Below are 56,152 nucleotides of genomic sequence, written 5' to 3'. Positions count from 1 at the left end.
CCCGCCAGCGGACGGCCTTGCTCGTCATGTCCACGGCCCACGCCTCGCGCCCGCCCTTGTCGCGATCGGACGCGATCAGATAGAGCACCCCGTCCCGCACACCGAAGACTCCGCCGAGCACGACCCCCTCGGGTGCGTCGAAGGACCAATTCCGTTTCCCCGACGCCAGATCCACGGCCACGGCCCGGTCCCCGGCGGCATCGGGTTCGGCCCCGCAAACCACGAGGGAGTTGCTCCAGACGCAGGAATGACGGCCGATCCCCGGCGTCGTGATCGGGAACCGCCACAACTCGCGTCCGCTCCGGGCCTCGAGCCCCGTGAGCACGGCCGCGGTTTCCACCACTACCGTGCCGGCGCCGTACCGCAATCCCCGCACCCCACCGTCGACCTGGTATTCCCAGGCGATGCTCCCGGACGCCGCGGTCCCCGCCACCCGCCGCGGCGCGGCGCACGCGGCCGCCACCCCGGCGAAGGCGAGAATCGCCCCGTCCCGCAACACTTTTCGACGACTGATCACAACCGGACCCCACTCGCTCGACACACTGTCAGCGACTATAGGGGGAACCACCCTCGCCCGAATACAAAACCGCCCGGCCTTTTCCAATGGATCGGGTCCACGGGATCGGGCCGGGCGGTCAGCGCATCCGGGCTAGCTCGCGGCGCCGGTCTTCGGGTCGAGCTGCAGGGCCGGCTGCGCGGCGGCCTTGAAGTCGAACATGGCGTCCAGGGTGCCGGCCTTCTCGTCGAACGAGTCGTCGCCGATGCGGCCGGTCTTCCAGTTGTCCTCGATGAACTTCAGGACCGAGGCCTGGTCGGTCACGCCGTGGTCGACGAAGTTGGCCTTCGAGTAGGGCGAGACGACCAGCAGCGGCACGCGCTGGCCATAGCCGCAACGGCCCTGGTACTTGGCCGGATTCGCCTTGGCGTCACCGCAGACGCCGGGGCCGCTGTAGCCGTCCTGCTCGGAGGCGGAGTTCATGACCAGCTTGGGCGCCGTGTGGTCGTACCAGCCGTCGGAGTCGTCGTAGGCGATGACGACCGCGGTGTCCTTCCAATCCGGCAGCTTCTGCAGGTGGTTGATGGTCTCCACCAGGAACTGCTGTTCGTCCAGCGGATCGGAGTAGGCGGCGTGGCCGTCCTGGTAGCCGGCGGCCTTCAGGTAGCTGACGGCGGGCAGGTTGCCCTTGTCGGCGGCGGCCCAGAAGTCGGTCAGGTCGTACTGGTGGTTGGCCTGATCGTCGTGGCCGATCTTGTCGACCGAGGTCGGCGGCAGGTGGTGCGGGTTGGCCGTCGACGCGAAGTACTGGAACGGCTCGTGGTGCGGGATGTAGTCGCCCTTGGTGTCCCAGGCCTTGTCACCGGTCTTGCCGGTACCGCCCAGTGCCACACCGACATTGTGGGTGGCGCCGCAGACGGCCTTGCCGTCCTTGGTGTCGGTGGGCTTGAAGCCGCCCTGGAAGAAGCCCCAGCTGACGCCCTTCTTGTTGAGCAGGTCGCCGATGGTGGTGCCGCTCATCTGGACGGTGTCGCGGTTGGAGCAGTCGTCGCCGTAGGGCTGCGGGTCGCCGACCACGGTGCCCTGGCCGTTGCCGGCGTTCTCCAGCACGGTGTCGGCGGGGAAGGGCTGGCCCGGCTTGGGCGGCTCCATCTTGGTGACGCCGTGGGTCTGGCCCGCGACCAGGTTCAGCGCGCCCACGGTGGACGGGCCGAAGGTGGAGGTCCAGGAGTTGTCGCTCATGGCGTAGTGCTGCGCGTAATTCCACAGCGCGGTCACCGAATTGCCGTCGTAGTAACCCATGACCAGGCCCTGCGGGCCGTAGGTCGGCGGCTTGCAGGCGCTGCCCTCGGACACATTGGTGTGCTCGACGAACTGGTCCATCTTGCCGCCGTTGAGGGCGAGCTGCTCGTCCTTGTACTCGTGGTCCTGGTCGCAGGTGATCTGCTGGTTCGGACCGCCGAGGCGCACCGGCTGCGCCTTGTTGGGGTTCTTGGTGAGCAGATCCGGCGTGAGGCCGTCCACCTTCGGCGTGTTCGGCTGCGCGGTGAACGTGGTGCCGTCGGTGTTGGCCGCGTTCGGGTAGGTGCCGAAGTAGTGATCGAAGGAGACGTTCTCCTGGAAGATCACCACCACGTGCTTGATGGGCGTCGCGGTGTCGGTGTCCGGAGCCGCCTGGTCGGACGACGACGAACACGAGGTGGCGCTCAGCGCGACCAGCGCGGCGAACGCGGCGGCGGCGCGGCTTCGTTTGCCGAAGCGACGGCCATGGGCGACCGCCAGGCTTGGGCGACGGCCATGGGCGACCGCCAGGCTTGGGCGACGGCCATGGGCGACCGCCAGGCTTGGGCGACGGCGTGCCGAGGCAGGCATGGAACCCTCCAGGTCTATCCGGATCGCGTCAGGCCGCGATCGCATAGCGGAACCATTCCAGCGTCCAGGACAGTTTTGTTCGACCGCAGGTTAACTGGAGTGGAAGGTCCGGTGAATCAAGAATTTTCGGTTTCGAGGTCGAGAGCCAGGGGTATCACCGGTAACCCGGGTGGCGTGGCGTCCTGCAGGACCACCCGGAAGGGGATGCCGCGGGCCGCCCAGATGGTCGCGCAGTCGGCCATGGCCTCGGCGAACCAGTCGCGCTCGTCCGGCTGCCGATCGAGCATGAGCGCGGCATTGCGGATCACCACCACGTATCCCTGTGCGGCTCCGACGAATTCGTCGAGGTCGCGGAGGCATTCGTCGAAGGCGTCCTTGTTCTCCCCGAAGTAGTAGGGGAATTGGAAGGCGGCGGCGAACTCGTCGAAAACCTCGGTGACCGTGCGCATCTTGCGGCCGCGCAGTTCCCGGGCGACGTAGTCGTCCGGAATCCGGTAACGGACGCCGGAGAATTCGGCCGCGCCGATGGGCAGCACCCCGAGCACCGGAGCGGGGGCCCGTCGCTCGGCGACATCTTCGGCGGTAGCTGAGAGGAACTGCGACAGCGGCATCGGTTCGGTCATTCAGCGCATCCTCGTGAAGGTTTTGTAGTGGTCCCCCGTGTAATAAGCCGAACCGTCGCTGCCGGTGATGATGCGCTCGGCGTCGCGGGTCTGGCCGGGCTGCTTGGGATTCACATCCCATTCCTGATAGCTGATCGCCTTGCCGGAGGCGTCCTTGCGGGGCAGGCTGCCGTCCCGGTTGTTCCAGGTGTCGCCGCCGTGGGTGCCGGGCGCGTTGGCGGAGCCCGGCCAGCGCCCGGCGTCGATCTCGACCAGGGTCTTGTACGCCTGATCGGGCACGCCGGCCACCTTGGAAGGCGGGGCCGCTTGATCGGCCACGCCGGGAGCCGGTGTGACGCCACCCGGCTTTGCGGTCGTCTTGACCACCGATGTGACAAGGGGTTTGGCGCTGCCGGTGCTGTTCGGATGGTCGGTATTGATCCGGTTGGTGACGATAGCGGCGATCAGCGCGAGCACGGCCACGCCCAGCGTCAGCCAGGCGCTCTGCTGCTTGGACAGCTTCTTCACCGGATCGACTCGGTTCCGCAAACCAGAGAATCCCTGTTGACCAGGCAAGAAGCCGTACTGCCGACCTGTTTGCGTGCCTTACTGGTTGCTCGGCTATCCGTCATGACTGACGAATCTACGTCACCACCCGGCAGTCGGAGCACCGCCGGAACCGTGTGTGCTGGAGAGGAACGGACAGCGGCCGTGGCGATCACCGACCTGGATGTTTCCGCCTTGAATAGGTGGCCGCGCACCCAGAGGTTCGTGGCAACCTCAGTGGGACCGCGTTTCGAGCGCTCGGCGGATCAGCCGCCGGGCTGGCTCACCGGTCACCGACTGGTTGACCAGAACATCGAACGTCCGGTGATACACCTTGATTTCTCGCGGTTGAGTGATCGATAGCTCAGCCGTAATCCCTTCCACCAACACCTTTTTGGAATCGAACATCACGAAACCTGTTGTGGCGGTTTCGAACGGTGCAGTGCGGGGGACGATCCCCAACGTCACCCGGGGCATACCCTGGACGGCCAGCAAGCGGTCCATCTGGCCAGCCATGACCTGATCATCACCAACCGTGGTGTACAACGCTTGCTCAGCGATGACGAAATGAAACAAGTGGTCTCGCTGATACAACACTTGCTGGCGCTCCATACGCTTGGACACGCCTTGGTCCAGATCATTCGGTATCTGCTGGAACTCGATCACTTTCCGCAGGATGCCTGCGGCGTAGTCGGCGGTTTGCAGCAACCCGGGAACAAGCACCGGTTCATACCAGCGGAGTATCCGAGCCTCCGACTCCCACTTGATAGACGCTTGCTGGCGTCGCCGGGTCCCGGTGCTCAGCACCTTCCGCCACTCCAGGTATGCCGTATCGATGTTCTGCCTGGTCGCGACCAAGTCCGAGAGCTGATCCTCAGCACCGCACGCCCGGCAATACGCTTCCAGGTCCTCACGCGAAGGCTTGACTTTGCCGTACTCGATCTTGGAAACCTTGCTCGGGTCCCATCGGCTACGCCGAGCAAGCTCAGCACCGCTGATACCCGCATGAAAACGAATCTCCCGAAGCCGTGCCCCGAGAGATTCGCGCTGTTGGTGAATCGATTCAGTCACTGGCGGTGGTACTCCGTGTACGGGGTACCCAGCAACCAGAACCGTTGTTTGAGTTGGTTGCAGTACTCGGCAATATGCGGATCAGTGGTAACTGCTCCCGACCAGCCTCCGCTCTGCCCGAACGCAGAGAAGATCACCAGCTCGTCATCGAACAGCCAGAAGTCGTCCGGGGGTACTTCCTCCCCCGCCAGATGCCGGGGCAGATACCGGATGTCTTCCCCGGCCCTGACGTTCAGCTCAGCAACCGCGAGGGCGAACCTCGTGTAGTCGGTGTGAGGTTCGGTGACGATACGGACGCGGGTAACCGCTACGCCACGGCCGGTCGTTTCCTGCACAAGGTCGGTCCACGACTGAAACCACGCGTAATCGTCGGGCTCCCCTGCAAGGAAACGCCTCAACGGTTCGTGCTCGTTCGGTTCAGCGTAGGAGTCGAGTACCTCGAGGTGGAACGCTTCCCGTTTGCAGGACCGAAGCAGGTCCGGGAAACCCTCATCGGGCACTAGCCGCACCGTAGAACGTCCTTTCATGCCTAGGAACCAGGATCACAGTCTCGTCATCGGCAATGTCCAACTGCCCCAACGTTTCTGCGTCCGTGACCGGGGCCCCTTGGAGGGTGAACGTTCCCCGGCCGGTGTCGGTCAAGGTCGCACCGATGAACGTACCCGGCTCCAAGAACCCGAGCAGCAGGTGAGGCAACTCGACGGTACCGACACGGTCGGTCTTCCACGCTTGGACCACGTAACCGCGCTGGTCATCCACCAGCAGGGAAGGGCATCCGTTGTTGGTGCTTCCGCCCTTGCCCAGAAAACGTAATGACATGATCAGTCCTCCCTGTTGACCCATGCTTGTTGTTGCACGTGGCTATTTGATTGTTGCGCGGCAACACTGCCCGTGTAGTGGGGAAACCCAAAATGTGCACGAATGAGCACGAGCATGGACCTGAACGATTGTCGGTTCGTAGCGTCGGTATAGGCGTCCAGGGCCGGTGAGAGAGGCCCTGTCCTGGGTGCCCCACCAACCGGGCGACGACAGGGGCGGAGATGCCGGAAGACGGATTGCCTGAATTCCTGACGGAAGCTATCCAGATTGCACGTGCCATGACCGGGCCGGACAAGGCAGTGATCTACATTTTCCGGCCGTTGCTGACGACCAAGGCTGATCTGGACTGGGCGGAGTTCTACTGCCGTCAACGTGCACACAAGCTAGGGCTCCGGGTGTCCTGGGTACTGGTGGCCGACAACTCGGACGCTGACCGAATGGGGATGCTGTACCGGCTCCTGCGCCGGATCGACTGTGCGGTAGTGATCACTCCGAACCTGGTGCATGTCGGTGGAAACCCCAGGCGTGTAACAGCTTTCGCCGACCTTCAGACAGTGGAACCTGCTGCGTGTCATCACTGGCGGACCAAGGTGCCACGCTGCGAGTTGGACGAAGCGCTGGCGCTGGACAGCGCCGGGGAGAGTGCTGGCTCTCTGGAGCCCGGAGGCCATTCCGATGCTCGGAAGCCGCGAGAGGAGGTGAGGCGGTAGCCGGTCGAACGCACTTCGCGGGAAGAACCGGGGCATCCGTTCGGCCGGTCAGGGGAATTTGCTCGGAGGGGGATTCAGCCTGAGGGGTACCCATCTTGCGGGTACCCCCGGCTTCTTCATCGGTACTGCACCGTCACCGGCGCGTGGTCGGACCAGCGTTCGGCGTAGGTTGCGGCCTTCTCGACCACGGCCTGCTTGGCACGGGCGGCGATCTCACCGCGCGCCAGCTGGTAGTCGATGCGCCAGCCGGCGTCGTTGTCGAAGGCGCGGCCGCGGTAGGAGTGCCAGCTGTAGGGGCCGGGGACGCCGGGATGCAGTTCGCGGACCACGTCGACGTAGCCGGCGGCCAGCGTGGACGACACCCAGGCGCGTTCCTGCGGCAGGAAGCCCGCGTTCTTGACGTTGCCCTTCCAGTTCTTGATGTCGAGCTCGGTGTGCGCGACATTCCAGTCGCCCATGATCACGAACTCGCCCGGGTGGGCCAGCATGCGTGCGCCGATGGCGTCCAGGAAGCGGTACTTCTCGTCCTGCAGCGGGGTGTCGGCCTCGCCGGTGTGGACGTACACGCTGGCGATGGTGAGATCCTCGAAGTCGGCCTCGACATAGCGGCCGAGCGTGGCGAATTCCTGGACGGGAGCCCAGCGTCCGTCCTGGAAAAGGCCGACGCCGACACGCACCGCGTCGGGCTGGTGCCGGGACAGGATCGCCACGCCCGCCCGGCCCTTCAGGCCCGGTTCGGCGTGGCTGAGGAACCATCCGGCGTCCAGCGCGGGCGCTAGCGCGCTACGCGTTTGCTCATCGGTCGCCCGCGTCTCCTGCAGGCAGACGATATCGGCCTCGGTCGCGGCCAGCCACTCGAGCAATCCCTTGCCCGCCGCGGCACGCACCCCGTTCACGTTGCACGTACTGATGATTTTCGCCACTTCACGACCGTACAATGCGGCTTACCGACTCTCTTCACGGACATCGAGGTCCAGGAAGGGGTGACGACGATGACGTCAGGCACCACCCGGCCCACCGCCCCGCCCGCGCCCATCCGCGCGCTCCACACCGGCTCCGGCGAACCGCTGCTCCTGCTGCACGGATTCATGCTGTCCCCGCATTGCTGGGAACAGGTGGCACAGCGCATGTCGAGCCATTGCGAAGTGTTCGCTCCGGCCTTCACCGGGCACTGGGGCGGCCCCGAACTCGAGGGCTGGTACCTCGATGTCAGCGCCCTCGCCGACCGGGTCGAGGACCAGCTCGACGAGATGGGCTGGCGCACCTGCCATATCGCGGGCAATTCGCTCGGCGGCTGGGTCGGCTTCGAACTGGCCCGCCGGGGCCGGGCCCGCACCCTCACCGCTATCGCGCCCGCCGGCGGCTGGCAAACGCCCTCCATACTGCAGCTTCGAGTCGGGCTGAAGTTCCTGTCGATGGTGCCGTTCGTGGAGATCGGCAAGCATCTGCCGGACGCCATCGCGTACAGCGGGCTCGTCCGGCAGGCGGTGGCGCTGCTGCTCACCAAGAACACCGAGGCGGCCTCCCGGGCGGGCATCGAGGCGGCCATCACCTCGGCCATGCACTGCAAGGCCATGCTGCCGATGCTGGTGAGTGGCCTGCGATTCCCGGCCCTCGAGCACCTGGCCACGCTGCGCACCCCGGTGCGGCTGCTCATGTGCGAGAACGACCGGATCATTCCGAATCGCCTGTACGCCCGCCGGTTCCTGGAGGAACTACCGGAGTCGGCGGACCGCATCCTGGTCCACGACGTCGGCCACGTCCCCATGCTCGAGGCGCCCGACCGCATCGCGACCCTGATCGCCGAGCACGTCTACGCCAGCCGCTCCCGCCTGCGGGCCGTCTGACGGGCCCCGAATCACCTACGCTCTCAGGCACGCCCAGTGTTGCCTCGAACCGTGCACCGGAACTCGTTCAGTTACATAGGATTACGGCGGATCCACGTCGCCAGGTTCGCGGCCCGTCTCGTTCTGGACCGAGCGGAGCGGAGGAGCGAAGCGGGGGAGCGCAGGGAGGGAAGAACGAGACCTCCAGGGCCGCGAACCCGCCCGGAGCGAAGCGGAGGGCAAATTCGATACTGACAGGGGTGTGTGGAGATGACGGAACAACCGCAGGTGGACCAGTCCAAACCCAGTATTGCCCGGGTGTACGACTATCTCCTGGGCGGCAAGGACAATTACGCGCCCGACCGGGAGATCGGGGACTTCTTCATCAAGGATCTGCCGGGTTCGGTGGATATCGCGTACGCGAATCGGAATTGCCTCGTGCGCGCCATCGGTGAGATCTCGCGCGCCGGTATCAAGCAGTTCGTCGACATCGGCAGCGGCCTGCCCACCGCCGACAATGTGCACCAGGTGGCGCAGCGGCACCAGTCCGAGCCGCATGTGGTCTATGTGGACAACGACCCCATCGTGCTGGCGCACGGCCGCGCGATTCTGGAGACGGACGAGTTCACCACCGTAATCCAGGCCGACCTGCGCGATTCCGAGGCCATCCGCCACCATCCGGAAGTGGAGCGGCTCATCGACTTCTCGCAGCCGGTGGCCGTGATCTTCAGCGCCATCCTGCACCACCTCAACAATGACGAGAAGCCCGAGCAGGTGGTCCGCTACTGGGCCGACCAGATCCCTTCCGGCAGCATGCTCTACATCTCCCACTTCCGGTCCGGCTTCAACGAGGAGACCCGGGTCGCCGAGCAGAAGCTGCAGACCACCTTCGGCCGCGGCCGCTGGCGGACCGACGAGGAGATCCTGGGCCTGTTCGGCGATCTCGAAATCCTGGAGCCGGGCCTGGTGCCCTGTTCCCTCTGGCGCCCCGAACCCACCGCCGAGGGCGTGGCCCGCATCGGCAGCGACCACCACGACCTCAGCGTCTGGGAGCAGCTGATCTCCGCCGCCCTCTCCCGCAAGCCCTGAGCGCCGAAACCCCGTGCGCCACCCGCTGATCGCAGCACACGATCAGCGGGTGTTCAGTCGAACCACTCCGGATCGCCCGCGGCGATGAGCTCGCGGAGGACGACCGGATCCGCGAGCGCGTCCCGCAGCAGCGCCCCGAGCGCCCGCAGCGCCGGCGCGTCCTGGCCGTACGCGACGAACGTGCCCGCCTCGGGGTCGAAGCTCACCCGCTCCCCCACCCCGGCCTCCTGGGTCACCGCCGACCGCGCCACCCCGGCCCAGCCGTAACCGTTTCCGTCGTAACCGAATTCGGCGAAGACGGGTTCGGTGGCGAGCATGTGGTTGTCGGACAGCATCAGGCAGTAGTGCCCGGGCTTGTGGTCGTATTCGAAGAACACCAGTGGGGCGAAACTCTCACGATCGGTCACGCCCCGAACCCTAGCCACGGCCCCCGACAAACCGATATTGAGTGAAACACCATTGTGTTGGACGTATGACCAGTAGAGTCTGGACGGCCACCCGGCCGCGCGGCAAGGGGCCGCGTCCGAAGCACTGTGGGAGATTTCGCTGAGATGAGAACTGCGCGGGTTCTGTGTTCGGTCCTGTCGGCACTGGCCATCGTGTCCAGCGGGTCTGCCGTGGCCGGGGCGGCGCCGGCCGACAGCGGCTCGGGGTCCGGAAGCGCCGGCTCGGGGTCCGGGAGTTCCAGCGGCTCGGGGTCGGGCAGTGCCAGCGGGTCCGGGACCGGGAGCGCCGGCGGTGCGCCGACCAGCGTGCCGTCGCTCGGCCCCGACTTCATGTGGGGCGTGGCCATGGCGGGATTCCAGTCCGAAGGCCATGCGCCGGACAGCAACTGGAGCCGGTACGCGAATTCCGGCAAGGCGCACGACCCGTACGGCAATTCGGTCGACTTCTACGACCGGTACGCCGAGGACATCGATCTGGCGGCCGGGATGGGCCTGAAGGTGTACCGGCTCAGCATCGAATGGGCGCGGGTGCAGCCGCAGCCGAATGCCTGGGACGAGAACGGCTTCCGCTTCTACGACCAGGTCATCCAGAAGATCCGCGCGGCGGGGATGCGGCCGATGCTGACCCTCGACCACTGGGTGATCCCCGGGTGGGAGGCGGATCGCGGGGGCTGGAAGAACCAGGGCATGGTGTCGGACTGGCTCACCAATATGCGCAAGGTGGTCGACCGATACGCGCCCGATGACCCGATGTGGGTGACCATCAACGAGCCCATGGGCTATGTCGCGCAATCGATCAAGATCGGCGACATCGGCGTGCTCGACGCGCTGCCGATGTTCGACCGGCTGGTGCAGGCGCACACCGCGATCTACGACTACATCCACTCCCGCCAGCCCGGCGCGCGGGTGACCAGCAATATCGCGCAGTACCCGATCGTGCAGAACCTGACCGACCTGCTGTTCGCCGACCGTATCCGCGGCAAGCTCGACTTCATCGGCGTCGACTTCTATTACGGCGCCTCCCTGACGCACCTGCCGAGCACCGCGCTGCTGGGTGACGAACTGTGGAAGAACGCCATCGAGCCCGAGGGCATCTACTACGACCTGCGCACCTACACCGAGAAGTTCCCGGGCCTGCCGATCTACGTAGTGGAGAACGGACTTCCCACCGACAACGCCGCCCCGCGCAGCGACGGCTACGACCGCGCCGACCACCTGCGCGACACCGTCTACTGGCTGCAGCGCGCCAAGGCCGACGGCATCGACGTGATCGGCTACAACTACTGGAGCCTCACCGACAACTACGAATGGGGCAGCTACTCACCGCGATTCGGCCTCTACACGGTCGACGCGAAAACCGACCCGACCCTCACCCGCCGCCCCACCGACGCAGTGGCCGCCTTCAAATCCATCACCGCCCAGGGCGGCGTCCCCGCCGACTACCGCCCCACCCGCAAGCCCGCCCTCTGCTCCATCATCCTGCCCCTGGAGAGCTGCCTGCGCCCCGTCTCCGTCCCGTAGGTCGCTACTTCGAACACACGGTGCCGAAGGCGGCGTCCGGGACCGCCACCGGCGACTGGTGGCGGCCCCGGACTTCATGCGCGCCTAATAGGCGAGCAGTCCCTTGGCGACGTGGGTCACCTGGATCTCGTTGCTGCCCGCGTAGATCATCAGCGACTTGGCGTCGCGGGCCAGCTGTTCGACGTGGTACTCGGACATGTAGCCGTTGCCGCCGAAGAGCTGGACGGCGTCCATGGCGACCTCGGTGGCGATCTCCGAGCAGTACAGCTTCATGGCCGAGGCCTCGGCCAGCGTCGGCGGCTTGCCGGCCCGGGAGCGTTCCAGGGCGTGGAAGACCATGTTCTGCACATTGATCCGGGCGATCTCCATCCTGGCCAGTTTGAGCTGGACCAGCTGGAAGCGGCCGATCTCCTGCCCCCACAGCTTGCGCGTCTTGGCGTAATCCACACAGAGCCGGTGGCATTCGTTGACGATGCCCAGCGCCATGAAGGCCACGCCGATGCGCTCGGCGGTGAAACTCGAACGGGCGCTTTCCCGTCCGTCGCCGCCCTCGTGCTGCTCGGTCTCGCCGAGCAGCCGGTCCCGGCTCAATCGCACATTGTCGAAGAACAATTCGCCGGTGGGTGAGGCGTGCAGGCCCATCTTCTTGAACGGCTTGCCCTGGGTGAAGCCCTCCATGCCCTTGTCGAGCACGAAGGTCAGCACCTTGCGGTCGCGCTTGGCCGCGATCGTCTTGGACTCGGGGGTGCCGTCGCCCTCGTCCAGCTTGGCGTAGACGACGACGGTGTCGGCGTAGGGACCGTTGGTGATGAAGGTCTTCTGCCCGTTGAGAATGTAGTCGTCACCGTCGCGGCGGACGTAGGTCTTCATCCCGCCGAATGCGTCCGACCCGGAGTCCGGCTCCGTGATCGCCCAGGCCGCAACCTTTTTCATGGTCACGATGTCGGCGAGCCAGCGCTCCTTCTGGGCGAGGGTGCCGCGCGAGAGGATGGTCGTCGCACCGAGCCCGATGCTCACGCCCATGGCGGTGACCAACCCCATGCACACCCCGGACAGCTCGCTGACGAGCACCGCCATCAGCGATTCCTGCCCGGAGAAGGGCCCGCCGTCGCCGCCGGTCTTCGGCTTCTTCTCCGGCAGCGGCTCCCCGGCTGCGAGTGCTTCCTCCCGCTTGCGTTGCTTGGCGAGCAGTTTGGCGACCGTCTCCGAGCCCAGCGCGTCGATGCCGAACTCGGCGAACAGCTTCCGGATGATCGGATACGGCAGCATCTCGCCGCTGTCGAGGGCGTCGAGGTGCGGGCGCACCTCCTTGTCGATGAAGCTTCGCACCGCGCCGCGGATCAGCTCATCGGTCTCGGACCATTCGAACATCGTTGTCCGCCTTCCTGATTACGGCAATCGCCCGGCGATATCGTCGATGGACCAGGGCCCCTCGGTCTCGATGGTCTTCACGTCGTGCCAGCCCGCCAGTTCGGAGATCGCGCCACCCTGCACCGCGAACACCTTGCCGGTGATCGGGCACTTCTCGGTGGCAAGATACGCCACCAGCGGCGAGATATTGGCCGGACTGAAGGCATCGAACTCGCCTTCTTCCAGACCGGCCTGCTGCGCGGCCATCATCTCGCCCATGCCCGGCGTGGCCAGGGTGAGCCGGGTGCGCGCGATCGGTGCGATGGCGTTCACGCGCACGCCGTAGCGGGCCAGCTCATCGGCCGCCACCAGGGTGAGCGCGGCGATACCGGCCTTGGCCGCACCGTAATTCGCCTGCCCCGCATTGGGGACCGTGGTACCCGACGCCGACGCGGTGTTGATCACCGCCGCGACGGGCTGATTGCCCGCCTTGGACTGCTCCTTCCAGTACCCGGCCGCGTGCCGCAGCACCGCAGCGTGCCCCTTGAGGTGCACGGCCAGCACGGCGTCCCACTGCGACTCGTCCATACCCGCCACGAAGGCGTCGCGCAGAATGCCCGCGTTGTTCACTACGACATCCAGCCGCCCGAACTCCGACACCGCCTGCTCCACCAGGTTTTTCGCGCCCTGCCAGTCGGCCACGCTGTCGGTGTTGGCGATCGCCCGCCCTCCTGCGGCGAGGATCTCGGCCGCGACCTCGTGCGCCGGGCCGGTGTCGGCACCCTCACCGGCATTGCTGCCGCCGAGGTCGTTCACCACGACCGCCGCGCCCTCCCGCGCGAACAGCAGCGCGTGTTCCCGGCCGATCCCCCGGCCGGCTCCGGTGATGATGGCGACCCGTCCGTCGAGTGCACCCATGAATGTCTCCCTAAGAGTTGTCGGAAATTTCGGCCAGGCCGTCGCTGAGGACGGTGTCGCCGCCGCGGACCGTGCGGAAGGCGTAGGTGGTGACCCCGTCGGCCGAGCCGACCTTCCAGATCTGGGTCTCCAGGTCGTCGTTCGGGAACACCATCTTGGCGAAGCGCACCGCATACCGTTGCAGCCGAGCCACATCCGAGCCCGCGACCTGGGTCAGCACCCCCCACGACGACATGGCCATGGTGCAGAGCCCGTGCGCGATGATGCCGGGCAGGCCGGCGTCCCGGGCGACCTGATCGTCCAGATGCAGCGGAACCGGATCACCGGAGGCCGGCGAATACCGGTACGTCTGATCGGCGTCGACGTGCGCGGCCACCGTGGCGAGCGGCTCCCGCTCCAGCAGTGCCGGATCGAAGCGGTGCGCCGGAGCCTGCTCGCCCGCCTGCTTACCCGCGTCGACATTGCGGAAGAACGCGGTCAGATACTGCTCGTTGACCAGTTCCCCGGCCTCGGAACGGCATTCGATGAGGATGGTGATGGTCGAGCCGTTGTCCTTGCCCTCGAACCCGATGGCCTTGGCCCGCGACACCAGCTTGTCGCCGGGCCGGATGGGCCGGTGGAAGTGGAAGTCCTGCTCCCCGTGCACCACCCGCCCGAAGATGTGCATCGGGGCCACCTCGATGACCGGCATCATCATGGCCTCGAAGACCGGCACGATGGCGAAGACCGGCGGGGCCGCATCGCCTTTCAGGTGCGCGGGAATGGGATCGTTCGTGGCCGCGGCGTATTCGGCGATCCGCTCGCGCGTGACCTCGAACGCCTCCTCGTCGGACCAGGAACCCAGTCCGGACTCGTCGAATTCGACAGCGGTGGAAGTCATCTCGGGCGCCCGCTCGCCGTCAGGCCGCCGTGGCGACCGCATCGAGCGCGGCGAGAGTCTTGTCCAGCTGCGTGAGGCCGTCCTTCTCCACCGCCTTGCCCAGCGCCCCCTTGATCAGCGCGCCCTCGAAATCACCGGACACCGAGAAGCGGCTGCCCGCGCCCTCGGGGGTGATGTCGAAGGCGAACTGCACCTTCACCCCGGCCATGCCGGTGCCGCTGAGCACCAGCCTGTTCGGGGTCTCGACGCTCTCGACCACCCACTCGATCTTGTTGGCCATGCCGAGCATCATGATCTTGGCGGTCAGCTTGGCGCCCGGCGCCAGCACGGCCGGCGGCTCCTCCATCCAGCGCTCGTGAATGGAGAACCATTTGTCCCAGGTCTGCGGGTCGGAGACCACGGCCCACAGGCCGTCGGGGGTGGCGGTCAGGTCCTTGGAAGCTTCGATGTGTCCCACGGGATTACCTCTTCGTAGTCGGGGTGGAGGGCGCGGATCAGCGGTCGGCGCGCTGGTAGGCGGTGACGACGGCCGCGCCGCCGAGCCCGATGTTGTGCTGCAGGGCGGCGGTGACGTTGCCGACCTGCCGCTTGTCGGCGGCGCCGCGCAACTGCCAGGTGAGCTCGCTGCACTGCGCCAAACCCGTTGCGCCCAAAGGGTGTCCCTTGGAGATGAGCCCGCCGGAGGGGTTCACCACCCACTTGCCGCCGTAGGTGGTCGCGCCGGAGTCGATCAGGTGCCCGGCCTCGCCCTCCCTGGCCAGGCCGAGCGCCTCGTACAGCAGCAGCTCGTTGGCGGAGAAGCAGTCGTGCAACTCGATGACCTGGAAGTCCTCGGGGCCGAGCCCGGCCTGCGCGTACACCTTCTCCGCCGCCCGGACATTCATGTCGTAGCCGATGAGGTTCTTGGCGCTGCCGTCGAAGGTGGACTGGAAGTCGGTGGTCATGGCCTGGCCGACGATCTCGACCGCCTGCCGCGACAGATCGTGGCGGTCCACGAATTCCTCCGAGGCCAGGACGACCGCGCCGGACCCGTCGGAGGTCGGCGAGCACTGCAGCTTGGTGAGCGGGTCGTAGATCATGCGCGAGCCCAGGATGTCGTCGAGCGTGTACTCGTCCTGGAACTGTGAATACGGGTTGTTCACAGAGTGCTTGTGGTTCTTGTACCCGATCCTGGCGAAGTGCTCGGCGGTGGTGCCGTACTTCTTCATGTGCTCGCGCCCGGCCGCGCCGAACATCCACGGGGCCACCGGGAACAGCACCTCGGAGATCTCCGCGAGCGCCATGATGTGGCGAGCCATGGGCTGTTCGCGATCGTCCCAGGTGGAGCCGAGCGAGCCCGGCTGCATCTTCTCGAAGCCCAGCGCCAGCGTGCAGTCGGCCAGCCCGCCCCGGATCGCCTGTGCCGCAAGGTAGAGCGCGGTCGAGCCGGTGGAGCAGTTGTTGTTGACATTGACCACCGGAATGCCGGTCAGGCCCAGTTCGTAGACGGCGCGCTGGCCGGAGGTGGATTCACCGTAGACGTAGCCGACATAGGCCTGCTCGATCTCGCGGTAGTCGATTCTGGCATCGGCGAGGGCCTTGGTCCCCGACTCCCGGGCCATGTCCGGGTAGTCCCAGTCACTGCCGTCCTCGTTCTTGCGCCGCCCCGGCTTCTCGAACTTCGTCATGCCGACACCGACGACGTAGACCTTGTTCGTCATCGAACTCCTCACATAGGGGAACGAAAACAAACATACAAAGCTGTATGTAAGTAGGCAAGAGGGGGCCGCGATTCTCAGCATCGAGCACAAGATCACCAGCTCCGGCCGGTACGCCCGGACATACCGCCGATGTGGTGACCCCACCCGCGCAAACGGCGAAGGCCCCCGCCGCACACCGCGGCGAGGGCCTTCGGGCCGAATCGATCAGCTATTCGTCGGCGATCCGGAAGTCGGGCATCCGCGCCTCGGCCGCCAGGCGCAACTGCGCCGAGGCCCGCAGCCAGCGCCGGTGCGCCCGCTCGGGATCGGGAGAAATGAAGTTGGTCACCAGGATTCCGCGCAGCGTGTCCATCGCGGTGTAGGCGAAATCGCGAACGTTCTTGCGGTCCAGCTCATTCGGCACCAACTGCGCGACGGCCAGCAGCACCGCGTTGTTCACGAACGGCTCGACCTTCTCCATCTCGACCGCGAGCACCCGATCCGTGCGGCTGGCCACCCACAATTCGATGGCCGCGATGAACAGCGGGCCCTGATGCAGCTCCCACATGGCCTCCAGGGTGGCGCCGATCGGATCGTCGCCGCTGCGAACCCGCCGGATCTCCTGCATGGCCGCCTCGGTGCGCCGCTGCGCCAGATGACTGATCGCCGCGACCACCAGCTCGCTCTTGGAACCGAAATGGTGCACCTGCGCGCCCCGGGTCACGCCCGCGCGCTCGGCCACCCGCGGCGTCGTCGTCCCGGCGTAGCCGTACTCGACGAGGCAGTCGATGGTGGCGTCCAGCAGTCGCGTCCGAGTCTCGCTGCTGCGCTGCTCCTGGGTGCGGCGCGGGGGTTTCGAGACGGCGGAGCTGGTCATGGGAGGATCTTACACTTACATACAATCGTGTATGTTCGCGCCGCGGTTGCGGGCCGGAGTCCGGCCCGCACCGTCTCCACGGCCCACGGGTGCTATGTCGATCTCACTGTTCGCCCCGGCGCAGAATTCTGCGGGCGTCGGTCGCTGCGAGCGCTCCGGCCACGAGAAGCGGCTGAAAGAGCAGCCGCACCGCGCGTTTGGCGTCGGTGTCGAGACCGAAGGCGTCAGCGCGATTGACCAGTTGTGCGACGTTGCCGGGAAAGATCGCGACAAAGAAGGCGGCGGTCGTAGCGCCGAGGAAGGCCCGTGCAGGCTGCTTCCAGGTACCGAGCAAGGCCCCGCCGAGTCCGATCTCGACGACACCGGACGTGACGACGACGAAGTCGGGATCCAGTCGCAGCCAGTGCGGGACCTGCGCCCGAAACTCCTTGCGCTGGAAGGTCAGGTGACCCGTTCCGGCCGCGAGGAGCGCGGCTCCCAGAGCCGCCTGACCGGCGGCCCGCAACGCCTTCTTCGATCCCGCGGATTTCGGTGACATACGACAACCTCCTGTCTGAGCCCCGGCCAGCGATACCGCCCGGGGTGATGGATATGAACGCGGACCAGATACATCGTGGGCGATGCATTGTGGGCGATGTTATTTCCGAGCGGAGTTCGACGGCATTGAACGTGGCACACGTCACTCCGGCTCGTGAGTGTCACGATATTGCGACCACCTGACTGGCCGGCGCACCGCGTCAATGCGGCAGTGCACCGCCGCGCCGCGCTGCAACCACGGTCACCGCGAACAGCAGCGTGCCGAGGACCGCGAGACCGGCGCCCACGGCGGTGGGCGCGGTGTACCCCAGCCCCGCCGCGATCACCAGGCCGCCCAGCCACGCACCTGCCGCGTTCGCGATATTCAGTGCCGCGTGGTTGAGGGCGGCGGCGAGGGTCTGGGCGTCGTGGGCCACGTCCATCAAACGGGTCTGCAGGGCGGGGGCCAGGGCCGCGCCGGACGCACCGACCAGGAAGGCGCCAACAGCGGCGGTATAGGGATTGTGCGCTGCCACAACGTATCCGGCGAGGATCACCGCCATGGCCGGCAGGGAGATGAGGATCGCGCGATCCACGCCGCGGTCGGCGAGGACGCCGCCGGCGATATTGCCCGCGACCATGCCCAGGCCGAAGAGCATGAGAACCAACGGAACCAGGCCGACGCGGAGGCCGGCCACATCGGTGAGAGTGGTGGTGATGTAGGTGTAGACCGCGAACATGCCGCCGAAGCCGACGGCGCCGACCAGCAGGGTGAGCAACACCTGGGGGCGGCGCAGGGCCGTCAGTTCGGTACGGGGGTCGGTCATGCGAATGCCGTGCAGGTCCGGCACGAAGCGGGAGATGGCGGCGACGGTCGCGATGCCGATCACGGCGACCACCACGAAAGCGTTCCGCCAGCCGAGGTTCTGGCCCAGCCAGGTGGCTGCAGGAACGCCGACGACATTGGCGGCGCTCAGACCCAGCATAACTGCGGCAACCGCCTTGGCACGCTGCCCCACCGGCGCCAGCGAGGCCGCCGCCAGCGACGCCACACCGAAGTACGCGCCGTGCGGCAGGCCGGAGACGAACCGCGCCACAGTCAGCGTCGCGAAGCCGGGCGCGATCACGCTGGCCGCATTGCCCAGCGTGAATGCCGCCATCAATGCCATCAGCAGCCGCTTGCGCGGGACCCGCGCGCACAGCGCCGCGATCACCGGCGCACCGACGACCACGCCCAGCGCGTAGGCCGAAACAATGTGTCCGGCAGTCGGTTCGGAGACCTTCATGGAGCCGGCGATATCGGGCAGCAAACCCATGGTGACGAATTCGGTGGTCCCGATCCCGAACCCGCCCAGGGCCAGCGCCAGCATGGCGGGCACATGCCACCGCTCACGTGGCCCCGCCTCGGGCGCGGACTCGACGGCCTCGGGCGTGGACCCGACGGGACGGTGCACCCCGTCGGGGCTCATCTCGTCGGCGGCGGATGCGGTGGTGGCTGTGGACACGGATTCGGGCACAACCAAGCGCAACACAGTGGCGAACGGTCCCGATACCGTCCGGTCCGGTGATTTCACTCACCGACCGGCCCGGATCTTGGGCCGGCCCACGCCACGAGCCCGCCGGGACGCTGGTCCCGGCGGGCTGCCCGCGCGTCCCCGGTCAGACCGTGACCGGTGCGGCGACCCGGCTGGGATCCGCCTCGCCGAGCGGCGGAATGACGGGAAAGTTGCTGCGGAACAAGCCATCCGGGTCGAACCGGTCCTTGATCTCCAGCAACCGCGCCAGCGTGACCGGATCGAAGACCGCGTCCGGGGTTTCACCGGAATCCAAGTAGGTGAACGGTTTCCGGCCACTCAGGTACGGACGCAGCGCATCCACCACGGCGTCACTGCGTTCGACGACGGCCGCCTCGAAGTCCGCGGTCGGCGCGGGGCCGAGCAGCGACAACAGGTACGGCTCGGCGATCCCGCCCGCGCAGCCCGCGTCGGGGCGCAGCCGGGTCAGCGCGCCACCCAGGTGCCGGACCTGGACCAGCGCGAGCGGCCCCACCCCGCCCTGCGGCGCGGCGGCGGCCAGCAGCGCGTCGCTCACCCGTGCGGAGAACTCGGTGAGCAGCTCACCGCGTACCCGGGCCGGGCTGGGGTCGGTCGGCTCCATGCAGACGCCGCCGACCTGCGCGGCATCCAGCGGCCGCCGGGTGTCCAGCACCGCGCCCGGAATCTCGTCGAACAACCGCAGCGGACCGGTGACCGCGCCCAGCGCGACCACGTCCACGGCCACCATGGCCCGGCCGCGCAGTATCTCGGGAAGCTCGGGGAACGGCGGGAATTGCAGGAGAGTCAGCCAAAGGCTCAGTCCCTCTTCGGCTTCCGCGGTGGCCTGCCGGAAGGCTGCGACGACGGCTTCGGTCCGCTCGGCCGGCCACAGTATGCGGCCGCCGAAAAGCTGGGTCGCGTCGAACAATTCGAATTCCATGCCGGTCACCAGCGCGAAATCGCCGCCGCCGCCACGCAGTGCCCAGAACAGGTCCGGCTCGGAGTCCGCGGTCACCCGGCGCTGATCGCCATCCGCGGTCACCACCTCCAGCGCTCGCACCGCGTGCGCGGCGTAGCCGCGGCTGCGCGCGAACCAGCCGACACCGCCGCCCAGCGTGTACCCCGTCACCCCGACCACCGCGGAACTGCCGCAGGCTCCGGCCAATCCGTGCGCGGCGGCCTGCTCCAGCACCGGCTGCCAGGCCACCCCCGCCTGCACCCGCGCCACCCGCGCCGCGGCGTCGATCTCGATCCCGTCCAGCGCCCGGGTCGTCACCAGCACGGTCCCGTCCGCCGCCGAGGAGGGGCTGTGCCCCGTCGCCCGCGTGCTCAGCGGCAGCTCGGCCGCCGCCGCGAACCGCACCAGCGCCGCGGCGTCGGCCGCGTCCGCGACCTCCACCACCGCCGAAACCCGCTGCCGCACGGCGAGATTCCACGGCGTGCTCGCCTGTTCGAAACCCTCGTCCCCGGGTACCAGCACCCGGCCCCGCACCACAGTGCGCAGCTCGCCACCGATCGCCGTCATCGCTCCTCCTTCGCCGCCGCGCGTACCGCGGCCGAACCCCGTCTGTCACAGGGGTATTGACCGTCCGGTCGGGTGCGTTAACCCGTTGACACGCGGCCATGCTGGCAAGGACCGTGTGAACGTTTCGTGATCACGGCCGGGAGAACCCCGAAAACAGTTCGGGCACCCGCCCACCCACCGGTTCCGGTGGGGGCAGGTGCCCGTGTGGCGCGGTGGATGGTTCTGGCCGGGACTGTGGTCCCGGCCGCCATCTTCACCGCTTCGCGCTGTTCACGTTCGTCGGCGCGTAGGAGCTTGCGCTCCTGGGGTTTCAGGGGTGGCCCCTGAACAACCTCTTGCCCTTGGGGTTTCAGGGGCTTACCCCTGAGAGTCCCGAGAGTTGGGAACTTCTTTTCTAGCGCAGCTCGCGAGCCAGGTTGGCGTCCAGCACGCCGAGGAACTCCTCGGTGGTCAGGTAGCCCTGGTCGCCGCCGACCAGCAGCGCGAGGTCCTTGGTCATCTGGCCGGACTCGACCGTCTTGATGACGACATCCTCGAGCGTCTGGGCGAAACCGATCACCTCGGGGGTGTTGTCCAGCTTGCCGCGGTGGGCCAGGCCACGCGTCCACGCGAAGATCGAGGCGATCGGGTTGGTGGAGGTGGGCTTGCCCTGCTGATGCTGACGGTAGTGCCGGGTCACGGTGCCGTGCGCCGCCTCGGCCTCACAGGTGCGGCCGTCCGGGGTGAGCAGCACGGAGGTCATCAGACCCAGCGAGCCGAAGCCCTGCGCCACGGTGTCGGACTGCACGTCGCCGTCGTAGTTCTTGCAGGCCCAGACGTAGCCGCCCTCCCACTTGAGCGCGGAGGCGACCATGTCGTCGATGAGGCGGTGCTCGTAGGTGAGACCGGCCGCGTCGAACTCGTCCTTGAACTCGGTCTCGTACACCTCCTGGAAGGTGTCCTTGAACATGCCGTCGTAGGCCTTGAGGATGGTGTTCTTGGTCGACATGTACACCGGGTAGTTCTGCTGCAGGCCGTAGTTCAGCGAGGCCCGCGCGAAGTCCCGGATCGAGTCCTTGAAGTTGTACATGCCCATGATCACGCCGCCGTCTTCCGGCATGCGGACGACCTCGTGCTGGATCGGCTCGGAGCCGTCCTCGGGCGTGAAGGTCAGGGTGACGGTGCCGGCCTGGTGCACCTTGAAATCGGTGGCGCGGTACTGGTCACCGAAGGCGTGGCGGCCGATGATGATCGGCTTGGTCCAGCCCGGAACCAGACGCGGCACATTGGAGATGATGATCGGCGCGCGGAAGATGGTGCCGCCGAGGATGTTGCGGATGGTGCCGTTCGGCGACCGCCACATCTTCTTCAGACCGAACTCCGTGACGCGGGCCTCATCGGGGGTGATCGTCGCGCACTTCACACCCACGCCGTGCTTCTTGATGGCGTTGGCGGCGTCGATGGTCACCTGATCATCGGTCTTGTCGCGATACTCGATGCCGAGGTCGTAATACTCGAGGTTCACATCGAGATACGGGTTGATCAGTTTGTCCTTGATGAACTGCCAGATGATCCGGGTCATCTCGTCGCCATCGAGTTCGACGACGGTCCCTTCAACCTTGATCTTGGACATGGATCTTCGTGTCCTCCTAGGAAGGTGGTGCTCCCATTGCACGGCCGGTGAGCACCGCTTGTAGCGGACCCCAGCTGTTCAACAGACAACGTATACGCATGGCGCTCGGCACGGGACCTGTGGTGCCAAGTCCACGTACGCTGTGGCGTCAAGCAAGACAAGCGTACTGCTGCTATCGATCTCACCGCTCGGGTGGCCCCCGCTGTGCGGGATTCAGTGCGGTTACCGATTAGTAGCTTTTCGCGTGACTTTACGCACTTTCCAGGATGCGAAAACCCGCGGCCCGCGGCAACCCCAAACCCGCGGACCGCGGGATATATGTTGCCGCGACCCGCGGGTGAATAGTCGGTAGTCAGACTCCCACGTGCACGTGCTCGGAACCTTCGAGCAGATTCTCCGGCTTGTCCCGCACCATGAACGCGATGATCGGAATGGTCACCAGGAAGAATCCCGCGCCGATCAGGAACGCGATGTCATAGGAATGAATCGCGGCCCGGGCCATCACGTGGTCGACGCCCGGATTGTTCTTCGCGAACCGCTCGGCCACCTGCACCGCGATCGTCGACAGCAGCGCGGTGCCGATCGCGCCGCCCACCTGCTGCGCGGCATTGAGCAGCGCGCTCGCGACACCGGAGTCACGCTCCTCGACCTGATGCAGCGCCGTGGTCTGCATGGCCACGAACAGCCCGCCCATGCCGAGCGCGATAAGAATCACTGCCGGCAACACACCCCCGGCGTAGCTGTCCCCGAAGCTCAGCCGCGACAGATACAGCAGCCCGGCCGTGCCCAGCACCGAACCGGTGATCATGAGCGGCCGCGGCCCGATCCGCGGCAGCAGCCCGCTCGCGACACCCGCGGAGATGACGATGCCGATGGGGAAGGGCAGGAACGCCACCCCCGCCTTCAGCGCCGACCAGCCCAGCGTGATCTGGAAGTAGTAGCTCATGTTGATGAACATGGCGAACATGGCGATCGGCAGCAGCAGCGCCACCAGGAACGAGCCGCCCCGGTTGATCTCCCCCGGAATACGCAGCGGCAGCAGCGGATTCGAGGACCGCCGTTCGATGGCGACGAAGGCGGCGAGCAGCGCGACGCCCGCGATCAGCAGGGCCAGGGTGGTGCTCGCGGTCCAGCCGTCGGAGGCCGCGCGGCTGAAGCCGTAGACCACCGAGACCAGGCCGAGCGTGGCGGTCACCGCGCCGGGCAGGTCGTAGCCGCCGGTGCGCGGCGCGGGCACGTCCCGGACCACGAAGGCGAGCGCGCCCAGGAAGGCGATCAGCGCGATCGGGGTGTTGACCAGCAGGCACCAGCGCCAGTTGGCGTATTCGGTGAGCGCGCCGCCCACGATCAGGCCGATGGCCGCGCCACCCGCGGACACACCCGCGAAGACGCCGAACGCGCGAGCGCGCTCCTTGGCCTCGGTGAAGGTGACCGACACCAGCGACAGCGCGGCCGGCGCGAGCAGGGCGGCGAACGCGCCCTGCAGCCCGCGCCCGGCGAAGAGTTCCGCGCCGTTCTGCGCGAGCCCGGCCAGCGCCGACGCCCCGGCGAAGCCGACCAGGCCGATCAGGAACATGCGGCGGCGGCCCAGGTAGTCGGCGAGGCGGCCGCCGAGCAGCAGCAGGCCGCCGAAGATCAGCGTGTAGGCGGTGAGCACCCACTGCCGGTCGCCGTCGCTGATGCCCAGGTCACGCTGGGCGAACGGCATGGAGATGGTGACGATGGTGGCGTCCAGCACCACCATCAGCTGGGCCATGGCGAGTACGCCCAGGGCCCACCAGCGCGCGGATCCGCGCCGGTCGGAGCTTTGTGATCGGTCTTCGAGTGTTGTTGTCGCGGCGGTCATGTTGTCTCCTCACGGATGGTTCGGGACACCCTCGACAATCTTGACCCCTGCAGCCAATTGGCGTCAAGGGAAATTTGTCGCACTGCGACAGTTGTCATAATGGGACAGCGGAAGCGTTCGAACCCTTACCATGGAGGCATGTCGGAGTTGTCAACTCACCTCGGTGTGATCGCACGTCACCGGCCGGGCCTGCGTGAGCGGAAGAAGGAACAGACCCGGGCGCGGATCATCGACGTCGCCCTACGGCTGTGCGACGACCAGGGCTTCGACGCCACCACCGTGGAACAGATCGCCGACGCGGCCGACGTCTCGCCGCGCACCGTGAACCGGTACTTCGACAGCAAGGAAGACATCGTCATCGCGCCCATCGCGGACTGGGCGCGGGCACACGCGGACGCGCTGCGCGAGCAGCCGACCACCGGCAACGAGCTGAAAGCGCTGCTGGACAGCTTCCTGTCCATCGTGGACCGCGTCGTCGACCACGACGAACCGCTGCCCTTCCGCTGGTTCCAGCAGATGCAGCGCATCATCCGGTCCACCGCCGCGGTGCGGGCGTGCAGCATGGCCGCGACCGAGAACAAGACCGAGCAGACCGCGCAGGTGCTGGCCGAACGCCTCGGCACCACCGTCGCGGATCTGCGAGTTCGATTGCTGCTCGGCACCTTCCACGCCATCATGCGGGCCGGCACCGAATCGGACTTCGATTCCGGCTTCGCCGACGAGCGTCTGATCGAGTCACCACGCCGCATGGCGGAGGCCGTGGTCGGCGCGTATCACGAATTCGTGCGCACCTGCGCGGGGCCCGCTGTGGCCAGCCCCACTTCCGAAACAGCGGCGTCCGCCCGCTAGAATCGCGCAACAGGTCAAGAGCATCAGCGTTAAGGCCCCGGCTTGCTGATCGGCAACCCTCCAGCTGCGGTGGGGTGCTCCGGGTGCAGACCGGGCGTTCGAAGGCCGAACGCAAGCGCAACTAGGAGGTCTACCGAAATGTGTTGTTGTCGAAGCCCATTCGCCTCTCGATAACGTCAAACTTCCGCCATTCGGCGACCTTGTTTTTGGAGCAGAACAGATGAGTGACTCGACCGCGCCCGCGGCCGTCTCGGCTGACGGCACCCTGGATCCGGCCGGCTGGTCCTTCGAGACCAAGCAGATTCACGCCGGACAGGCTCCCGATCCGGCCACCGGAGCCCGCGCCCTGCCCATCTACCAGACCACCTCCTACGCCTTCCGCGACACCGATCACGCCGCCGCGCTGTTCGGGCTCGCCGAGCCGGGCAATATCTACACCCGCATCATGAACCCCACCCAGGACGCGGTGGAGCAGCGCATCGCCGCGCTCGAGGGCGGTGTGGCCGCGCTGCTGCTGGCCTCCGGTCAGGCCGCGGAAACCTACGCGATCCTGAATCTGGCGCAGGCCGGCGACCACATCGTGGCCAGCCCGCACCTGTACGGCGGCACCTACAACCTGCTGCACTACTCGCTGCCCAAGCTGGGCATCGAGGTCAGCTTCGTCGAGGATCCGGACGATCTCGAGCAGTGGCGCGCGGCCGTGCGGCCCAACACCAAGGCGTTCTACGGGGAGACGGTCGCCAATCCGAGCAGCTCGGTGCTCGACATCCCGGGTATCGCCGAGGTCGCGCACGCGGCAGGCGTGCCGCTGATCGTGGACAACACCGTCGCCACGCCGTACCTGATCCAGCCGCTGCGGCTGGGCGCGGACATCGTCGTGCACTCGGCCACCAAGTACCTGGGCGGCCACGGCTCCGCGGTCGCGGGTGTGATCGTGGACGGTGGCAACTTCGACTGGACCGTGCGGGACGCGGCGGGCGAGTCCCGCTTCCCGGGTTTCACCACCCCGGACCCCAGCTACCACGGCGCCGTGTTCGCCGATCTCGGCGCGCCGGCCTACGCGCTCAAGGCGCGGGTGCAGCTGCTGCGCGATCTGGGCGCGGCGGTGTCGCCGTTCAACGCCTTCCTCATCGCGCAGGGCATCGAGACGCTGAGCCTGCGCGTCGAGCGGCACGTGGCCAACGCCCAGGCGGTGGCCGAGTTCCTGGCCGAGCAGCCCGGCGTCGAGAAGGTCTACTACGCAGGGCTGCCCAGCTCCCCGTGGTTCGAGCGGGGCAAACAGCTGGCACCCAAGGGCGTCGGTGCCATCGTCTCCTTCGAGCTGGCCGGCGGCGTGGATGCCGGCAAGAAGTTCGTGGAGGCGCTGGTGCTGCACAGCCATGTCGCTAACATCGGGGACGTGCGCTCGCTCGTCATCCACCCGGCCTCCACCACGCATTCCCAGCTGACGCCCGCCGAGCAACTGGCTTCCGGTGTCACACCTGGTCTGGTCCGGTTGGCAGTGGGTATCGAGGGGATCGGCGACATCCTGGCGGATCTGCGCGCCGGACTGACGGCGGCGGCAAGTTGACCGTGAACATCGAATCGAGCACGTCCCGGCACGCGGCGGAGCTGCTGCTGCCGCCGCCCGACGGGACGCTCGGCAGCATTGCCATCGGGGATATCGAGCTCGAGACCGGAGCCGTCATTCCCGATGTCACGCTGGCTGTGCAGCGGTGGGGCGAACTATCGGCGAACGCGGACAACGTGGTGCTCGTGGAGCACGCGCTGACCGGTGATTCGCACGTGGTGGGCCCCGCCGACGTGCATCACGGCCAGGCCGGCTGGTGGGACGGCATCGTGGGTCCCGGCGCGCCGGTGGACACCCGCGAGTGGTGCGTCATCGCCACCAATGTGCTCGGCGGCTGCAAGGGCAGCACCGGGCCGTCCTCGTTGGCCGCGGACGGAAAGCCCTGGGGCGCAAGGTTTCCCGAGATCTCCATCCGCGATCAGGTGACCGCCGAGATCACGCTGTTCGACCTGCTCGGCATCGACCGCCTGGCCGCCGTGGTCGGCGGCTCCATGGGCGGCATGCGGGTGCTGGAATGGATGGTCGCCCGGCCCGAGCGGGTCGGCGCGGCTCTGGTGCTGGCGGTCGGCCCGCGCGGCACCGCCGACCAGATCGGCACCCAGACCACCCAGATCGCGGCCATCACGGCCGATCCGGACTGGCAGGGCGGCAACTACCACGGCACCGGGCGCGCCCCGATGACCGGCATGGGCATCGCCCGGCGCATCGCGCACCTGACCTACCGCACCGAGTTCGAGCTCGACCATCGCTTCGAGAACCATGCCCAGGGCGATGAGGACCCGTGGGCGGGTGGGCGTTACGCGGTGCAGAGCTATCTGGAGTACCAGGCCGACAAGCTGATCTCGCGGTTCGACCCGGCCACCTACGTGCTGCTCACCGAGGCCATGAACCGCCACGACGTGGGCCGTGGCCGCGGCGGTATCGCGGCGGCGCTGGGGTCCACGCCGGTGCCGTGCGTGGTCGGCGGGGTGGACTCGGATCGGCTGTTCCCGCTGCGTACCCTGCAGGAGCTGGCCGATCTGCTGCCGGGTTCCAAGGGGCTGGAGATCATCCGGTCCCGGGACGGCCACGACGGATTCCTGACCGAGACCGAGGCGGTCGGCAAACTCATGCTCGAGACGATGGATCTGGCCCGCACCCAGCGCGAGTCGGACCGCTGAAGCAACGCTGCCCGTCCGCTGTATCTCCGCTGCCTCACCGGAGGCGCGTTACCTCGCGTATCGTGTCCGTTTCGCTCGAATTGCCGTGACGCGCTTCCGGTTTCGCGCATATGACACCTCCGTAACCGACGGCCCGGAATACGTGTGCGCAAGGCTCGGCACACGTAATGTATTCAGACATGACCGCCGCATTCGATGACATGGATCTGCGCGATCTCGTCGATCTGCTCTCCGAGGACGAGCAGCGTGAACTTCGCCCGGCCATACTCCGTGTCCTGCACAGACTCCCGGACCAGGAAGTGTTGCGCCGTGAGCTCGGCCGCCGCATAACCTCGGTCTAGCAATCCCCCAGCGCCGCGGGTTCGCGGCCACCCTCCGATCGAACATTCAGCGCCGCGACTCCGGTCGCGGCCCCGACCTCGGCGCGGTCTAGGTGACGCCGAGGCTGCTGATGGTCGCGGCCAGCGCGATGATCGCGCCGCCCAGCACCGTCAGCCAGGCGACGTCGAAACCCTTGCTGCGCACCGCGAGCAGACCGGCCCGGTCGGTCGGCAGAATCAGCCGCAGTGCCGCCGCCAGCAGCGTCCCGCCGCCGAAGAAGAAGGTGCCGCGCCGCCAGCGGTCCCAGGCCAGGAAGACCACGGCCACCACCAGCACCACCGCTACCAGCAGTATGGGCAGATTGCCCCGGACGAACTCCCCCGCACGACTGCTACGGCTCTCGGGTGCGGCATGGGCTGGAGTCACCGGACGAGCTTATCCGGCCCTCTGCGATGCTGGAGCCCGTGTTCCATCTCGTGTTCTTCGAACCTCGCATCCCCCCGAATACCGGCAATGCCATTCGGCTGGCGGCCGGCACCGGCTGCGAACTGCACCTGATCGAACCGCTCGGCTTCGACCTATCCGAGCCGAAGCTACGCCGGGCCGGGTTGGACTACCACGACCTGGCCGTCGTCACCGTGCACAAGAGTCTCGCCGCCGCGTGGGACGCCATTCGGCCCGAGCGGGTCTTCGCCTTCACCGCGACGGCCACCACCCACAGCACCGATGTCGCCTATCGCTCGGGCGATGTGCTGCTCTTCGGGCCCGAGCCGACCGGGTTGCCCGAGGAGGTGCTAGCCGATCCCCGCGTCACCGAGCAGCTGCGCATCCCGATGCTGCCGGGCCGGCGCTCGATGAATCTGTCCAATGCCGCGGCCGTCGCCGTGTACGAGGCCTGGCGGCAGCTGGGTTTTCCGGGCGCGGTCTGAGTTTCCGGGATCAGTCGTCGATTTCGAAGCGCTTGAAGCGGGAGGTCGCACCGCCGGTCAGGCGGACCGCGGATTTGGGGACGCCGTAGTGGGCGGCCAGCAGCTCGATGGCGGCCTTGTTGGCCTTGCCCTCCACCGCCGGGGCGCGGACGTACAGCTGCAGCGCGCCATCGTCGAGGATCTCGACCAGGGGCCCCTTCTTGCTGCCGGGTTTGATGGTCGCCCGGACCACTGTCGACACGCCGCACTCCCTTCCCGCGCCCGACCCCATTGTCGCGGACGGGGTCCGGGTCAACGGGTGGGGCCTGCGATACAGCGCACAGGCTCGAGGGCAGCGATCGAGGCGGGGACGTCGTAGTGTCGCAGGCGATGCCGCGGCGGCAGGGAAGGCCGCCCGGAAAGGAAAGTTCAGATGGTCAAGCGTTTGCTGTTGCTGCTGTCGGCGGTGGCGGGGGTGATCCTGCTGGCGACGGGTACGGCCGCGGCCGGGCCGGTCACCGTTCACGACGATTCCAAGGTGCTCGATGTCACCAAGGTGACGAATGCCGCGCTGCAGCTGACGGATCCGGTACAGATCTTCACCACCGAGAAGTACTCCGACGATCGCGCCAAGTTCGATACGGAGACCCAGACCCACGTCAAGAATCCGACCGACGTGGTGCTGGCCATCAATACCAAGACCAAGTGGCTGACCATCCGCACCGGCGCGAATTCCCACATCCGCGACACCACGCCCGCGGGGACCGCCTTCGGAAACGCGCTCGGCAGTGGCGATTACACAGGTGCGACCATCGCGGCGCTGGGCGCCTTGAAGACGGCCGCCGATCAGGCCGCGCCCACCAGTGTCAAGGCCGGCAACCCGGCCCCCGCCCACCAGCCCGTCGCCAAGCCCGAGAGCAAGAGCAGCGGCTGGGGCTGGCTGGGCCTGCTGTGTCCGATCCTGGTCATCGGCGGCATCATCGCGGCGGTCGTCGCGTTCGTCCGCCGTCGCCGCGGCACCCCGCCGCCCCCGCCCGCCCCGTTCGGTGGCGGTGGTTTCGGCGGCGGCTACGCCCCGGGCGGCCCGGGCTACGGCGGCCCGGGCTACGGCGGCCCGCCCCCGCCGCCCTACGGCGGTGGCCGTCCCGGCATGAGCCCCGGTGCCGCGGCCGGTCTCGGCGCGGTCGGCGGCGCCCTGGGCGGCGGCCTGCTCGGCTACGAACTCGGCCGGATGGAAGGCGAACACGAACGCGACCGCGGCCCGGAATACGGCCCGCCCCCGGAGTCCGGCGGCTACGGCGGTTACGACCCCGGCCCCCAGGAGTGGGGCGGAGGCGGCGGCGACTACGACTTCGGCGGTGGAAGCGATTTCGGCGGCGGTGACTCCGGTGGCGGCGGCGACTTCGGTGGCGGCGGCGATTCCGGAGGCGGCGACTTCTAGCTGCTCGCCGATACAGGAGAAAACCCTTGGCGCGCCCTGCATCTCACCCGTGCGGGGCGCGCCGTTCGATGCGACAACCGAAATATGGTGCCGGCGGCCGCGTTCAGCGGAAGTCGCGGGAACGGCCCTCGATGCGCAGGTCCATGCGCTGCAGATGGTCGGCGACGATGGTGACCGCGCCCTCGGCGTTCTGCACCCGCCCGCGGATGAGCAGGGCGCGCGCGGTGGTGGCCAGGCGGCGGTAGCGGGCCCAGAGGCCGACCGAGCAGACCACGTTCACCATGCCGGTCTCGTCCTCCAGATTGAGGAAGGTGACCCCGCCCGCGGTGGCCGGACGCTGCCGGTGGGTGACCGCGCCGCCGACGAGAACCCGGGTGCCGTCACGAATGTCGAGCAGCTGCGCGGCGGGGATGACGCCGAGCGCGTCGAGGCGCTCGCGCAGGAATTCGGTCGGATAGCTGCCGGGCGAGACGCCGGTGGCCCACACGTCGGCGGCGGCCAGCTCCAGCGCGCTCATCCCGGGCAGGGCGGGTGCGGCGGTGGCCGCGCCGGTGCCGGGCAGCCGGTCGGGTCGTTCCCCGGCGGCCGCGCCCGCCGCCCACAGCGCCTCGCGGCGGGTGCCGCCGAGACTGGTCAGCGCGCCCGCGGTGGCCAGCGCTTCGGCCTGCGGCACGCTCAGCTCCACGCGCCCGGTGAGGTCGAGAAACGTGGTGTAGGGCCCGATTTCGCGGGCGGCCACGATCTGTTCGGCCAGCTCGGTGCCGATGTGCCGGACCGCGGCCAGCCCCAGCCGGATCTCGAGGCCCTGTGCCTCCAGGGTCGCCTCGGTCAGGCTGTGGTTGATGTCGGGCCCGTGCACCACCACCCCGTGCCGTCGCGCGTCGGCGACCAGCGACTGCGGCGAGTAGAACCCCATAGGCTGGGCGCGCAGCAGTCCCGCGCAGAAGGCGGCCGGGTGATGCAGCTTGAACCACGCCGAGTAGAACACCAGTGAGGCGAAACTCTGCGAATGGCTTTCCGGGAAACCGAAATTCGCGAAGGCGTACACCTTCTCGTAGATGCGGTCGGCCACCTCGCCGGTGATGCCGTGCAGGTCCTTCATGCCCTGATAGAAGCGGGCCCGCAGCCGTTCCATCTTTTCCGGTGACCGTTTGGATCCCATGGCGCGGCGCAGCTGATCGGCCTCGGCGGCGGTGAATCCGGCGACGTCCACGGCCATCTGCATGAGCTGCTCCTGGAACAGCGGCACGCCGAGGGTGCGTTCCAGCGCGTTCTCCAGTGCCGGATGGTCGTAATCGGGCTTCTCCCTGTCATTGCGGCGACGGATGTAGGGGTGTACCGACCCGCCCTGGATCGGTCCCGGCCGGATGAGCGCCACCTCCACCACCAGGTCGTAGAAATTCCGCGGCTTCAGGCGCGGCAGGGTCGCCATCTGCGCGCGGGACTCCACCTGGAAGACGCCGACGGAGTCGGCGCGGCACAGCATGTCGTAGACGGCTTCCTCGCCCAGGTCCAGCCGATGCAGTTCGACGGTGTGCCCCTTGTGCTCGGCCACCAGGTCGATCATGTAGTGCAGCGCCGACAGCATGCCCAGCCCGAGCAGGTCGAACTTGACCAGTCCCGCCGACGCGCAGTCGTCCTTGTCCCACTGCAGCACACTGCGATCGGCCATGCGCGCCCATTCGGTCGGGCACACGTCGGCGATGGGCCGGTCGCAGATCACCATGCCGCCGGAGTGGATGCCCAAATGCCTTGGCAGCCCCTCCAATTCACCGGCCAGCGCGAGGACGTCGCCGGGGATGTCGGTGTGCTGCTCTTCCGCCACGCCCGTCCAGCGGCTCACCTGTTTGCTCCAGGCGTCCTGCTGTCCGGTCGAAAAGCCCAGGGCGCGTGCGGCATCCCGCACCGCGGAGCGCCCGCGATAGGTGATCACATTGGCCACCTGCGCCGCGTATTCGCGCCCGTACTTGGCGTAGACGTGCTGGATGGCCTCCTCGCGCCGATCCGATTCGATGTCCACGTCGATGTCCGGCGGCCCGTCCCGCTCCGGCGACAGGAACCGTTCGAACAGCAGCTTGTTGGCGACCGGGTCCACATTGGTGATGCCGATGGCGTAGCAGACCGCCGAATTGGCCGCGGAACCCCGGCCCTGGCAGAGGATGTCGTTGTCGCGGCAGAAGCTGACGATGTCGTGCACGACCAGGAAGTAGCCCGGGAAGTTCAGGGTGGCGATCACGTCCAGTTCGTGTTCCAGCTGCCGATAGGCGTCCGGGCTCCCGGCCTGTGGCCCGTAGCGGCGGGCCGCGCCGCGGAGGGTGAGCTCGCGCAGCCACGAGTTCTCGTCGTGGCCGTCCGGCACGTCGAAGGGCGGCAGTTGGGGCGCGATCAGCCGCAGGTCGAACGCGCAGTCCCGGCCCAGCGCAACGGCATTCGCCACCGCTTCGGGGCAGGCGGCGAACAGCCGCGCCATCTCGTCGCCGGAGCGCAGGTGCGCGCCGCCGGTGGGGGCCAGCCAGCCGGCCATGTCGTCGAGGCTGGAGCGGGCCCGGATGGCGGCCAGCGCCATGGCTCGGCGCCGGTGCGGCGGGGCCGCGAAATGCGCTCCGGTGGTGGCGAGTACGGGCAGCCCGACCCGGTCGGCGAGGGCGATGAGCCGGGCATTGCGCTCATCGTCCTCGGGAATGCCGTGGTGGGTGAGCTCCACGCTCACGTGCTCGCGCCCGAACCGTTCGATCAGATCGCGCAGCGCCGCCTCGGCCGCCGCGTCGCCCTGCCGAAGTGCCTGTCGCACAGTCCCTTTGCGGCAGCCGGTGAGAATGTGCCAGTGCCCGCCCGCCGCGGCGGTGAGCCGTTCCAGGTCGTAGCGCAGGATGCCCTTCTCCCCCGCCGCCATGTGCGCGGCGGCCATCTCCCGCGACAGCCGCCGATACCCCTCCTGCCCGCGGGCCAGCACCAGCAGGTGCGGTCCGGCCGGGTCGGGTGTGCCGGTGCGCGGCTCGGAATTCAGTGCGTCCGACTCGGATTCGCGGCCGCGCCGCCGCCCGCGGGGCGCCAGGTGCGCACCGGCGCGGGCCGCGGTGCCGATGGACAGCTCGGCGCCGAAGATGGTCGGCATCCGCCATTCCCGCGCTGCCTCCGCGAACCGCACCACGCCGTAGAACCCGTCGTGATCGGTCAGCGCGAGGGCCTCCAGGCCCAGTCGCACGGCTTCCTCCACGAGTTCTTCGGGCTGGCTGGCGCCGTCGAGGAAGCTGTAGGCCGAGTGCGTGTGCAGCTCGGCGTACGGCACCGCCGATCGCGCGACCCGCCCGAGTTCCCCCGCCTCGTACTTCTCCCGCTTTCGTGACCAGGCCGGGCTGTCGCCGCCGTCGCCGTCGACCGGCTTGCGCGCGGGATCGAGCCGTCCGGACAGCACCCGTTCCATCTCCGCCCACGAAGGCGGGCCGTTGTGCCAGCCCATGACGCATCTCCTCCGCAATCCGACCGGTCTCGAGTATCGAACATACATTCGAAACCGATTGGTCTCTACAGCGGCACGCACCAAATCCCCGGAGGCCGATTCAGAGGTGGGCAACCACACTGTGGCGCGGTAACTTACTTTGGAGTAAGTTACAGGCAATTCAACCTGCAAGGGAGCAGCGATGACCGATAGCTCGGCCGACAACGGCACCGGTTACCTGGCCCGACGGCGCGCCCGCCGCGATCTGGCCGGCAAGCACGTCGTCATCACCGGCGCATCCTCCGGCATCGGCCGCTCGGCCGCGCTCGCCGTCGCCGAGAAGGGCGCGGTCGTCATCCTGCTGGCCCGCCGCGCCGACGAGCTGTCCACCGTGGTGGACGAGATCACCGCCGCGGGCGGCGCCGCGTTCGGCTACCCGTGCGATGTCACCGATCAGGACTCGGTCGACCGGACCCTGCAGGCCGTGCTCGACACCCACGGGCACGTCGACATGCTGGTCAACAATGCCGGCCGCTCCATCCGCCGCGCCGTGCACCGATCCACCGACCGCATGCACGACTTCGAGCGCACCATGGCCGTCAACTACTTCGGCGCGGTGCGCATGACCCTGGGCCTGCTGCCCGGTATGCGGGAGCGCCACGACGGTCACATCGTGAACATCTCCAGCGCCGGCGTCCAGGTCGCCACCCCGCGCTTCGCCGCCTACCTGGCCAGCAAGGCGGCCCTGGACAAGTTCGCCGAGGTGACCGCGGCCGAAATGCGTTCCAGCAACATCACTTTCACCACCATCCACATGCCGCTGGTCCGCACCCCCATGATCACCCCGAGCGGCGACCAGGGCACCGGCACCCAGTCCCCGGAGTGGGCGGCGGCGCTCATCGTGCGGGCCCTCACCGAGCGCCGCCGCCGCATCGACGTGCCGCTCGGCACCCTGGCCGAGTACGGCTCCATGTTCGCACCCGGCATCAAGGAGCGGGTCCTGCACCGCTACTACCGCGCCATCCCCGACTCCCCCGCGGCCAAGGGCGAGGCGGTGCCCGAACCGGAGACGTTCGACGTGGACATCGTTGTCCCGCAACGCCGCCGCCGCACCGTCCCGCCCGCGGTCCGCGTCACCGGAACCGCCCTGCGCCGCGCGGCCCGGCTGGTCCCGGGCACCCACTGGTGACCACCCGCTGACCCGGACCCGCCCTGCTCAGGGCCGCACCTGGCCCTGCTCGGCCGTTTCGCCCCGCTGTGCACCGACGCCGACGCCGCGATCGCCGTCCCGCTGCTGCGTGAGGCATTCGCCGCCCTGCCCGGCCTGGACCCCTATCAGCGGCGCGCGTACGCCGCGCACGGCGATATCCGGGCATTCGGCGTGGATTGGCTGCAGGACGACGAAACCGGTTGGTGGTACCTCGATTACGTCGAGCAGCCGGACGATCCCTATCACGATGATCCGGACTACCCCGCCGACGACCTGTACTCGATGCGCGACCCGGACGATCCCGAATTCCCCTTCGACGCACTGGCAACCGCTGTCGACCGGGCACGCGCCCGCTGCGCGGCCGTCCGCGACCAGCCCTGGTCCAGACACCCCGAGGTCGAGGCGGCCGCCCAGACCTTCGCCGCCGATCCGACAGCGGCGCACCGGACAGCCCTGACCACCGCGCTGCACACCGCGGGTTGCACCGACCGGTCCGTCCTGTCGGCGCTGTCCCCCGGCGCGGGTGAACTCCGCGCCCTGGTCATGACCGAGCTCCTCCTCGGCGTCGACCCTCACACCCTGCCGCGAACCCGCTCCGACCACACATCCCCACCGCCCCGCCGCTACCACGCCCACGCCTACCTGCCCGTTTCCTCCTCCGAAGCCCCTCGAAACGGTCCGGCATCACAGCTGAAGCCTCTTCTCAACGCCGCCCTGCGAGCCGCCGGACTGGGAACCACCACGCACGGACCCGCCCGCGTGGGCCGAAGGGACGGCAGCTGGGTCGACGACCTCCCCCTGACAGTGATCGACGATTGGCGCGCGGCGATCGAAGTCATACGCGATGTCCTGCTCACAGCCGAAGCTCCGGCAGGCAGCAGCATCGAAATAACCCGGCACGGCGAAACCGTGGTGGTCACCCTCGACTGACTCCCCCGCCCCGAATCACCGAGTGTGGCACTGTCCGGGATCGGCTACTTGCGGCAGGCCCCGGCGCGGACGGCGATGAGGGCGGTGGCGGCGGCGCGGTCGGATACGGCATAGGTCAGGGGTTCGCCGGTGACCAGGAAGCGGTAGTAGAGGGGCGCGGTGACGAGGCCGATGAGTTCGCGAACGTCGGTGTCCCCGGGCAGTTCACCGCGGTCGACGGCGGCGGTGACGATGGTTTCGGCGGCTCGATAGCGGCCGGCGTAGAGGTCGCGTTTGAGATCGGCGATCCGCGGATCGTTCGCGGCGTCGGAGAACAGGGTGCGGATGGCTCCGGCGACGGACGGGTCGTCACTGGTGAGCAGATCGACCAGGGCGCGGCCGAATTGGCGCAGGTCGGATTCGACGGCGCCGGTGCGCGGGATCGGGAACAGACCTTCCACCAGGTCGGCGACGGCCGCGGCGAGCACGGATTCCTTTGTCTGCCAACGGCGATAGATCGTGGTCTTGTGCACTCCGGAGCGTTCGGCGATGCGGTCCACGGACAGCGCCGCATAGCCGTGCTCCGCGAGTTCGCGCAACGCGGCGTCGAGAACCGCGGCGCGGACCTTGCCGGTGCGCCCTCCGGCGCGAACGGTGCCCGGTGCTCCTTCAGCCATAAATGCAACTTCCTGTTGTGTTAGACGCCCCAGTATGCCATGATCTCTAACGCAACCAGATGTTGCATTAGCGCGAAGGGATGCCACCATGACCTACGAATTCCCCGTCGACACCGCCGCCCTCTTCGGTGAGCGCCGCCCCCAGTTCATCAATCTGGGCCTGCCCGCCGAGGATGTCGATCGCACCGCCGCCCGTATCACCGAGATGTGGGCGGACGCGCCCGGCGGGTGGACATACGAATTCTCTTCCCTGGCAAGCGAATACGCCGACCGTGGCGAACACTACCGGGCGGCGCTGGCCTACGGTGCGGCCAAGTTTCCATCCTTGGCGAACGATGCCCGGCGTACGGCCCTGCGGCATCAGCTCGAGCAGTACACCTCGGCCGCACCGGGTTTCGGCGCGCACTTCGAGCGGCGGATCCTGGAACTGCCCTACCGCGACGGCACGATCTCCGTTCCCGTGCACCTGCTTTCGGCCGATGACGACTATGCGGCCAGGCCGGTGCTGATCGCCAGCGGCGGCCTCGACACCTGGAAGATGGACCTGCACGACATCTCACTGACTTTCGTGCGCGGCGCCGGGGTGACGGTCATGGGCTTCGACCACCCGGGCACCGGAGAAACCGAGGCGCCGCTGGACGCCCATGCCGACGAGGTGATCGACGGCCTCATCGCCGAGGCGCGCCGACTGGGCAATGGCAGGGCCGGCCACTTCGGGCTGTCGTACGGCGGCAACTTCGCCGCCGCGTCGGGCCTGCGTGGCGCGGTGGACGCGGCCATCGATCTCGGCGGGCCGATCGTGGACTCGTTCGAAAAGGAGAACTTCCAGCACCTGATGTTCGGCATGAAGGACATCGCGGGCAATGCCTTCGGCTTCACCACCGCGCCGACCCCGGACGAGATCATGGCCGCCAGCAAGCCCTTCATCCGCGCCGATCTGCTTGCACGGGACGACAATTCGCCGATGTTGATCGTCAATGGCGCCGACGACGTACACATCACCGCGTCCGACACCCTGACCTTCTCCGGCCGTCGCGACACCGAGGTTCATCTCATTCCCGGCACCGGCCACGTCGCCGCCTCCAAGCTTCCCGAGGTCCTCCCCCTCATGACCACCTGGCTCCGCAACCACCTCGTGTGAAGCCGGCCGTCGCGGCAGCACTCCTGGCGCCCGGGAAGCGTGACGGATACGGCGCTTGATCACACGCCTCTTGACGCGTCCTGGGATTCGAGTTCTACTGTGCATTGATCGAACAAACTTTCGATTATGTTAGGTAGCTAGCTCGGTGCTGGCTTGCGTTGCCGAGGGTTGGGTCCCGTCGACTGGGAGAGGTGGTCAATAGATGGGTGCGGCTGCGGAGGCCAGGCGGGCGCAGTTGGCCGAGTTGCGGCGGCGGATGGCCGCCGTGCCCGCGCGCGGGGCCGAGGTGGCGGCCCATGTGCCTGTGTCCGAGGAGCCGCGGCGAGAGTCCTTGCCGGTGCCGGGGGCGCTCGAAAACCTTTTACCCGATGGCGGATTGGCCAAGGGATCGGTGGTCGTCTACAACGGCGCAGGGTCGCTGATCTCGGGGCTGCTGGCCGCGGTGACGGGCTCCGGGGGGCATGCCGCGGTGGTCGGACTGCCGCGGCTGGGGTTGCTGGCCGCCGCGGAGATGGGGGCCCGGCTCGACCGGCTGGCGGTGGTCTCCGATCCCGGACCGGACCCGCTCGAAGTTGCCTCCGTATTGCTGGATGGCCTGGACCTGGTGGTGCTCGGGCTGAACGGTCTCGCCGTCCCCATGTCCCGAGCCCGCATCCTCGCCGCCCGCGCCCGCAGCAAGAACTCCACCCTGATGGTGACCAACGGCTCCTGGTCCGGTTCCGCCCTGCACATCGACACCCGGGTCGCCGGATACAGCGGCCTGGGCCGCGGCTGCGGCCGCCTGCGCACCGTCCGCCTCGACGTCTCCGTCCGCGGCCGCTCCGCCCAACCCCGCTCCGGCCACCTGGCCCTCAGCCCCGCCGACGGTCGCGTCGAATGGGTCGCCACCCCCGGCCCCGCCCGGCCCGCCGCCGCTCCCGAACCACTGCGCCCGGCGCGTCATGCCGCGTCCTGACCGATCGCCTACCGCCGCCCCGACCGCCTCCGGCCAGGCGATAGCGCCTGCGGCGCAGCGGATTTCCCGTGCCCTCCGGGTGCACCCGCGTGTGGGCGGGCGTCATGTCGCGGCCTGACCGCCGCGATTGCCGTCCGGCTGCCGACCGCTACGGTAGCGCCGCGAGAGCAGGCCGGTCGTGAAGGCGCGGCGGGTGCTCGTGGTGTGGTGCCCGGATTGGCCCGCGGTGGCGGCGGCTGCCGAGGCGGGCGCGGAGGCCACTCGCGCGGTGGCGGTGTTCGCGGCCAATCGGGTGGTGGCCTGTACGGCGGTGGCACGGGCGGAAGGGATCCGCCGGGGCCTGCGGAAGCGGGAGGCTCAGGGTCGCTGCCCGGATCTGCTGGTGGCACAGGATGATCCGGATCGCGACGCCCGTCTGTTCGAACCCGTGGTGGCGGCCGTGGACGCGACCGTGCCGGGCGTCGAGGTGCTGCGCCCGGGCATGCTGGCGCTCTCGGCGCGCGGCGCGGCGCGGTTCTTCGGCTCCGAGCAGGCCGCCGCCGAGCGCCTGGTGGACGCCGTGGCGGCGGTCGGCGTGGAATGCCAGATCGGCATTGCCGACGAGCTGTCCACCGCGGTCTTCGCCGCCCGCAGCGCCACCCTGGTCCCGCCCGGCCGGGGCGCGGAATTCCTTGCGCCCATGCCGGTTTCGGAGCTGGCGGTGGAACCGGTGCTGGCCGCACCGCAGCGCGTCGAACTGGTGGATCTGCTGCACCGGCTGGGCCTGCGCCGCATCGGCGACTTCGCGGCCCTCACCCCCGCCGAGGTGGCGTCGCGGTTCGGCGCGGACGCGATCATCGCGCACCGCTGCGCCCGCGCGGTCCCGGAGCGCCCGCCCGCCGCCCGCCTGCCCGCCGCCGACCTGACCGTGGAGCACCGCTGCGATCCCCCGATCGAACGCGTCGACATGGCCGCCTTCGCGGGCCGCCTGCTCGCCACCGAGCTGCACACCAAGCTCTCCGCCGCCGCCGTGGCCTGCACCCGTCTGGTCATCCACGCCGAAACCGAAGCGGGCGAGGAGTTCTCCCGCATCTGGCGCTGTGCCGAACCGCTCACCCCGGACAGCACCGCCGACCGCATCCGCTGGCAGCTCGACGGCTGGCTCACCCGCCGTGCCCTCGATCGCGGCCGGACCCGCGCCGCGGCTCCCGGTTCGCCGGAGGCACACGACGACCGGGATGCCGGCCCGAACGCGGCCGTCACCCTCCTGCGCCTGGAACCCGTCGAGGTGGTGTCGGCCGGCGCCCTGCAACTCGGCCTGTGGGGTGGGGTCGGCGAGGACGAGGAGCGGGCGCGCCGCGCGCTGATCCGGGTGCAGAGTCTGCTGGGCGGTGACGCCGTGCGCATGGGTGTGCTCAGCGGCGGCCGCGGCCCGGGGGAGCGCATCACCATGGTCACCCTCGGTGACGAGCCGGTGCCCGCGACCGATCCGGCCCAACCCTGGCCCGGCCGGCTTCCCGAGCCCGCTCCGGCGCTGGTGCTCACCCATCATCCGGAGGTGCGCCTCGAGGCTGCCGACGGTTCCCAGATCTGGGTCACCGAGCGCGGCCTGTTCACCGCCGATCCCGCCCACCTGCACTGGGGCAGCAGCTCCTGGCGGCTGACCGGCTGGGCCGGACCCTGGCCGGTCGACGATCGCTGGTGGACACACCGTTTCGAGCACGGCTTCGCCGCCCGCGCCCAGGTACAGCTGGACGCCGAGGACGCCACCCGCCTGCGCGCGCTGCTCCTGCTCGGCTACAACAGCGCCTGGCATGTGGAGGGGCTCTACGAGTAGGCGCCGCTCAAATGCCCAGCGGCGGTGCCGCTCAAATGCCCAGCGGCAGGCGCAGATCCATCATGGTGGGCCAGAGCTCGGTCCAGGGATGCACGGGTTCGCGGCAGACCGCGATGGTGATATCCGTGTTCACGCCGGGGAATCCGTTCGGAATGTTCAGGTGCGCACGAACCGTCACCTCGCCGAACTGCCGCCGCAGGGTGGGTTCGGCGCTGTCGAGGCCGACGTAGAGGATGGCGTCGGTGTCCGACGGCGGCGGGCCGAAGTAGCCGAAGCCGCGGTTGGGGCTGTAGACGGGCGGCAGGTCGTAGTCGCGCCCGAAGTTCTGGATCGCGGCCGCCTGCCAATAGTTCTGGGCGATGATCGCTTTCGGGCGTTCCGCCTCCGGGAGCTGCCGGTAGGCATCGGCGACCTTCGCGGTCAGATCGGACCATCCCGAGGAGCCGAAAATGCTGGTCCGCATGGCGAAGTCGGCCTGGTTCCGGATGGCGCCGTGCATGCGGGAGGGCGGCTGCGGCAGGGTGACCACGAGCGCGGCGATGATGGCCAGCGACAGCACCACGATCGGCGGCGCGACGACTCGCAGCAAGCGGCCGCCGCGATCGTTCACCGAGTAGGGCAGCGAGGCCGCGCCGATGCCGAACAGCACGGGCAGGAATCCCGCTGTGTAGTAAGGCCGTCCGTGCCCGACGAGGACGACGAGCACCAGCAGCGCCGAGGCGACGAGCATGAACAGGTAGGGCCGCAGCCAGCGTTGCCGAGCCAGGCACCAGAAGGCCCAGCCGGCGAGCAGCCCGCCCAGCAAACCGGTCAGTCCGATCATCTGCGGCATGCACGCGAGCGGCCCGCCGCCAGCCGCGTCCTGCTCGGCGCCGATCACCTTGCTCATAGCCAGCGCCGGCCAGCCGTGCGTGTGCTGCCACCACAGGCCGGGCACCGCGGAGACCGCGAAGATCGCCGCGCCCTGCCACAGCGCGGGCCGCCACAGCAGCTGCCGCGGTCCCGCGACGAGCACGCCCGCGCCCAGGCACAGCAGGATCGTGGGAATGAACCATTTGACCTGCAGATCGATGGCGGCGACGAGGCCGAGCGCGACGAGCAGGCGGTCGTCGCGGGTGCGAATCCAGCGGATCAGCAACCAGATGACGGCAGCCTGCAGGGTCGCGTCGAAGGAGAAGGTGCTCAGCTGGACGGCCTGGGTCGCGGCGAGTGGCGAGACCCCGTAGGCGGCGGCCGCGAGCAGTTGCGCGGTGCGCGAGCCGCCCAGTTCGTAGGCGACCGCGGCACTGATCACGACCGCGGCCGCGGTCATCAGGACCGCCGGCAATCGCAACACGGGCGCCGAGCCGGGCGCCACGGCGTCGGCCAGGTGGGCCATCAGCGGTATGAGCACGCCTTGGTCGGCGTAGGTGATGCTGCGGTGCGCGCCCGCGGCGACGAAATACAGCTCGTCGCCGAAGAAGTCGTAGCGCAGCGTGGGGACGGCGAGAAAGGCCCCGCCGAGTGCGGCTAGTAGAAGGACCCACGCCGTAGCGAAGGTGGGCCGCGGCGGGCTCGGTTCCTGGAGATCCTGGAGATCGACCGCGGGGGCGGCAGCATTGAGAACCATATTTCCCCGACAGAAAAAGCATTGGTGAATCGGCGATGACGCTACCGTCACGGTTGACCGATTATCGACAATGTGAAAGTGATCTATTTCACATGCTGTAGCAAGCAGATATCGGGCCAGGATGTGCAGGGTTTCGCCATCATTCGCCATCGGAATGAATAGGCAACCGAATCGGTAATTCGATATGGCGCTGCGCACAAACTGGGGCGCCACCCGGACCCCGATCCGTACTCTGGACCATCATGGAGTCAGCGGTCACCCGGGTCGAGTTCGAAGACGTCCGGATCGCCTACCGGGATTCCGGCGCGACGGGCGGGCATCTCTACAGCGACACACCCGTGGTGCTGGTGCACGGCATGGGCGGGGACGGGCACACCTGGGATCGATTCGCCGCCCAGCTGGTACGGCGCGGACGCCGGGTGATCATTCCCGACCTGCGCGGGCACGGACGCAGCGGCCACACCGCCTCCTACCGATTCCCGGAATTCGGGGCCGACCTGCTGCGGCTGTGCGATCGGCTCGGACTGGAAACGGCGGATCTGGTCGGGCACTCGCTCGGCGGATACGCCATCTCGTGGCTGGCGATGGAACGCCCGGAACTGGTGCGGCGCTTGGTGATCGAGGAACAGCCGCTGCCGCTGCGCTCCGGCGACGAGCAGATGCGGTTCACGCGCAGGCTGCCGTCGATCCCGGAACTGTGGCACGCCACCACCAGCATCATCCGGCATCCGCGTGCGGTGCTGGCCTTCGATCGCTCCATGACCGGGGTGGCGCTCGAGCAGTTCCGCAAGCCGTATCCGGAGTGGTGGGAAGGGCTGTCCGACATCACCGCGCCCACGCTGTTCCTGCGCGGCGGGCCCGGCGGCATGGTGGACCCGGACAAGCTCGAGCAGGTGCGCGCGAGCCTGCCCGATTGCACGGTTCGCACCTTCGGGTGCGGGCACAGCATCCACCGCGACCGCTACCACCGGTTCGAGGCCGAAGTGCTCCCCTTTCTGGGGCACTGAGCTGCCGGAATCTACAGTTGAACGGTGTCCGCATCCGAGCGTCCCACGCTGTGGTTTCCCGACGAGCAGTCGTTCCGGGACTGGCTGTCGGCCAATCACGCAGCGGTGGACGGCATTTGGCTGAAGTTCGCGAAGAAGGGCTCCGGGTACGCCTCGCTGGACTATGACGGCGCGCTGCGGCAGGCCCTGTGCTTCGGCTGGATCGACGGGCAGTCCAAGAAGCTCGACGAGGACTTCTTCGTCATGGGTTTCACGCCGCGCCGCCCGCGCAGCCAGTGGTCGCAGCGCGATGTCGGCCTGGTGGACGAAATGATCGCGACCGGGCTCATGCATCCGGCCGGGCAGGCCGAGGTGGACCGGGCCAGGGCGGACGGCCGCTGGGACAATGCCGTCGGCCGGGATCTGCCGGAGGATTTCCTGGCAGCGCTGGCCCGGCATCCGGAGGCGGCGGCCTTCTTCGAGACGCTGCCCACGCAGTCGCGCATCGCGGTCGGCTACCACCTGGGCAGCGCGGTGCGGCCGGAGGCGCGAGCGCGGCGGCTGGCGCAGGTGATCCGGAAGCTGATCGACGGGAAGCCATTGTGACGGGGTTCGAGGGATTGTCGTGTTCGGCTGCGGCGCTGGAGGTTCCGCTACCCGGGAGCGCGACCCGCATCACCGGCTGGCTGTGTGTCGAGCAGCCCGGGGCGTGGGGTCGCGATGTGATCGGCGACGAGGTGCTCGGGCCCGACATCACGCCTGAACTGGCGGCGCGCACCAAGGCGGCGCACGTCCGGCCGACCCTGATCCGGCGGCCCGGGCGCCAGGAATTCACGGGTGTGCGAACGGTTCTGCTCGCCAGTTCGCGGCCGGAGGGATCCTGGTGCGAGCGCCTCGAGATCAGCGACCTGCGTGAGCTGCTGGATCTGGACCTGCACCTGCTCAACGGCCCAGCCCCGGGAATCGGTGCGGCCGTGACGGATCCGCTGGTCCTGGTCTGCGCGCACGGCAAACGCGATCAGTGCTGCGCGCTGCTGGGCCGCCCCATCGCCGCGAGCCTGTCGGCCGCCCACCCCGACCGGGTGTGGGAGTGTTCGCACACCGGCGGCCACCGCTTCGCCCCCGCCGTCATCGTCCTCCCCACCGGGCTCACTTACGGCCGTCTGGACGAGGATTCGGCCCACGCCATGCTCGCCGCCGCCGACAAGGGCGAGGTCTCGCTCACCGGATTACGCGGCCGCAGCTGCTACACCCCGGTCGAGCAGGTCGCGGAAGTCGCGGTCCGCCAGCGCATCGCGGACGCCTCCTACACCCTGACCACCCCGCTCCTCGACGACAGCGGGCTGGCGACCACCGTCCCCGGGGACGCCGATCCGACCGCGGGCATCGACGACCTCACCGTCGAACCGGCCCCGGACGACACCGAATACGCCACCGACCCGGCCACTTTCGCGGGCGCGGCCCGGGTCACCCATCGCGATGGGCGCAGCTGGCTGGTCACCACCCGCACCCTCGCCTACTCACCTCGCCAGGCCAGCTGCGGCGCCGCCCCGAAACCCGCCACCGCAGTGGAGGTCGACCGTATAAGGCAATTCACGTGACGGCCGGCACGCGAATTACACGTTCGGAATTCGAGTTCGCTCGGTAGCGTGCGACGCGTTCACGAATATGGCGAGTCATCGAGTCCGAAGCCACAAAAAGAAACCCCCGAAAAATAGGGGCGCGCCTCTTCACTACACATTGTGATAAGAGGCGCGTCCGCGCGAACCTCCGAGGACTGCCGCGGCGGCGACGGTAGCCGTTTGGTCAGTTTCGCCCGGAAAGCCAGAAGCCCCGCAAGATTCTCTCCAGGCCGGGCGCGCGGGCGCCGAGAAGCGAAACGCACTGTGTCCGTATGGGTCTGGAAGAAATGCCCAGGTCTGCACCCGGATGGCCAGCAAACCTCGGGTTTCGAAGCAGGCCAGTCAGGATGGTTTTCCGCTACCCTGCACCCGTGACCGAACGCGCCCGTCCCATTGTCGGCCCCGACTATCTGGTGGCCGGCCGCTACCGCCTGCAGTCGAAGCTGGGTGGTGGTGGCATGGGTGCCGTGTGGCTGGCGACCGATCGGCTGCTGCACCGCGATGTCGCCATCAAGCAGGTCCTCACCACGCAGGGGCTCAGCGACGAGGAGGCACAGGAGGTCCGCAGCCGGATCATGCACGAGGGCCGGGTGGCGGCCAAGCTGTCGCACGAGCACGCCATCGCCGTGTACGACGTGGTGCTGGAGGCCGGTGAGCCCTGGCTGGTGATGGAGTATCTGCCCTCGCGCAGTGTGGCCAAAGCCCTTGCGCTGGTGGATCAGCTGTCCCCGATCGAGGTGGCGCAGATCGGCGCGCAGGTGGCGGACGCGCTGGCGACCGCGCACGCCGCCGGCATCGTGCACCGCGACATCAAGCCGGGCAATATCCTGGTCGCCGATCGCGGCGACGAGGTCGGCAAGGTCAAGCTCAGCGACTTCGGCATCTCCAGCGGCGCCAACGACACCACCGAGGAGATCGGTGACGTCATCACCGGCACCCCGGCCTACCTGCCGCCGGAGGTCGCGCGCGGCGCCCGCCCCACCACCGCCAGCGACGTATTCTCGCTCGGCGCAACGCTGTACACCGCCATCGAGGGGCGGCCGCCCTACGGCTTCGACGAGGACAGCGATGTCATCGTGGAACGCGCCGCCATGGCCCAGATCACCCCGCCCGCCCGCAGCGGCCCGCTCACCGAGGTGCTGCTGCACATGATGGAGCCGGCCCCGCAGCGCCGCCCCACCATGACCGAGGCGCGCAACGAAATCCTCACCGCCGCCTTCGGTCCCGGCACCGCGCCCTACATCCTGGGCGCGCCGGTCCGCACCGAGGACGGGACCATCCCGGCCTGGGCGGCCCGCAATTCCGCCGCCGGGCTGCGCAGCCCGCACTCCAGCCCGCTCCCCCGCCCGCAGCGGCAGGCGGCCGCGGCTCCGGCTGCCCCGCAACCCAAGTCGAAGGGTTTCGACCTGAACGCCCTGGGCCCGAACGCGGGCCCGCTCGCGGTGGCGATCGGCCTGCTCATCGGCCTGCTGATCATCATCGTCGTTCTGGTTGTGCTGTAGCCGCCTCCCCGCGACTTCAGCGCACGGCTCAGGTGCCGTCAAGAGTCGTGCACGCGTGCCGGCGGTCGAGTGCCGAACCGATTTCGGGCGTACCCGACGAGTTACCCTCGACGCACGAAATCAGTTGTCGCCTTGGGTAATTCAATCGATACGGCGCCGGTGCGCCCAGCGGGTGAGGGCGTTCCGGTTCGACTGCTGGGTCTTGCGCAGCACGTTCGACGCGTGCGTCTCGACCGTCTTCACCGAGATGAACAGGGTCTCGGCGATCTCGCGGTAGGTGTAGCCGCGCGCCAGCAGGCGCAGCACCTCGAGCTCGCGCGGGGTCAGCGAGTCCAGTTCCGGGTCCAGCGGGGGCTCGGGCACCGGTGACTTGCCGGTGAAGGAGTCCAGCACGAAGCCGGCCAGCCGCGGCGAGAACACCGCGTCGCCACCGGAGACCCGGCGGATCCCGTCGGCCAGTTCCGGCCCCGAGATGGTCTTGGTGACGTACCCGCGCGCGCCCGCCCGGATCACCGCGATCACGTCCTCGGCCGCGTCGGAGACACTGAGCGCCAGGCACACCGGTCCCGGGTCGATGCCCTGCAGCACGGCGACCCCGCCCCCGTCGGGCATGTGCACGTCCAGCAGCACCACGTCCGGCGCGGTCGTCTTGATCCCGGCGATGGCCTCGGCCACCCCGCCCGCCTCGCCGACGACCTCCATATCGGATTCGCGGCTCAGTTCCGCCCGCACCCCGGACCGGAACACGGCATGATCGTCGACCAGAAAGACCCGGACGCTCACCTAAGACTCCTCACCTGACGCCGAACCGAACCCTGACCCCATCGGTACCACACTCCGCGGCTCACAGCTGGGTGGCGTCTTCCGGGGTGTCGGTCTGCACCACCAGCCGCTCGTCGCCACCGTCCTTGCGCGGCATGAAGATTCGCACCTCGGTGCCGTTGCCGGGCGCGGACTTGATCTCCACGTGCCCGCCGCGGCGTTCGATGCGGGCGTGGATGGATTTGGCCACGCCCTGCCGGTCCTTCGACACCGTGTCCGGGTCGAAGCCCTTGCCGCGGTCGCGCACGAAGACGCTCACCTGATGCGGCTCCACCTCGGCGTACAGGTCGATGGTCGGCACCCCGGCGTGCTTGGCGGCATTGACCAGCGCCTCCCGGGCGGCCCCGAGCAGCGCGGTGAAATGTTCCTTGGGCAGCCCGATCCCGCTGTCGTCGAGGTCCATGGACACGTCGCCCACGGTGACCGGGGTGACCTTCACCCCGTGCTGGTCCTCCACCTCGCCGGCGATGGTGCGCAGCGCGGCGGCCAGGCTGGACTGCGCGGGCCCGGTGTCCTCGAACAGCCACTTGCGCAGCTCGCGTTCCTGACTGCGGGCCAGCCGCACCACTTCCTGCGGGTCGCCGGCCTGCCGCTGGATCAGGGCCAGCGTCTGCAGTACGGAATCGTGCAGGTGCGAGGCGATCTCCTCGCGTTCGTCATTGCGGATCCGCGCCGAGCGCTCGGCATTCAGCGCGCGCATCATGCGCAGCCACAGCGGCACGGTCAGCAGCCCGGCCCCGACCAGGGTCACCGCCACCGCCAGCAGCGCCGACCCGAGCGAACTGAGGTTGATGCGCCCCAGCACCACCACGCCCAGCCCGACCACGATGAGGGTGGCCCCGCCGACGATGCGCGCCCAGGTGACCACCGAGGGTTTGGCGGGCAGCCCGATGACGGATCTCGGCCCGTCCGCGTCGAATTCGCGCCACACCAGCGCCGCGCCGACCGCCACCACGATGATCGGCCCCACCACATGCGCGGCCGTCCCGTTGAACACCCACGCGGTGGCGACCGCCAGAGCCATACCGAGCAGCGCCAATCCGATGGCCTGCCGCCGCTCCGACCCGGTCGGCGGAGCGGCGTCACCCCCGGCGGGGGTGAAGATCCACAGCATCCCGTAGGCCACGATCCCGGCCCCGGCCAGCGCGGACAGCAGCACGAAACCGATCCGCACCTTGAACACGTCGATCCCGAGGTGATCGGCGAGCCCGCCCGCGACCCCGCCCACGATGCGCCCGCCGGTACGCCGCACCAGCCTGGGCTGGGTCACGGGAGTGACCGCCCCGCGGGCAGGGTCGTACAGGGGCGCGGACGGATACATGCCTTCGATACTGGCACGGGCCGCTGACACCCGACATCAGGAAACACCCCGATTCGATCCCTGAGGCGCCGTTTTGTCCGGACCGGACATGAAAGCGCCACTGACCTGGACGGCAATCGGATGCGGCACGGGGTCGTCCGGTCTCGCAGCCGATGATGCCCCGACCGGACCGGATGGCCGGCCCGAGCTCCGGCCGGACTGCCCCGGCCGGACCGGACAATTGCTCCCGGGCCCCCGATCAGGGCGTTTCCGGCCGTCGCGGCCGAAGGCCGTCGCCCGGTCGGGGGCTGTCTTCCTACCTTCATTTCAGCGGGGCGAACGAGCTCCGCTTCGAGAGTCGGGGAGGACTCACATGATCATCAAGACCGCTATCTCGGGTGCCATCGCCGCCGCGTCGCTGTTCTGCGGGACGGCGGGCATCGCCCACGCGGACGGGGGGCTCGCGCCGCACGAGCGGATCACCAGCGCACCGAACGGCATGACCGTCACGGTCGGTCAATCCGACAGCGCGGCCCGACCGGTGCCGCCGATGAACGGGTGGCCGACCAGCCGGGAGGTGTACCTGGACAACACCTTCTACGGCAGGGTCGAGGGCGGGACCGGCAAGATCCGCTACGGCTACTTCGCCGGCTGCGCGGTCGACCTGGACGTGAAATTCGATGTGGCGGCGAAGGTCGGCATCGACGCCGATGCCTCGGTGGGGGCCAGCGCGAGCCTCACCGAGGTGACGCCGACGGCGAGTGTCGCGATCACGCCGGAGATCTCGGGCAGCGTCGGCGTCGACCTGAGCATCAAGCCCGGCACCATAAAGGACATCAAACTCGGTGAGAAGCAGCTCTCGGGCGCCGGCACCGGCTACGCCCTCAACCGCGACTACCGGCTCACCGTCGACGGCTGCGCCGGCCCGCTGACCATCAAGGCCTACACCATCATCGAGGCCACCTCACCCGGCGCGGACGCGACCGACGAGATCATGGGCGACCCGATCGTCCTGTGAATCGTTTCGCCACTCTCGTTCTCCGGCCGCTACATTGGCGTGGTGCGCACGGGGGACGAGGGAACGCGGGACAGCACGTGGTGACCGGTGACATCGACGAAGATCAGATCCGCTCACCCCGTGCACTTTTCGCCCAGCGCTTCACCGAACTCTATGAGGCAGCGGGGAATCCGACCCTACGCCGTGTCGCCACCGCCGCCGAGCACCGCATGCGCGCCGCCCAGGGCACCCGCCCAGGCGGCGCGTCCGCACAACGCATCAGCGATTGGAAAGCCGGCCGCAATGTCCCGGCCCGCTTCGAATCCCTGCTCCCGGTCGTCCTCACGTTGACCGACCTGGCCCGCAAGACGGGCCGACCACTCCCCCGCCACCTGGCGGAACCCAAAGAGTGGCAACGCCTCTGGCAGGCCGCCACCACCTGGAACCCGCAGGAAGAGGCCGAGGCCGCCTGCCCGTACCCCGGTCTGACCCCCTACGACCACGAGAACCGTGACCTTTTCTTCGGCCGCACCCGCGCCACCGCGGAACTCACCGCCCTCGTGCGTGCATCCACCGGACTCGTCGTAGTCATCGGAGCTTCCGGTGCAGGCAAGTCGTCACTACTGGCGGCGGGCCTGATCCCAGCGCTCACCGGCTGGGAGACAACGCTTCTCACGCCCGGGGCGCAACCCCTCGAGGCACTGTGCGCCGCGGTCGCGCAACCAGCAGCCGAGGCGGTCCCGAAAGCGACGGAACACGATTCGCCGCCGACACCCGAGCCGACCACCCCCGCACCGGATTCGCATCTCCAGGCCACGCTGGCACCGCGCGCCGACGGCCCGCGCCGCCTGCTCGTCATCGACCAGGCCGAGGAACTCTTCACCACCTGCGACAGCGGCCACGACCGCGAGGCCTTCCTCACCCTCCTGGACACCTGCGCCACTCGCACCGACGACCCCATCGCCGTCGTCCTGGCCCTGCGCGCCGACTTCTACGCCCACTGCCTCAACCACCTCATCCTCCAGAACGCCCTGGAACACCGCAGCTTCCTGCTGGGCCCGATGCGCACCGACGAACTGGCCCAGGCCATTTCCGGCCCTGCCCGCACCATCGGCCTGGAACTCGAGCCCGGCCTCGAAGAGCTGGTCATCACCGAACTCTGCGGCGCCGGAGATCATCACGACCGCCGCACCTACGACCCGGGCGCGCTCCCCCTGCTCTCCCACGTCATGGCCGCCACCTGGCAGCACCGGGAAGGCCGCCGCCTCACCGTCTCCGGCTACCGCAAAGCCGGCGGGGTGGTCGGCTCGGTCGCCGAGACCGCCGAATACGCCTGGAACGAACTGTCTCCCGGCCAGCAGGCCGCCGCCCGCGAAATCCTGCTCGGCCTGGTCACGGTGGCCCGCGATACCCGCGACACCCGCCGCCCCGGCCATCGCGCCGACCTGCTCGGCCGAACCGCCGACAGCGAATCCGCCGCCGCCGCACTGGAACTCCTTTCCCGTACCCGCCTGGTCACCCTCGACGCCGACAACGTCACCCTCACCCACGAAATCGTCCTCACCGCCTGGCCCCGCCTGCGCGCCTGGATCGACGAGGACCGCGTCGGCTACCTCGTCCGCCAGCGCCTGGAGACCGACGCCGCCGAATGGGCGGCCCAGGAACGCGATTCGGCCCTCCTGTACCGGGGCACCCTGCTCCGCAACGCGCTCGACCACGTCGACCCGCCACCGGTCGGGCCTCTCGCGCACGAATTCCTCACCGCCGCGGCTGGTGCGCGCCGCAGATCGCGGCTGCGCTCGCGCCGCACCACGGCGGTGCTGGCGCTGCTCGGCGTCGGCCTGCTGATCGTGGCCTTCGGCGCCTACTCACAGACCCGCCTGGTCCAGCAACAGCGCGACGACAAGACCTTCGCCGCGGTCCTCGCCCAGGCGGACCGTCTGAAGAGCGTGGATCCGTCACTGGCCGCCCAGCTGTATCTGGTTGCGCGCCGACTTCGCCCGAGCGACGACGAGGTGCGGTCACGGCTGCTGCAAACCCAGACCATGCCTCTGGTCACCAGCACCCCGGGCCACCGGAACGGCATCTGGCAGGTGACCTACCGGCCCGGCGGCGCCCAGCTGGCCTCCACCGACTACGACGGCACACTGCACCTCTGGAACGCCGCGGACGCCCAGCATCCGCGGCTGCTGGGCGCGACGGTAGATAATGCCCGCGAGGTCGCGTTCAGCGCCGACGGCAAGCTCATGGCCACGGTCGATCCCTCCGGAAAGACCGCGATCCGGTTGTGGGACACCGGCACAACGGACGCACCACGGCAGATCGGGCAGCTGCCCGGAACCGCGGACAAGCTCAACCGCGCCGCCTTCACCGGTGACGGTCGCACCCTGCTGACGCTGGTCCCGGGTCGGCTCACGGTCTGGGATGTCAGCAATCCGGCGGCACCGGTCTCCGGCAGCCCACAACAACTCTTCCCCACCGGCCGCGACCCCTACCTCGGCCGTATGGAGCTCGCACCCGACGGCCACACCCTCGCTGTCGAACACGTCATCGATTACCGGACCGGTTCGATACAACTGTGGGATATCAACGGCCCCGGATTGTCCGCCACACTGCTGAGCGAAGCCGTCACCGGAGTCCAGGATCTCGCGGCCCTCGCATTCCGCCCCGACAGCAAGATCCTGGCGGTCGGTTCCGGGGTGGGCATCATGCGGAAGGTCGGTTCCAACGACGCCACGGTCACGCTCTGGGACGTGTCCGACGCTACCCGTCCGCGCCCGGTGGGAACACCCGTCGATACCGGCGAAAGCAGTATCCCCGCATTGGCTTTCGCACCGGACGGCCGCACACTGGCCGCAGCGGGCGGCCACGCGGTGACCCTGTGGAACGTGACCGAACCCGCCTACCCGGCCGCGCTCACCGCGCAGCTCTCCCTGCCCGGAATCACCTGCAAATTCACCGATGTCAGCATGCCGTGCTCCGGCGGCGCGAACGCCCTGGTCTTCGCTCCCGATGGCCGCACCCTAGCGGCGGGCGGTCGCGACGGCGCGCTGCTGACCTGGTCGCTGCCGCCTGCGGTGCTGGTCGGCGGCACCGGATGGGTGCGCACGCCCCTGCTCGATGCCTCCGGCGAGCGCATGGTCACCTACTCCACCGATGGACGGGTGACCGTCTGGGATATCCGAGATCGGCGGTCACCCAGGCGGATCGGCGAGTATCGCACCGATCCGGACTACACCGGGGCCGGCCTGTCACCCGACGGCCGCACGCTCATACTGACCGTTTCGACCGCCGTCCACGTGCTGGATCTCACCGATCCAGCCCATATCAAGGCGCTGCCCGACTGGCCGCTGTCACCCGATTCCCTGGGCGCGACGGGCATGTCGCACGACTGGCACACCATGGCCTCCGCCAGGTACGGCGGCCCGGTCCAGCTCTGGGACCTCTCGGATCGCACGCGGCCGGTAACACTGGGCGACCCCATCGCGCTGGACGTGCGCTATGCCTGGGTTGCTTTCAGCGCGGACGACAAGACCCTGTTGGTGTCCGAACATCGCAAAGCCAACAACGAATTCGCGGTCACCCGGTGGGACATCGCGGATCCCAGGCATCCGCGACCACTCGGTGAATTGCTCCGGCAAACCGATACCGGGGACACCCAGGCGAGATTCACCTCCGACGGAAACACCATGGTCGTCACCGCTCACGAACTCCTCCAGAGCTGGGACATCACCGACCCCGCGAACCCGGTCCAGCTCGGCGAACCGATCGCCGCGCACACATTGAACATCACCTCCGTCGGCTTCAGCTCCGACGCGCACACCATGGTGACCGCCAGTGAAGACGGCACCGTCCAACTGTGGGACTTCAGCCATCCCTCCGATCCCAGACGCCTGGGCGGCCCGCTGTCCGAATCCGCGAAGGCCGGCTGGTCCACAACGCTGGACAGCAAGGCCACGCTGGTTGCGGCGGGCGGTCAGGACGGCGGAATCCGCCTGTGGGACCTGGACGAACGCCACGCGGTCGACCGCATCTGCGCGGTCACCGCCACCCGCTGGACCGAATCCCTCTGGCACCGCTACCTCCCCCAGCTCCCGTACCAGCCGCCCTGTCCCGCCCACTGACGAAGCGGAATTTCTCCCCGGCCCGCTCGGTTGGCAGCAGCAGATCTTGAACAGGACAGGGGTTATGAACGCATTCAACGAATCTGTGATCGAGGAGTTTCGGGCCAACGGCGGGAAGGTCGGCGGGACGTTCGAGGGCCGCACCAACTTGGTGCTGATCACCACGACCGGGGCGAAATCCGGCCGGGCGATCACCAATCCGCTCGTCTACGTCCCCGACAGTGAGCGCATCGTTCTCATCGCGTCCAACGGCGGCGCGGACAAGCATCCCGCCTGGTACCACAACCTGCGTGCCAATCCGCAGCTCACAGTGGAGGTCGGTGACGAAAAGTACACGGGCAAAGCAGAATTCGTCACCGGGCCGGAAGCTGACGAGCTCTATGACCGCATGATCGAGCTCATGCCGGTTTTCGCCGAATACCGAGTCAAGACGACCCGCAAGATTCCCGTGATCGCGGTGTACCGCGAAACCGCCTGACGCAGGCGCGTCACAGCTTTGGTGCCGGAGGCAGTTCGCTCGGCCGATCGCACCCGAATTCCGTCGGTGTGATCCATGCCACTGTCTGTCACATACTGCCGACGCGGCCGGTCGAGAGAGTGAACCCGCAAACAACGGCAGGAAAGAGAAGACAATGGCTCTGCAGGTCACCACCATCATGCTGGCAGTGGACGACATGGAGCGTTCCAAGAAGTTCTACGTCGCCCTCGGCGCGAAGCTCGGCCAGGATTTCCCGAACTTCGCCTCGTTCGAACTCGACGGCGGTTCCGCCCTCGGCATCTACCCGGTGGCCCACGCCGCCGGCGACGCCGGAGTCTCCCCGGAAGGTAGCGGCTTCCGCGGCGTCTCCTTCCACCACATCGTCGACACCACCGAAGAAGTCGACGCGGTGATCGACACCGCCATCTCCTCCGGCGGCGCAATCGTCAAGCCCGCCACCGCCGCCAAATGGGGTGGCTACTTCGGCTACATCGCCGACCCCGACGGCCACCTCTGGAAGATCGCCGCCTCCGCATGACCGCGGCCTCGACGGTCAACGGCCCGAAATCGAACGGGCCGTTGACCTTTCGATCGTCGGTCAGCTCCTCGGGCAGTCGAACCCGCCGCTGCCCAAGCCACGGGTGAACACATCCCATTCGCCAGGCGTGAACACCAGCGCCGGACCATCGGCGTGCTTCGAATCACGAACGCCGACCTGCCCCCCATCCAGGAACGCGACCTCGACACACTCCCCGCCGGCCTGGCTGTAGCTGCTCTTGAACCACTGTGCATTGGGCAGGTGGACGTTCACGGTGCGTACTCCCTTGCGATCCGTCTCAACAGGTTTCGAGAGGCTGTCTCGTCCAAGGCGGCCTGACGGAGGGTCTCGTGGGCGGAATAGTAGATCCTCACATCGTCCTGATCTTCAAGGTACATACTGCCGACCATCCCCTCCAGGTACACGACCGGAGGCTCCGTCGGCTCACCGGGAGGCGGGGTACCGAAGTCCAGAATCACGAATGGCAGCATCGACACGCCGCCCGGAAAACCAGCCCGAAGCGGGAGTACGCGGATCGAAACATTGTCGCGCGTCGAGGTATCCGCGAGATGCCGTAGCTGCCTTGCCATCACCATGGGGCCACCGACCGGGCGCCCCAGCGCCGCCTCGCCGATCACGACGTCGACGTCCAGGGGGCGGTTCTTGCGAGTGATCGCCACCTGTCGATGCTGCTTGATCTGCGTGCGCCGATCTCGTTCCTCCGCCGGCGCGTTCGGCCACCGCGCACAGAGTAGAGCGCGATCATATTCTTCGGTCTGCAGCAGTCCAGGAATCAATTCCGGTTGGTACGTGACGCATCCGGCGGCTGCCGCTTCCAGCCCGACGTACACATCGAGGTGCTTGGGCATGAGGTCCCGGTAGGAGTGCCTCCGGCCGCGCCGGACATCCCGCTCCGGCGCGGCCCCGCACAGCCGGGACCGCTACTCGGTCGCGGCGATCTGCGCCCGGGTGGAACGCGAGAATCGTGCGCTAGTGCAGCAGCGGGCAGCCTGATCGGCTGGGCGGAGGGTTCCGACTCGGCTGATATCGCAACTGCACTCGCGATTCATCGCCCCCGGCCTGGCCGGAGGCCACGAAAACCCTTGCTGGAAAGGTGGCCTCGCCGCCGGCGAAGACCGACGCCGAGGCCACCCGCTTAGCCGAATGCAGCCGCGGTACTAGACCGTGCCGCCGTTGACGCGGATGTTCTGGGCGGTCACCCAGCCGCCCGCGTCGGAGGCGAGAAACGCAACCACGGCGGCGATTTCGTCGGGCCGGCCGAGCCTGCCGAAGGCGCTCAACGCTTCCAGGCCGGCGAGGAACTGTTCGCTCTTGCCGATCCGGTAGGTCTCGGTCTCCGTGGCGCCGGGGCTGACGGTATTGATGCTGATGCCGCGCTTGCCGAAATCCTTGGACAGGATGTGGGTGAACTGTTCGACCGCGCCCTTGGTGGCGTCGTAGACCGCGTAGCCGGGCAACATCAATCCGGTCGTCGAACTCGAGATCGTGATGATGCGCCCGCCGTCGGCCAGGCGATCCCAGGCCAGCTGCAGACCGTGGAACACGCCCTTGACGTTCACCGCGAAGCTGCGATCGAACTCTTCGGAGGTGACCTGGTCGAACGGCTTGGTGACGGCCACCGCCGCATTGTTCACCAGGATGTCCCACCGACCGAAGGCGGAAAGCAACTGCTCCACCATCGCCCGGTACTCGTCCGGGTTCGTCACATCCGCCGCGATCTCGATCGCGCTGCCGCCGGCCGATTCGATCTCGGCGACAGCGGCTTTGGCGAGATCGGGGGTGTGCGGGTGATTGATCACCACCTGCGCGCCCGCGGCCGCCAGGGCGCGGGCGATGGCTGTGCCGATACCGGTGGCCGCCCCGGTCACGAGGGCCGTTCTGCCGGCCAGTGATTCAGACATGCGGTGTCCCCTACCTTCTACTCGAACCAGTAGTCGAGCCAGATCTCGGCGTTCTCACCGAGGTTGGCCTTGAAGCCGCCTGTGCCCCGCAAGCCGGCCAGCTTGCCGGTGCCCGACTCG

Annotated in this window: 54 protein-coding genes and 1 riboswitch (2 of these 55 running past the window's edge); of the genes, 23 read left to right on the top strand and 31 right to left on the bottom strand. The window is 68.4% G+C overall.

Annotation, left to right across the window (positions count from 1 at the left end):
- The 7 genes from ACFXIV_RS36015 to ACFXIV_RS35985 form a co-directional block, all read right to left on the bottom strand.
- On the bottom strand, positions 1-517 hold the 5' end (the start) of the coding sequence (locus ACFXIV_RS36015) for a PQQ-binding-like beta-propeller repeat protein (protein WP_379394827.1). It extends 617 nt beyond the left edge of the window; the window shows 517 of its 1,134 coding nt (coding positions 1-517); it begins with the start codon at positions 515-517; its stop codon lies beyond the left edge, outside the window.
- Positions 518-649: 132 nt separating this feature from the next.
- Positions 650-2,368 (bottom strand): phospholipase C, encoded by a 1,719-nt coding sequence (locus ACFXIV_RS36010; protein WP_379394825.1) that lies wholly within the window; start codon positions 2,366-2,368, stop codon positions 650-652.
- A 116-nt stretch (positions 2,369-2,484) separates the two neighbouring features.
- Positions 2,485-2,991 (bottom strand): barstar family protein, encoded by a 507-nt coding sequence (locus tag ACFXIV_RS36005; RefSeq protein WP_379394823.1) that lies wholly within the window; start codon positions 2,989-2,991, stop codon positions 2,485-2,487.
- Positions 2,992-3,519 (bottom strand): ribonuclease domain-containing protein, encoded by a 528-nt coding sequence (locus ACFXIV_RS36000; protein ID WP_379421386.1) that lies wholly within the window; start codon positions 3,517-3,519, stop codon positions 2,992-2,994.
- Between the two features lie 231 nt (positions 3,520-3,750).
- On the bottom strand, positions 3,751-4,587 hold the full coding sequence (locus ACFXIV_RS35995; RefSeq protein WP_379394819.1) for a helix-turn-helix domain-containing protein: 837 nt from the start codon (positions 4,585-4,587) through the stop codon (positions 3,751-3,753).
- The gene (locus ACFXIV_RS35990) at positions 4,584-5,087 is read right to left on the bottom strand and encodes a DUF6879 family protein (RefSeq protein ID WP_379394817.1); all 504 of its coding nucleotides are present in this window, start codon (positions 5,085-5,087) and stop codon (positions 4,584-4,586) included. Before ACFXIV_RS35990 ends, ACFXIV_RS35995 begins: the two co-directional genes overlap by 4 nt.
- A complete protein-coding gene (locus tag ACFXIV_RS35985) occupies positions 5,077-5,430 on the bottom strand; it encodes a hypothetical protein (protein ID WP_379394815.1) in 354 nt (117 codons plus the stop codon). Before ACFXIV_RS35985 ends, ACFXIV_RS35990 begins: the two co-directional genes overlap by 11 nt.
- A 197-nt stretch (positions 5,431-5,627) precedes the next feature.
- On the opposite strand from ACFXIV_RS35985, the gene ACFXIV_RS35980 reads away from it, so the two are divergent.
- Entirely contained in the window at positions 5,628-6,116 is a 489-nt protein-coding gene (locus tag ACFXIV_RS35980; RefSeq protein WP_379394813.1) for a hypothetical protein, read from the top strand.
- 116 nt (positions 6,117-6,232) lie between these two features.
- Here the strand turns inward: ACFXIV_RS35980 and ACFXIV_RS35975 are convergent, their stop codons facing one another.
- Positions 6,233-7,039 (bottom strand): exodeoxyribonuclease III, encoded by an 807-nt coding sequence (locus tag ACFXIV_RS35975; RefSeq protein ID WP_379394811.1) that lies wholly within the window; start codon positions 7,037-7,039, stop codon positions 6,233-6,235.
- A gap of 69 nt (positions 7,040-7,108) precedes the next feature.
- Between ACFXIV_RS35975 and ACFXIV_RS35970 the strand changes: the two genes are divergently transcribed.
- Both ACFXIV_RS35970 and ACFXIV_RS35965 read left to right on the top strand, forming a co-directional pair.
- A complete protein-coding gene (locus tag ACFXIV_RS35970; protein ID WP_379394809.1) occupies positions 7,109-7,963 on the top strand; it encodes an alpha/beta fold hydrolase in 855 nt (284 codons plus the stop codon).
- A gap of 249 nt (positions 7,964-8,212) precedes the next feature.
- Positions 8,213-9,031, top strand: a complete 819-nt coding sequence (locus ACFXIV_RS35965; protein WP_354830219.1) for an SAM-dependent methyltransferase — start codon at positions 8,213-8,215, stop codon at positions 9,029-9,031.
- 53 nt (positions 9,032-9,084) lie between these two features.
- Here the strand turns inward: ACFXIV_RS35965 and ACFXIV_RS35960 are convergent, their stop codons facing one another.
- Positions 9,085-9,438, bottom strand: coding sequence for an immunity 51 family protein (locus ACFXIV_RS35960; RefSeq protein WP_379394807.1), 354 nt, complete (start codon positions 9,436-9,438; stop codon positions 9,085-9,087).
- Positions 9,439-9,582: 144 nt separating this feature from the next.
- Between ACFXIV_RS35960 and ACFXIV_RS35955 the strand changes: the two genes are divergently transcribed.
- On the top strand, positions 9,583-10,998 hold the full coding sequence (locus ACFXIV_RS35955; protein ID WP_379394805.1) for a family 1 glycosylhydrolase: 1,416 nt from the start codon (positions 9,583-9,585) through the stop codon (positions 10,996-10,998).
- An 84-nt stretch (positions 10,999-11,082) separates the two neighbouring features.
- On the opposite strand, the gene ACFXIV_RS35950 is transcribed toward ACFXIV_RS35955, so the two are convergent.
- The 11 genes from ACFXIV_RS35950 to ACFXIV_RS35900 all read right to left on the bottom strand — a co-directional run bounded on the left by ACFXIV_RS35950 (position 11,083) and on the right by ACFXIV_RS35900 (position 23,736).
- Entirely contained in the window at positions 11,083-12,369 is a 1,287-nt protein-coding gene (locus tag ACFXIV_RS35950) for an acyl-CoA dehydrogenase family protein (RefSeq protein ID WP_379394803.1), read from the bottom strand.
- Positions 12,370-12,387: 18 nt separating this feature from the next.
- Positions 12,388-13,266, bottom strand: a complete 879-nt coding sequence (locus tag ACFXIV_RS35945; protein WP_379381877.1) for an SDR family oxidoreductase — start codon at positions 13,264-13,266, stop codon at positions 12,388-12,390.
- A 10-nt stretch (positions 13,267-13,276) separates the two neighbouring features.
- A complete protein-coding gene (locus ACFXIV_RS35940) occupies positions 13,277-14,146 on the bottom strand; it encodes a MaoC/PaaZ C-terminal domain-containing protein (RefSeq protein WP_379394801.1) in 870 nt (289 codons plus the stop codon).
- Between the two features lie 19 nt (positions 14,147-14,165).
- Positions 14,166-14,603 carry an SRPBCC family protein gene (locus tag ACFXIV_RS35935; protein WP_379394799.1) on the bottom strand — a complete coding sequence of 146 codons (438 nt, stop codon included), beginning with the start codon at positions 14,601-14,603 and terminating at the stop codon, positions 14,166-14,168.
- Between the two features lie 37 nt (positions 14,604-14,640).
- Positions 14,641-15,846: a lipid-transfer protein gene (locus tag ACFXIV_RS35930; protein WP_379394797.1), complete on the bottom strand. Its 1,206-nt coding sequence runs from the start codon at positions 15,844-15,846 to the stop codon at positions 14,641-14,643.
- A gap of 208 nt (positions 15,847-16,054) precedes the next feature.
- Positions 16,055-16,702, bottom strand: a complete 648-nt coding sequence (locus tag ACFXIV_RS35925; RefSeq protein WP_379381869.1) for a TetR/AcrR family transcriptional regulator — start codon at positions 16,700-16,702, stop codon at positions 16,055-16,057.
- A 103-nt stretch (positions 16,703-16,805) separates the two neighbouring features.
- Positions 16,806-17,240, bottom strand: coding sequence for a hypothetical protein (locus ACFXIV_RS35920; RefSeq protein WP_379394795.1), 435 nt, complete (start codon positions 17,238-17,240; stop codon positions 16,806-16,808).
- A gap of 199 nt (positions 17,241-17,439) precedes the next feature.
- Complete coding sequence (locus tag ACFXIV_RS35915) at positions 17,440-18,687, bottom strand: MFS transporter (protein WP_379394968.1); 1,248 nt, start codon at positions 18,685-18,687, stop codon at positions 17,440-17,442.
- Between the two features lie 190 nt (positions 18,688-18,877).
- On the bottom strand, positions 18,878-20,278 hold the full coding sequence (locus tag ACFXIV_RS35910; RefSeq protein ID WP_379394793.1) for an FAD-binding oxidoreductase: 1,401 nt from the start codon (positions 20,276-20,278) through the stop codon (positions 18,878-18,880).
- Positions 20,279-20,672: 394 nt separating this feature from the next.
- The gene (locus tag ACFXIV_RS35905; RefSeq protein WP_354830238.1) at positions 20,673-21,890 is read right to left on the bottom strand and encodes an NADP-dependent isocitrate dehydrogenase; all 1,218 of its coding nucleotides are present in this window, start codon (positions 21,888-21,890) and stop codon (positions 20,673-20,675) included.
- Positions 21,891-22,242: 352 nt separating this feature from the next.
- Entirely contained in the window at positions 22,243-23,736 is a 1,494-nt protein-coding gene (locus ACFXIV_RS35900; RefSeq protein ID WP_379394791.1) for an MFS transporter, read from the bottom strand.
- Between the two features lie 138 nt (positions 23,737-23,874).
- Here ACFXIV_RS35900 and ACFXIV_RS35895 point away from each other — a divergent pair, with 138 nt between their 5' ends.
- From ACFXIV_RS35895 to ACFXIV_RS35880, 4 genes are all read left to right on the top strand, one after another.
- Positions 23,875-24,585: a TetR/AcrR family transcriptional regulator gene (locus ACFXIV_RS35895; RefSeq protein ID WP_379394789.1), complete on the top strand. Its 711-nt coding sequence runs from the start codon at positions 23,875-23,877 to the stop codon at positions 24,583-24,585.
- 12 nt (positions 24,586-24,597) lie between these two features.
- Positions 24,598-24,709: riboswitch (SAM riboswitch) on the top strand.
- A 96-nt stretch (positions 24,710-24,805) separates the two neighbouring features.
- Complete coding sequence (locus ACFXIV_RS35890; RefSeq protein WP_379394787.1) at positions 24,806-26,155, top strand: bifunctional o-acetylhomoserine/o-acetylserine sulfhydrylase; 1,350 nt, start codon at positions 24,806-24,808, stop codon at positions 26,153-26,155.
- Positions 26,152-27,315, top strand: a complete 1,164-nt coding sequence (locus ACFXIV_RS35885; protein WP_379394785.1) for a homoserine O-acetyltransferase — start codon at positions 26,152-26,154, stop codon at positions 27,313-27,315. Before ACFXIV_RS35890 ends, ACFXIV_RS35885 begins: the two co-directional genes overlap by 4 nt.
- Positions 27,316-27,494: 179 nt before the next feature.
- The gene (locus ACFXIV_RS35880; RefSeq protein ID WP_167659831.1) at positions 27,495-27,656 is read left to right on the top strand and encodes a hypothetical protein; all 162 of its coding nucleotides are present in this window, start codon (positions 27,495-27,497) and stop codon (positions 27,654-27,656) included.
- An 88-nt stretch (positions 27,657-27,744) separates the two neighbouring features.
- Here the strand turns inward: ACFXIV_RS35880 and ACFXIV_RS35875 are convergent, their stop codons facing one another.
- Positions 27,745-28,062, bottom strand: a complete 318-nt coding sequence (locus ACFXIV_RS35875; RefSeq protein WP_379394784.1) for a DUF3017 domain-containing protein — start codon at positions 28,060-28,062, stop codon at positions 27,745-27,747.
- Between the two features lie 38 nt (positions 28,063-28,100).
- On the opposite strand from ACFXIV_RS35875, the gene ACFXIV_RS35870 reads away from it, so the two are divergent.
- Positions 28,101-28,565 carry a tRNA (cytidine(34)-2'-O)-methyltransferase gene (locus tag ACFXIV_RS35870; RefSeq protein WP_379381857.1) on the top strand — a complete coding sequence of 155 codons (465 nt, stop codon included), beginning with the start codon at positions 28,101-28,103 and terminating at the stop codon, positions 28,563-28,565.
- A gap of 10 nt (positions 28,566-28,575) precedes the next feature.
- On the opposite strand, the gene ACFXIV_RS35865 is transcribed toward ACFXIV_RS35870, so the two are convergent.
- Positions 28,576-28,836 (bottom strand): DUF167 domain-containing protein, encoded by a 261-nt coding sequence (locus tag ACFXIV_RS35865; RefSeq protein WP_379381855.1) that lies wholly within the window; start codon positions 28,834-28,836, stop codon positions 28,576-28,578.
- Positions 28,837-28,977: 141 nt separating this feature from the next.
- On the opposite strand from ACFXIV_RS35865, the gene ACFXIV_RS35860 reads away from it, so the two are divergent.
- Positions 28,978-29,985 (top strand): hypothetical protein, encoded by a 1,008-nt coding sequence (locus tag ACFXIV_RS35860; protein ID WP_379394782.1) that lies wholly within the window; start codon positions 28,978-28,980, stop codon positions 29,983-29,985.
- A gap of 103 nt (positions 29,986-30,088) precedes the next feature.
- On the opposite strand, the gene ACFXIV_RS35855 is transcribed toward ACFXIV_RS35860, so the two are convergent.
- Complete coding sequence (locus tag ACFXIV_RS35855) at positions 30,089-33,445, bottom strand: error-prone DNA polymerase (RefSeq protein WP_379394780.1); 3,357 nt, start codon at positions 33,443-33,445, stop codon at positions 30,089-30,091.
- A 181-nt stretch (positions 33,446-33,626) separates the two neighbouring features.
- Between ACFXIV_RS35855 and ACFXIV_RS35850 the strand changes: the two genes are divergently transcribed.
- Both ACFXIV_RS35850 and ACFXIV_RS35845 read left to right on the top strand, forming a co-directional pair.
- Positions 33,627-34,613, top strand: a complete 987-nt coding sequence (locus ACFXIV_RS35850) for an SDR family NAD(P)-dependent oxidoreductase (protein WP_379394778.1) — start codon at positions 33,627-33,629, stop codon at positions 34,611-34,613.
- A gap of 192 nt (positions 34,614-34,805) precedes the next feature.
- Entirely contained in the window at positions 34,806-35,564 is a 759-nt protein-coding gene (locus tag ACFXIV_RS35845) for a hypothetical protein (RefSeq protein ID WP_379394776.1), read from the top strand.
- A 44-nt stretch (positions 35,565-35,608) separates the two neighbouring features.
- On the opposite strand, the gene ACFXIV_RS35840 is transcribed toward ACFXIV_RS35845, so the two are convergent.
- Entirely contained in the window at positions 35,609-36,220 is a 612-nt protein-coding gene (locus tag ACFXIV_RS35840) for a TetR/AcrR family transcriptional regulator (protein WP_379394774.1), read from the bottom strand.
- 88 nt (positions 36,221-36,308) lie between these two features.
- Here ACFXIV_RS35840 and ACFXIV_RS35835 point away from each other — a divergent pair, with 88 nt between their 5' ends.
- From ACFXIV_RS35835 to ACFXIV_RS35825, 3 genes are all read left to right on the top strand, one after another.
- Positions 36,309-37,361: an alpha/beta hydrolase gene (locus tag ACFXIV_RS35835; RefSeq protein ID WP_379394772.1), complete on the top strand. Its 1,053-nt coding sequence runs from the start codon at positions 36,309-36,311 to the stop codon at positions 37,359-37,361.
- A 202-nt stretch (positions 37,362-37,563) separates the two neighbouring features.
- Positions 37,564-38,316: a hypothetical protein gene (locus ACFXIV_RS35830; RefSeq protein WP_379394770.1), complete on the top strand. Its 753-nt coding sequence runs from the start codon at positions 37,564-37,566 to the stop codon at positions 38,314-38,316.
- Positions 38,317-38,494: 178 nt separating this feature from the next.
- Entirely contained in the window at positions 38,495-40,132 is a 1,638-nt protein-coding gene (locus ACFXIV_RS35825; RefSeq protein WP_379394768.1) for a DNA polymerase Y family protein, read from the top strand.
- Between the two features lie 31 nt (positions 40,133-40,163).
- On the opposite strand, the gene ACFXIV_RS35820 is transcribed toward ACFXIV_RS35825, so the two are convergent.
- Positions 40,164-41,741: an ArnT family glycosyltransferase gene (locus ACFXIV_RS35820; RefSeq protein ID WP_379394766.1), complete on the bottom strand. Its 1,578-nt coding sequence runs from the start codon at positions 41,739-41,741 to the stop codon at positions 40,164-40,166.
- A 242-nt stretch (positions 41,742-41,983) separates the two neighbouring features.
- Between ACFXIV_RS35820 and ACFXIV_RS35815 the strand changes: the two genes are divergently transcribed.
- From ACFXIV_RS35815 to ACFXIV_RS35800, 4 genes are all read left to right on the top strand, one after another.
- On the top strand, positions 41,984-42,748 hold the full coding sequence (locus ACFXIV_RS35815) for an alpha/beta fold hydrolase (protein ID WP_379394764.1): 765 nt from the start codon (positions 41,984-41,986) through the stop codon (positions 42,746-42,748).
- A 24-nt stretch (positions 42,749-42,772) separates the two neighbouring features.
- A complete protein-coding gene (locus ACFXIV_RS35810) occupies positions 42,773-43,333 on the top strand; it encodes a YdeI family protein (RefSeq protein ID WP_379394762.1) in 561 nt (186 codons plus the stop codon).
- Entirely contained in the window at positions 43,330-44,328 is a 999-nt protein-coding gene (locus ACFXIV_RS35805) for a sucrase ferredoxin (RefSeq protein WP_379394760.1), read from the top strand. The genes ACFXIV_RS35810 and ACFXIV_RS35805 overlap by 4 nt, the downstream gene beginning before the upstream one ends.
- Positions 44,329-44,696: 368 nt before the next feature.
- Positions 44,697-45,851 carry a serine/threonine-protein kinase gene (locus tag ACFXIV_RS35800; RefSeq protein WP_379394758.1) on the top strand — a complete coding sequence of 385 codons (1,155 nt, stop codon included), beginning with the start codon at positions 44,697-44,699 and terminating at the stop codon, positions 45,849-45,851.
- A gap of 141 nt (positions 45,852-45,992) precedes the next feature.
- Here the strand turns inward: ACFXIV_RS35800 and ACFXIV_RS35795 are convergent, their stop codons facing one another.
- Positions 45,993-46,634 (bottom strand): response regulator transcription factor, encoded by a 642-nt coding sequence (locus ACFXIV_RS35795; protein WP_040855660.1) that lies wholly within the window; start codon positions 46,632-46,634, stop codon positions 45,993-45,995.
- 61 nt (positions 46,635-46,695) lie between these two features.
- Positions 46,696-47,994: a PspC domain-containing protein gene (locus tag ACFXIV_RS35790; protein WP_379394756.1), complete on the bottom strand. Its 1,299-nt coding sequence runs from the start codon at positions 47,992-47,994 to the stop codon at positions 46,696-46,698.
- A 352-nt stretch (positions 47,995-48,346) separates the two neighbouring features.
- Between ACFXIV_RS35790 and ACFXIV_RS35785 the strand changes: the two genes are divergently transcribed.
- The 4 genes from ACFXIV_RS35785 (at position 48,347) to ACFXIV_RS35770 (ending at position 54,110) form a co-directional block, all read left to right on the top strand.
- The gene (locus tag ACFXIV_RS35785; RefSeq protein ID WP_379394755.1) at positions 48,347-48,991 is read left to right on the top strand and encodes an MspA family porin; all 645 of its coding nucleotides are present in this window, start codon (positions 48,347-48,349) and stop codon (positions 48,989-48,991) included.
- Between the two features lie 80 nt (positions 48,992-49,071).
- Positions 49,072-53,094 (top strand): hypothetical protein, encoded by a 4,023-nt coding sequence (locus ACFXIV_RS35780; RefSeq protein WP_379394753.1) that lies wholly within the window; start codon positions 49,072-49,074, stop codon positions 53,092-53,094.
- Between the two features lie 64 nt (positions 53,095-53,158).
- Complete coding sequence (locus ACFXIV_RS35775) at positions 53,159-53,572, top strand: nitroreductase/quinone reductase family protein (protein ID WP_379394751.1); 414 nt, start codon at positions 53,159-53,161, stop codon at positions 53,570-53,572.
- A 154-nt stretch (positions 53,573-53,726) separates the two neighbouring features.
- Positions 53,727-54,110 (top strand): VOC family protein, encoded by a 384-nt coding sequence (locus ACFXIV_RS35770; protein WP_379394749.1) that lies wholly within the window; start codon positions 53,727-53,729, stop codon positions 54,108-54,110.
- A 60-nt stretch (positions 54,111-54,170) separates the two neighbouring features.
- Here ACFXIV_RS35770 and ACFXIV_RS35765 read toward each other — a convergent pair whose 3' ends face one another.
- The 4 genes from ACFXIV_RS35765 to ACFXIV_RS35750 all read right to left on the bottom strand — a co-directional run.
- On the bottom strand, positions 54,171-54,383 hold the full coding sequence (locus tag ACFXIV_RS35765) for a DUF397 domain-containing protein (RefSeq protein ID WP_379394747.1): 213 nt from the start codon (positions 54,381-54,383) through the stop codon (positions 54,171-54,173).
- Positions 54,380-54,979, bottom strand: coding sequence for a DUF5753 domain-containing protein (locus tag ACFXIV_RS35760; RefSeq protein WP_379394745.1), 600 nt, complete (start codon positions 54,977-54,979; stop codon positions 54,380-54,382). Before ACFXIV_RS35760 ends, ACFXIV_RS35765 begins: the two co-directional genes overlap by 4 nt.
- Positions 54,980-55,288: 309 nt before the next feature.
- On the bottom strand, positions 55,289-56,032 hold the full coding sequence (locus ACFXIV_RS35755) for an SDR family oxidoreductase (protein WP_379394743.1): 744 nt from the start codon (positions 56,030-56,032) through the stop codon (positions 55,289-55,291).
- A 17-nt stretch (positions 56,033-56,049) separates the two neighbouring features.
- Positions 56,050-56,152, bottom strand: the final stretch of a protein-coding gene (locus tag ACFXIV_RS35750; protein ID WP_379394741.1) for a DUF3224 domain-containing protein. The gene runs 308 nt beyond the window's last position; the window shows 103 of its 411 coding nt (coding positions 309-411); its start codon lies off the right edge, out of view; it ends in the stop codon at positions 56,050-56,052.

It is taken from the genome of Nocardia sp. NPDC059236 (assembly GCF_042754085.1).
In the GTDB taxonomy this organism is placed as follows: Bacteria; Actinomycetota; Actinomycetes; order Mycobacteriales; family Mycobacteriaceae; genus Nocardia.
This window is presented reverse-complemented; position numbering and strand designations above follow the sequence as displayed.

Bases quoted from the DNA above. Each gene is read 5' to 3' on its own strand.
- ACFXIV_RS36010 (WP_379394825.1), bottom strand. From the start codon at position 2,368: ATGCCTGCCTCGGCACGCCGTCGCCCAAGCCTGGCGGTCGCCCATGGC.
- ACFXIV_RS36005 (WP_379394823.1), bottom strand. From the start codon at position 2,991: ATGACCGAACCGATGCCGCTGTCGCAGTTCCTCTCAGCTACCGCCGAA.
- ACFXIV_RS35985 (WP_379394815.1), bottom strand. From the start codon at position 5,430: ATGGGTCAACAGGGAGGACTGATCATGTCATTACGTTTTCTGGGCAAG.
- ACFXIV_RS35980 (WP_379394813.1), top strand. From the start codon at position 5,628: ATGCCGGAAGACGGATTGCCTGAATTCCTGACGGAAGCTATCCAGATT.
- ACFXIV_RS35970 (WP_379394809.1), top strand. From the start codon at position 7,109: ATGACGTCAGGCACCACCCGGCCCACCGCCCCGCCCGCGCCCATCCGC.
- ACFXIV_RS35965 (WP_354830219.1), top strand. From the start codon at position 8,213: ATGACGGAACAACCGCAGGTGGACCAGTCCAAACCCAGTATTGCCCGG.
- ACFXIV_RS35955 (WP_379394805.1), top strand. From the start codon at position 9,583: ATGAGAACTGCGCGGGTTCTGTGTTCGGTCCTGTCGGCACTGGCCATC.
- ACFXIV_RS35950 (WP_379394803.1), bottom strand. From the start codon at position 12,369: ATGTTCGAATGGTCCGAGACCGATGAGCTGATCCGCGGCGCGGTGCGA.
- ACFXIV_RS35945 (WP_379381877.1), bottom strand. From the start codon at position 13,266: ATGGGTGCACTCGACGGACGGGTCGCCATCATCACCGGAGCCGGCCGG.
- ACFXIV_RS35940 (WP_379394801.1), bottom strand. From the start codon at position 14,146: ATGACTTCCACCGCTGTCGAATTCGACGAGTCCGGACTGGGTTCCTGG.
- ACFXIV_RS35930 (WP_379394797.1), bottom strand. From the start codon at position 15,846: ATGACGAACAAGGTCTACGTCGTCGGTGTCGGCATGACGAAGTTCGAG.
- ACFXIV_RS35925 (WP_379381869.1), bottom strand. From the start codon at position 16,702: ATGACCAGCTCCGCCGTCTCGAAACCCCCGCGCCGCACCCAGGAGCAG.
- ACFXIV_RS35920 (WP_379394795.1), bottom strand. From the start codon at position 17,240: ATGTCACCGAAATCCGCGGGATCGAAGAAGGCGTTGCGGGCCGCCGGT.
- ACFXIV_RS35915 (WP_379394968.1), bottom strand. From the start codon at position 18,687: ATGAGCCCCGACGGGGTGCACCGTCCCGTCGGGTCCACGCCCGAGGCC.
- ACFXIV_RS35910 (WP_379394793.1), bottom strand. From the start codon at position 20,278: ATGACGGCGATCGGTGGCGAGCTGCGCACTGTGGTGCGGGGCCGGGTG.
- ACFXIV_RS35905 (WP_354830238.1), bottom strand. From the start codon at position 21,890: ATGTCCAAGATCAAGGTTGAAGGGACCGTCGTCGAACTCGATGGCGAC.
- ACFXIV_RS35900 (WP_379394791.1), bottom strand. From the start codon at position 23,736: ATGACCGCCGCGACAACAACACTCGAAGACCGATCACAAAGCTCCGAC.
- ACFXIV_RS35895 (WP_379394789.1), top strand. From the start codon at position 23,875: ATGTCGGAGTTGTCAACTCACCTCGGTGTGATCGCACGTCACCGGCCG.
- ACFXIV_RS35890 (WP_379394787.1), top strand. From the start codon at position 24,806: ATGAGTGACTCGACCGCGCCCGCGGCCGTCTCGGCTGACGGCACCCTG.
- ACFXIV_RS35880 (WP_167659831.1), top strand. From the start codon at position 27,495: ATGACCGCCGCATTCGATGACATGGATCTGCGCGATCTCGTCGATCTG.
- ACFXIV_RS35865 (WP_379381855.1), bottom strand. From the start codon at position 28,836: ATGGGGTCGGGCGCGGGAAGGGAGTGCGGCGTGTCGACAGTGGTCCGG.
- ACFXIV_RS35860 (WP_379394782.1), top strand. From the start codon at position 28,978: ATGGTCAAGCGTTTGCTGTTGCTGCTGTCGGCGGTGGCGGGGGTGATC.
- ACFXIV_RS35855 (WP_379394780.1), bottom strand. From the start codon at position 33,445: ATGGGCTGGCACAACGGCCCGCCTTCGTGGGCGGAGATGGAACGGGTG.
- ACFXIV_RS35850 (WP_379394778.1), top strand. From the start codon at position 33,627: ATGACCGATAGCTCGGCCGACAACGGCACCGGTTACCTGGCCCGACGG.
- ACFXIV_RS35840 (WP_379394774.1), bottom strand. From the start codon at position 36,220: ATGGCTGAAGGAGCACCGGGCACCGTTCGCGCCGGAGGGCGCACCGGC.
- ACFXIV_RS35835 (WP_379394772.1), top strand. From the start codon at position 36,309: ATGACCTACGAATTCCCCGTCGACACCGCCGCCCTCTTCGGTGAGCGC.
- ACFXIV_RS35830 (WP_379394770.1), top strand. From the start codon at position 37,564: ATGGGTGCGGCTGCGGAGGCCAGGCGGGCGCAGTTGGCCGAGTTGCGG.
- ACFXIV_RS35820 (WP_379394766.1), bottom strand. From the start codon at position 41,741: ATGGTTCTCAATGCTGCCGCCCCCGCGGTCGATCTCCAGGATCTCCAG.
- ACFXIV_RS35815 (WP_379394764.1), top strand. From the start codon at position 41,984: ATGGAGTCAGCGGTCACCCGGGTCGAGTTCGAAGACGTCCGGATCGCC.
- ACFXIV_RS35800 (WP_379394758.1), top strand. From the start codon at position 44,697: ATGGTTTTCCGCTACCCTGCACCCGTGACCGAACGCGCCCGTCCCATT.
- ACFXIV_RS35790 (WP_379394756.1), bottom strand. From the start codon at position 47,994: ATGTATCCGTCCGCGCCCCTGTACGACCCTGCCCGCGGGGCGGTCACT.
- ACFXIV_RS35785 (WP_379394755.1), top strand. From the start codon at position 48,347: ATGATCATCAAGACCGCTATCTCGGGTGCCATCGCCGCCGCGTCGCTG.
- ACFXIV_RS35775 (WP_379394751.1), top strand. From the start codon at position 53,159: ATGAACGCATTCAACGAATCTGTGATCGAGGAGTTTCGGGCCAACGGC.
- ACFXIV_RS35770 (WP_379394749.1), top strand. From the start codon at position 53,727: ATGGCTCTGCAGGTCACCACCATCATGCTGGCAGTGGACGACATGGAG.
- ACFXIV_RS35760 (WP_379394745.1), bottom strand. From the start codon at position 54,979: ATGCCCAAGCACCTCGATGTGTACGTCGGGCTGGAAGCGGCAGCCGCC.
- ACFXIV_RS35755 (WP_379394743.1), bottom strand. From the start codon at position 56,032: ATGTCTGAATCACTGGCCGGCAGAACGGCCCTCGTGACCGGGGCGGCC.